Annotated in this window: 46 protein-coding genes and 1 pseudogene; 33 read left to right on the forward strand and 14 right to left on the reverse strand. The window is 41.2% G+C overall.

The genetic code is table 11. The features are described from left to right. Nucleotides 1-288 (reverse strand): helix-turn-helix domain-containing protein (locus GLIP_RS00340; RefSeq protein WP_040521507.1); only part of this gene is annotated, 288 nt, incomplete at its 3' end. A gap of 692 nt (nucleotides 289-980) precedes the next feature. On the opposite strand from GLIP_RS00340, the gene GLIP_RS00345 reads away from it, so the two are divergent. The 3 genes from GLIP_RS00345 to GLIP_RS00355 are packed head-to-tail and all read left to right on the forward strand — an operon-like array spanning nucleotide 981 to nucleotide 6,537. Beyond that, on the forward strand, nucleotides 981-3,443 hold the full coding sequence (locus GLIP_RS00345) for a TonB-dependent receptor (RefSeq protein ID WP_008842542.1): 2,463 nt from the start codon (nucleotides 981-983) through the stop codon (nucleotides 3,441-3,443). A gap of 23 nt (nucleotides 3,444-3,466) precedes the next feature. Continuing rightward, nucleotides 3,467-5,026, forward strand: coding sequence for a putative 2OG-Fe(II) oxygenase (locus GLIP_RS21190; protein ID WP_008842543.1), 1,560 nt, complete (start codon nucleotides 3,467-3,469; stop codon nucleotides 5,024-5,026). Next, nucleotides 5,023-6,537: a tryptophan halogenase family protein gene (locus tag GLIP_RS00355; RefSeq protein WP_008842544.1), complete on the forward strand. Its 1,515-nt coding sequence runs from the start codon at nucleotides 5,023-5,025 to the stop codon at nucleotides 6,535-6,537. The genes GLIP_RS21190 and GLIP_RS00355 overlap by 4 nt, the downstream gene beginning before the upstream one ends. 9 nt (nucleotides 6,538-6,546) lie before the next feature. Here the strand turns inward: GLIP_RS00355 and GLIP_RS00360 are convergent, their stop codons facing one another. Next, entirely contained in the window at nucleotides 6,547-7,551 is a 1,005-nt protein-coding gene (locus tag GLIP_RS00360) for a LacI family DNA-binding transcriptional regulator (protein WP_008842545.1), read from the reverse strand. 114 nt (nucleotides 7,552-7,665) lie between these two features. On the opposite strand from GLIP_RS00360, the gene GLIP_RS00365 reads away from it, so the two are divergent. From GLIP_RS00365 to GLIP_RS00380, 4 genes are read left to right on the forward strand one after another with little or no spacing between them, the layout of a single operon-like run. Further along, nucleotides 7,666-8,709 carry a UDP-glucose--hexose-1-phosphate uridylyltransferase gene (locus GLIP_RS00365; protein WP_008842546.1) on the forward strand — a complete coding sequence of 348 codons (1,044 nt, stop codon included), beginning with the start codon at nucleotides 7,666-7,668 and terminating at the stop codon, nucleotides 8,707-8,709. Further along, nucleotides 8,706-9,872, forward strand: coding sequence for a galactokinase (gene galK, locus GLIP_RS00370; RefSeq protein WP_008842547.1), 1,167 nt, complete (start codon nucleotides 8,706-8,708; stop codon nucleotides 9,870-9,872). The genes GLIP_RS00365 and galK overlap by 4 nt, the downstream gene beginning before the upstream one ends. Continuing rightward, a complete protein-coding gene (locus GLIP_RS00375) occupies nucleotides 9,869-11,899 on the forward strand; it encodes a glycoside hydrolase family 97 protein (RefSeq protein ID WP_008842548.1) in 2,031 nt (676 codons plus the stop codon). Before galK ends, GLIP_RS00375 begins: the two co-directional genes overlap by 4 nt. A 32-nt stretch (nucleotides 11,900-11,931) precedes the next feature. Then, nucleotides 11,932-13,488 (forward strand): sodium/sugar symporter, encoded by a 1,557-nt coding sequence (locus GLIP_RS00380; RefSeq protein WP_008842549.1) that lies wholly within the window; start codon nucleotides 11,932-11,934, stop codon nucleotides 13,486-13,488. 572 nt (nucleotides 13,489-14,060) lie between these two features. Here the strand turns inward: GLIP_RS00380 and GLIP_RS00385 are convergent. The 4 genes and pseudogenes from GLIP_RS00385 to GLIP_RS00395 form a co-directional block, all read right to left on the reverse strand. Further along, a pseudogene (locus GLIP_RS00385) lies at nucleotides 14,061-14,318 on the reverse strand (AI-2E family transporter); the annotation flags it as partial. A gap of 392 nt (nucleotides 14,319-14,710) precedes the next feature. Further along, nucleotides 14,711-14,941, reverse strand: a complete 231-nt coding sequence (locus GLIP_RS22180) for a transposase (protein ID WP_052154909.1) — start codon at nucleotides 14,939-14,941, stop codon at nucleotides 14,711-14,713. Nucleotides 14,942-14,962: 21 nt separating this feature from the next. Next, nucleotides 14,963-15,226 carry a hypothetical protein gene (locus GLIP_RS22185; protein ID WP_226992156.1) on the reverse strand — a complete coding sequence of 88 codons (264 nt, stop codon included), beginning with the start codon at nucleotides 15,224-15,226 and terminating at the stop codon, nucleotides 14,963-14,965. Between the two features lie 1,115 nt (nucleotides 15,227-16,341). Continuing rightward, on the reverse strand, nucleotides 16,342-19,326 hold the full coding sequence (locus GLIP_RS00395) for a Tn3 family transposase (protein WP_008842555.1): 2,985 nt from the start codon (nucleotides 19,324-19,326) through the stop codon (nucleotides 16,342-16,344). A gap of 264 nt (nucleotides 19,327-19,590) precedes the next feature. Between GLIP_RS00395 and GLIP_RS00400 the strand changes: the two genes are divergently transcribed. Genes GLIP_RS00400 through GLIP_RS00435 form a run of 8 tightly spaced genes read left to right on the forward strand, consistent with a single transcriptional unit; the run spans nucleotide 19,591 to nucleotide 26,288 of the window. Continuing rightward, nucleotides 19,591-20,331, forward strand: coding sequence for a DUF3450 family protein (locus GLIP_RS00400; RefSeq protein ID WP_226992157.1), 741 nt, complete (start codon nucleotides 19,591-19,593; stop codon nucleotides 20,329-20,331). Then, complete coding sequence (locus tag GLIP_RS00405; protein ID WP_008842557.1) at nucleotides 20,321-21,658, forward strand: MotA/TolQ/ExbB proton channel family protein; 1,338 nt, start codon at nucleotides 20,321-20,323, stop codon at nucleotides 21,656-21,658. The genes GLIP_RS00400 and GLIP_RS00405 overlap by 11 nt, the downstream gene beginning before the upstream one ends. A gap of 18 nt (nucleotides 21,659-21,676) precedes the next feature. Continuing rightward, entirely contained in the window at nucleotides 21,677-22,117 is a 441-nt protein-coding gene (locus GLIP_RS00410) for a MotA/TolQ/ExbB proton channel family protein (RefSeq protein WP_008842558.1), read from the forward strand. Beyond that, complete coding sequence (locus tag GLIP_RS00415; RefSeq protein WP_008842559.1) at nucleotides 22,107-22,511, forward strand: ExbD/TolR family protein; 405 nt, start codon at nucleotides 22,107-22,109, stop codon at nucleotides 22,509-22,511. The genes GLIP_RS00410 and GLIP_RS00415 overlap by 11 nt, the downstream gene beginning before the upstream one ends. A 1-nt stretch (nucleotide 22,512) precedes the next feature. Then, nucleotides 22,513-23,166, forward strand: coding sequence for an energy transducer TonB (locus GLIP_RS00420; protein WP_008842560.1), 654 nt, complete (start codon nucleotides 22,513-22,515; stop codon nucleotides 23,164-23,166). Continuing rightward, a complete protein-coding gene (locus GLIP_RS00425; protein WP_008842561.1) occupies nucleotides 23,163-24,509 on the forward strand; it encodes a tetratricopeptide repeat protein in 1,347 nt (448 codons plus the stop codon). Before GLIP_RS00420 ends, GLIP_RS00425 begins: the two co-directional genes overlap by 4 nt. 25 nt (nucleotides 24,510-24,534) lie before the next feature. After that, nucleotides 24,535-25,701 (forward strand): DUF6607 family protein, encoded by a 1,167-nt coding sequence (locus GLIP_RS00430; protein ID WP_008842562.1) that lies wholly within the window; start codon nucleotides 24,535-24,537, stop codon nucleotides 25,699-25,701. A 38-nt stretch (nucleotides 25,702-25,739) separates the two neighbouring features. After that, nucleotides 25,740-26,288: a DUF6942 family protein gene (locus GLIP_RS00435; protein ID WP_008842563.1), complete on the forward strand. Its 549-nt coding sequence runs from the start codon at nucleotides 25,740-25,742 to the stop codon at nucleotides 26,286-26,288. Here the strand turns inward: GLIP_RS00435 and GLIP_RS00440 are convergent. After that, nucleotides 26,285-26,815, reverse strand: a complete 531-nt coding sequence (locus GLIP_RS00440; protein WP_008842564.1) for a DUF3750 domain-containing protein — start codon at nucleotides 26,813-26,815, stop codon at nucleotides 26,285-26,287. The two genes, GLIP_RS00435 and GLIP_RS00440, sit on opposite strands and share 4 nt — an antisense overlap. A 165-nt stretch (nucleotides 26,816-26,980) precedes the next feature. On the opposite strand from GLIP_RS00440, the gene GLIP_RS00445 reads away from it, so the two are divergent. Continuing rightward, the gene (locus GLIP_RS00445) at nucleotides 26,981-27,493 is read left to right on the forward strand and encodes a hypothetical protein (protein WP_008842565.1); all 513 of its coding nucleotides are present in this window, start codon (nucleotides 26,981-26,983) and stop codon (nucleotides 27,491-27,493) included. Nucleotides 27,494-27,518: 25 nt separating this feature from the next. On the opposite strand, the gene GLIP_RS22465 is transcribed toward GLIP_RS00445, so the two are convergent. From GLIP_RS22465 to GLIP_RS00465, 4 genes are all read right to left on the reverse strand, one after another. After that, a complete protein-coding gene (locus GLIP_RS22465) occupies nucleotides 27,519-27,947 on the reverse strand; it encodes a DUF1294 domain-containing protein (protein WP_153886227.1) in 429 nt (142 codons plus the stop codon). A gap of 64 nt (nucleotides 27,948-28,011) precedes the next feature. Beyond that, nucleotides 28,012-29,301 (reverse strand): M56 family metallopeptidase, encoded by a 1,290-nt coding sequence (locus GLIP_RS00455; RefSeq protein WP_008842567.1) that lies wholly within the window; start codon nucleotides 29,299-29,301, stop codon nucleotides 28,012-28,014. After that, nucleotides 29,294-29,665: a BlaI/MecI/CopY family transcriptional regulator gene (locus GLIP_RS00460; protein WP_008842568.1), complete on the reverse strand. Its 372-nt coding sequence runs from the start codon at nucleotides 29,663-29,665 to the stop codon at nucleotides 29,294-29,296. The genes GLIP_RS00455 and GLIP_RS00460 overlap by 8 nt, the downstream gene beginning before the upstream one ends. Nucleotides 29,666-29,794: 129 nt before the next feature. Then, a complete protein-coding gene (locus GLIP_RS00465; protein WP_008842569.1) occupies nucleotides 29,795-30,484 on the reverse strand; it encodes a VIT1/CCC1 transporter family protein in 690 nt (229 codons plus the stop codon). A 270-nt stretch (nucleotides 30,485-30,754) separates the two neighbouring features. Between GLIP_RS00465 and GLIP_RS00470 the strand changes: the two genes are divergently transcribed. The 15 genes from GLIP_RS00470 (at nucleotide 30,755) to GLIP_RS00545 (ending at nucleotide 52,660) form a co-directional block, all read left to right on the forward strand. Continuing rightward, a complete protein-coding gene (locus GLIP_RS00470) occupies nucleotides 30,755-32,137 on the forward strand; it encodes an MFS transporter (protein WP_040521509.1) in 1,383 nt (460 codons plus the stop codon). Nucleotides 32,138-32,403: 266 nt separating this feature from the next. After that, the gene (locus GLIP_RS22470) at nucleotides 32,404-32,703 is read left to right on the forward strand and encodes an FHA domain-containing protein (protein WP_040521511.1); all 300 of its coding nucleotides are present in this window, start codon (nucleotides 32,404-32,406) and stop codon (nucleotides 32,701-32,703) included. Continuing rightward, nucleotides 32,700-33,509 (forward strand): MotA/TolQ/ExbB proton channel family protein, encoded by an 810-nt coding sequence (locus GLIP_RS00480; RefSeq protein ID WP_008842572.1) that lies wholly within the window; start codon nucleotides 32,700-32,702, stop codon nucleotides 33,507-33,509. Before GLIP_RS22470 ends, GLIP_RS00480 begins: the two co-directional genes overlap by 4 nt. A gap of 18 nt (nucleotides 33,510-33,527) precedes the next feature. Next, nucleotides 33,528-34,301 (forward strand): FHA domain-containing protein, encoded by a 774-nt coding sequence (locus GLIP_RS21210; protein WP_008842573.1) that lies wholly within the window; start codon nucleotides 33,528-33,530, stop codon nucleotides 34,299-34,301. Then, nucleotides 34,301-35,077 carry a PP2C family protein-serine/threonine phosphatase gene (locus GLIP_RS00490; protein ID WP_083880038.1) on the forward strand — a complete coding sequence of 259 codons (777 nt, stop codon included), beginning with the start codon at nucleotides 34,301-34,303 and terminating at the stop codon, nucleotides 35,075-35,077. Before GLIP_RS21210 ends, GLIP_RS00490 begins: the two co-directional genes overlap by 1 nt. Nucleotides 35,078-35,096: 19 nt before the next feature. Then, complete coding sequence (locus tag GLIP_RS21215; RefSeq protein ID WP_008842575.1) at nucleotides 35,097-36,635, forward strand: FHA domain-containing protein; 1,539 nt, start codon at nucleotides 35,097-35,099, stop codon at nucleotides 36,633-36,635. Between the two features lie 51 nt (nucleotides 36,636-36,686). Further along, a complete protein-coding gene (locus GLIP_RS00500; RefSeq protein WP_040521512.1) occupies nucleotides 36,687-37,508 on the forward strand; it encodes a vWA domain-containing protein in 822 nt (273 codons plus the stop codon). A 15-nt stretch (nucleotides 37,509-37,523) separates the two neighbouring features. Next, a complete protein-coding gene (locus tag GLIP_RS00505; protein ID WP_008842577.1) occupies nucleotides 37,524-38,411 on the forward strand; it encodes a serine/threonine protein kinase in 888 nt (295 codons plus the stop codon). Nucleotides 38,412-38,434: 23 nt separating this feature from the next. Beyond that, the gene (locus GLIP_RS00510; protein ID WP_008842578.1) at nucleotides 38,435-40,357 is read left to right on the forward strand and encodes a PP2C family protein-serine/threonine phosphatase; all 1,923 of its coding nucleotides are present in this window, start codon (nucleotides 38,435-38,437) and stop codon (nucleotides 40,355-40,357) included. Nucleotides 40,358-40,369: 12 nt separating this feature from the next. Then, on the forward strand, nucleotides 40,370-42,985 hold the full coding sequence (locus GLIP_RS21220) for a M4 family metallopeptidase (RefSeq protein ID WP_008842579.1): 2,616 nt from the start codon (nucleotides 40,370-40,372) through the stop codon (nucleotides 42,983-42,985). 66 nt (nucleotides 42,986-43,051) lie between these two features. Next, nucleotides 43,052-45,373: a serine/threonine-protein kinase gene (locus GLIP_RS21225; RefSeq protein WP_008842580.1), complete on the forward strand. Its 2,322-nt coding sequence runs from the start codon at nucleotides 43,052-43,054 to the stop codon at nucleotides 45,371-45,373. A gap of 49 nt (nucleotides 45,374-45,422) precedes the next feature. Further along, the gene (locus GLIP_RS21230) at nucleotides 45,423-47,984 is read left to right on the forward strand and encodes a serine/threonine-protein kinase (protein WP_008842581.1); all 2,562 of its coding nucleotides are present in this window, start codon (nucleotides 45,423-45,425) and stop codon (nucleotides 47,982-47,984) included. A gap of 64 nt (nucleotides 47,985-48,048) precedes the next feature. After that, nucleotides 48,049-50,370: a protein kinase domain-containing protein gene (locus tag GLIP_RS21835; protein WP_008842582.1), complete on the forward strand. Its 2,322-nt coding sequence runs from the start codon at nucleotides 48,049-48,051 to the stop codon at nucleotides 50,368-50,370. Nucleotides 50,371-50,517: 147 nt separating this feature from the next. Next, complete coding sequence (locus tag GLIP_RS00540) at nucleotides 50,518-51,318, forward strand: hypothetical protein (RefSeq protein WP_052154910.1); 801 nt, start codon at nucleotides 50,518-50,520, stop codon at nucleotides 51,316-51,318. Between the two features lie 43 nt (nucleotides 51,319-51,361). After that, the gene (locus tag GLIP_RS00545) at nucleotides 51,362-52,660 is read left to right on the forward strand and encodes an alginate lyase family protein (RefSeq protein WP_083880040.1); all 1,299 of its coding nucleotides are present in this window, start codon (nucleotides 51,362-51,364) and stop codon (nucleotides 52,658-52,660) included. A 15-nt stretch (nucleotides 52,661-52,675) separates the two neighbouring features. Here GLIP_RS00545 and GLIP_RS00550 read toward each other — a convergent pair whose 3' ends face one another. The 3 genes from GLIP_RS00550 to GLIP_RS00560 all read right to left on the reverse strand — a co-directional run bounded on the left by GLIP_RS00550 (nucleotide 52,676) and on the right by GLIP_RS00560 (nucleotide 54,373). After that, nucleotides 52,676-53,065, reverse strand: coding sequence for a hypothetical protein (locus tag GLIP_RS00550; RefSeq protein WP_008842585.1), 390 nt, complete (start codon nucleotides 53,063-53,065; stop codon nucleotides 52,676-52,678). A gap of 135 nt (nucleotides 53,066-53,200) precedes the next feature. Next, nucleotides 53,201-53,665: a CreA family protein gene (locus tag GLIP_RS00555; protein WP_008842586.1), complete on the reverse strand. Its 465-nt coding sequence runs from the start codon at nucleotides 53,663-53,665 to the stop codon at nucleotides 53,201-53,203. 33 nt (nucleotides 53,666-53,698) lie between these two features. Beyond that, nucleotides 53,699-54,373, reverse strand: coding sequence for a nitroreductase family protein (locus GLIP_RS00560; protein ID WP_008842587.1), 675 nt, complete (start codon nucleotides 54,371-54,373; stop codon nucleotides 53,699-53,701). A 249-nt stretch (nucleotides 54,374-54,622) separates the two neighbouring features. On the opposite strand from GLIP_RS00560, the gene GLIP_RS00565 reads away from it, so the two are divergent. After that, complete coding sequence (locus GLIP_RS00565; protein ID WP_008842588.1) at nucleotides 54,623-55,798, forward strand: thiolase family protein; 1,176 nt, start codon at nucleotides 54,623-54,625, stop codon at nucleotides 55,796-55,798. A gap of 163 nt (nucleotides 55,799-55,961) precedes the next feature. Further along, nucleotides 55,962-57,560, forward strand: coding sequence for a carboxylesterase/lipase family protein (locus GLIP_RS00570; protein WP_008842589.1), 1,599 nt, complete (start codon nucleotides 55,962-55,964; stop codon nucleotides 57,558-57,560). The last annotated feature ends 111 nt before the right edge of the window (nucleotides 57,561-57,671 follow it).

Here is a 57,671-nt window from a genome sequence, read left to right on the forward strand (position 1 = left end):
TTTTTCCTGCGCTTTCTCAACATGAATTTTTGTAGTTCTCGAATTGCCTTTTTTTCGGAAAGCAATAAGAGGAGCATCGTCCTCTTCATTAATAACAAGCTCTGAAAAACTGAATTGCAGAAGTTTAGCAAACTGAAGTAGTTTGTTCGGACGCGGAAAGGATTTTTCTTTAAACCACTGAGATACTGCTTCTTTAGAAACCCCTAATCGCTCAGCTACAGCAGTTTGGGATAACCCTGAAGCATCCATTGCTTTGGCTGCGTTTTTAATGTTGAGTCTTTTTTTCATGCGCGACGTATATATGTGGCATTATTTATAGTCAAGTTTTGTCAAGTTAAAATGCAACATAATTCAGAAAACTCATTCAGCACCTACGCCTTTAAATTGTCTTTGTAGTGGCAGCATAAACCCGTATTCCTTTTTAAGTAGTAGCATTACACTTTTAAACGGGGGTTCCATTGAAATGAAAAATAGCCTCGAAAATGCAGTGGGTGTTGCCTTATAAAAGGTTAACTTTTCAGAAAGCTAAGATAAAAACTGATTTAATCCACTAAACCCATCGTAAAAACACCTAACAAAGTGCACCAAATGACCATCTCTTCACTGCTGAACACCAAAAGATAACGATTACCCTTACTTCGAAGGTCTATATCTTTAATGTCCGTAAAGTAATGATAAATAAGTACTCTATCAAACTTGTGTGCAAAAAAAATAACACTTACATATTCCCTCCGCTATCAGAGAAAAATAAGATGCAGGATATTGATTATTATCAGTTTTATTAAAATCGTAATTATTACACCTTTCAGTTTTAATCTTTTACTAGACACAAAAATTAGTTATCACGCACATTCAGAAGTTAATTTTCAATCATTAAATTAACAAATATTTAAAAAACAGTTGAAATTACATACAAAAAGGGATAACGTTTACCTATCGCGATTTATATTAACTCATTATTAACTAAAAAGAGAATCGATATGACTACACATAAATTCAACCGGAGCCTCGTATGTATTGCGGTCTCGGCATCACTTACCATTTCAGTTTCGGCATTTGCCCAAGAAAACGAAGAAACTAAAAACCAAGAAAAAGAGGGAATTGAGCAAATTGTTGTCACTGGCTCTGTCGCTGGACGTTCTCAAATTGAATCGGCGATCTCGGTAACCAGCATAGATGATGAAGTTATCAGAAACTTTAAACCCAACTCAGAAGTCGAAATGTTTAGATTATTACCGGGCATACAAGCTAATGGCAACAATGGACCTGGAGGAAATGCGAATATTGCAGTGCGTGGCTTACCGGTTGCGACCGGCGGCTCCCCTTTTGTACAGATTCAGGAAGATGGCCTACCTACGGTCTTATTTGGTGATATGCAATTCGGTAATAATGACTACTGGACAAAATTTGATGCCTCAGTCGCTCGCCTTGAATCAGTGAGAGGCGGAACAGCAACAACTTTCGCGTCTCAGGCTCCAGGCGCAATAATAAATTATATTTCGCATACCGGTGAAGTTGAGGGCGGCTTTATCAACCTGACAACCGGGCTTGGATACGACGAGAAAAGAGTCGATTTTAGATATGGTGGGGAAGCTTCGGATTCCGTCTTATATCATGTCGGTGGTTACGTGAAAAATGGTCGTGGGCCTTTGGACCCTGGCTTTGTCACTTCTGATAGCACCCAAGTAAAAGGTAACTTGACTAAGTATTTAGATGACGACGAAAGCTATATTCGTTTCAACTTTAAAGCTGCTGATACACAGGAGCCTTTTTACACGGGGTCTTTAGCACTTGCTGACATTAACGGCAATAAGATTTCTAATCTACGCCCTTATCCGACAATGGACGGACGTACTGATAGTAATTTATCAGCACTGAATCAAACTTTCTTGATTGTTAATCGTGACGGTGCCGTTGAACGAGTGGGTATGTCTGGTATATCTACACAAGCATTAGCTATTGGTAGTGAAGTACATTACGTTCTAGAAGACGATATTATTATAGACAATAAAATGCGATGGACTGATATGAGCGGCTCTTTTAACGAACCCTTCCATGGACCTACACTTACATCAAATGTATTAGGCTCAACAGTCAATGGAGCAGTAGTTGGCTCTATTCAATATGCAAATGGGCAACAACAGGGGCAAGATTACGACTTACCGTATATTGATACAAACACTAATGTATCTACTCAAATGAACGACGTCGGAAGCTTAGTTAATGACTTAACTATTTCAAAAGAGTTCGATTTAGATGGGAATGCACTAGCAGTACGTGGCGGCTATTTTTATATGAATCAAAAAATAGCGATGACTTGGCATACAAATCGAAACTTTCGCGCTGCTGGTGTTAATAGGCCTGCCCAACTGGATCTGTTTGACGTAGATGGTAATCAACTAACCGCTAATGGCCTCGCAGGTTTTAATGATAACTGGGGAGCTTGTTGTTCTCGCGATTATGACCTCGACTATACAAACACTGCGCCTTATATTGCGCTTGATTTTGAAACAGATGACTTCATTCTAGATGGGAGTGTCCGCCGTGATACCGTTGATGCGAGTGGTTTTGCAATTCAAAGCTCTGGAGAAGCGTTTGTAACTATAGTTGATGACGTTGAAATACCTACTTTATTGCCCGATGGCAATCAAGAAAACTTAGACTACAGTGTGAGCTATACATCTTGGACGTTTGGTGGATTATACAAATTTAATGAGGACACCAGTTTCTTTACACGCGCTTCGAAAGGTAATCGCTTCAACGCCGACCGCCAAACTGTTTCTGGCAAAATAAATCCTGATGGTTCACTCACTGAAGCAGGTCAAGTCGCAGCGGTCGATGAGGTGAATCAGTATGAGATTGGTGTAAAAAATAGAGGAGAGCTGCTCGGAGGCACTTATACAGCAGAGTTGACTTTATTAAAGGGTGATTTTACTCAATCAAACTTTGAGCCAACTAGCACACCAGCCTGCCCTAATGGAGGATGTGTTTTAGATAATGAATACCGAACAACGGGGTTTGAGTTTTATGGGACCTATAGTTTTGATAGCTTATACGTTATTGCAAATGCAACTTATACAGATGCAGAGCAACGCGCGGCTGGTGCGAGTGAATGGCAAGTCGCTAACGACATCCCTGAGATGACTTATGCAATTAATGCGTCGTATGACTTACTAGAATCATGGTCTGTTGGCCTTAATATGTCAGGTCAATATGGCAGCCGAAATGGCGCCGGTGTCGAAACTGAAAACAAACCTATTTTTGGTGGCAACGTGACCTACTATCTTAATGAAAGGTTACAGTTTTCTATTATAGGACAAAACTTAACTGACGAATTTACGGTAAGAGGCTTAAACGGTATCGTAGATGAACCAAATGGAGTGATTACAGCGTCTCCAGTTCTGGGCAGAAACCTACAGGCATCTGTCCGCTTAAACTTCTAAACATTTCGAGGTGTGTGTGCCCGTTGTTGCAATGCGACGGTTGGGGCGGTACATTTGTGCCGCCTCTTTTTAATCTAATGATGTACCAGAATATGCAATTTTTGAATATTATTAGCGAATCGTTAGCACGACACAACAGCGAACAAGCTATGAGCATGTTAATGACCGAACGTTCCAAGTATTTGGATAATCCCCTATTTTGGCAGTTGCTAGCAGAATCGCAGCAACAAGAGCAACAGTATTCGAATGCATTTGATAGTTGGAAAAAAGCCCTCTCAATTGAACCCAGTAACCCACGTTTTCTATTCTCCGTTGCAAAATTATCACTGCAATGTGGTCTACCATCTTCGCAGCTTTTTGCAGAATTGTTAGAAAAAGACAAATTCAATGAGGAATTATTGATTGGTTATGCTCATGCACTGGCATTAGAGCAAGAACATGATTATGCTTTGAAGGCTCTGTCACTGCACTTTTCGCAAAAAAAACCGAGTAAAAACATCTTAAAGCTTCACGCCGATATATTGCTACTTCAATCGGGTGATGCGGCTCTGATAGATTTTTATAAACTAAAAATCAGAGAAAAAATAGAAATAGATTTCTGCTATGAGCAACTTATCAATCATGCCTTGCTTAAACAGAATTTTGAACACGCTTTTGTATTAATTGACTCAGCCTGCAAGGCCGTGGGTCGAAAAAAGCAAGACCCCTTTCTGATCAAAAAAGCAATTACGCTTAGCGAACAAAAGTTAGACCGGGAGGCTTTTAAAGCGTTCTCGGCATTGGAACATTGTAAAAGTGTTGAGAAAGACATGGCCATTATGCGAATGAGTTTACGCTTGAATCAGCTAGATAGTGCTTCGGCTATCTGCATGCATTACACACAAAATGGTTTTGCCAGCACATTCATACCTTACCTCAGTTTAATATGGCGACTTCAAAAAAGTGGCTATCAGGATTGGTTAGAGAAAAGCAATCAATTCATACGAAGTTATGAGGTAGGTCTAAAGGAACAACATATTAACGAACTCGTTGATTTAATGACGCATTTGCACAGTGCTTCGAATCCTTATTTAGAGCAATCAGTCCGCAAGGGTACGCAAACAGATTTGTTACTCTTTGCTCGCCAAGAAAAAGCAATACAAGACCTAGTAGCACTTATTAAGCCAAAAATAATGGATTACATTCGTGATTTACCACCGCATGATGCAACTCACCCTTTATTAGGGCGCAAGAGAGATAGCGCGTTAAATGGCAACATTAAATTTTCAGGGAGTTGGTCTGTGAAGCTTGTTAAAAAAGGTCACAACGTTTCGCATACTCATCCTAAAGGATGGATCAGTGCAGTGTTATATCTGAAGGTTCCTAACAAAAATCAATTGGGACCAGCACCCAATGGCTTTTTGCAATTTGGTACCCCTCCGCGTAATTTGCAACTAGAGCTCGAGCATTACCATCAGGAGGCACCTCAGCCCGGAAAGCTAGTATTATTTCCTTCAACGACTTGGCACCAAACACAACCGTTTAATGATGGCGAGCGAATTGTAATAGCATTTGACGTCAAACCACCAGGAATCCAAACATGAGCCCACAAAATCCGATACAAAAAATTGTGATAGTTGGAGGAGGTACTGCCGGTTGGATGACCGCCGCTGCGCTTTCAAATTCTCTTTTAAAAGGGGTATCAATCACTTTAATTGAATCTGAAGATATCGGCACAGTCGGTGTTGGCGAGGCTACCATACCGCCCATCAAAACGTTTAATAATACTTTAGGGATCAGTGAGAATGAATTTTTAAAGAATACGCATGGTTCGTTCAAACTTGGTATCGAATTTGTAAATTGGGGAAAGCTTAACAATCGCTATTTTCATCCATTTGGACAGTACGGACGCCAATTTGATATTGTCAATGTTCATCAACATTGGTTAGCTGCTGAACAATCTGGCACTGCACATCCGTTGGATGAATACTGTATGGCTTGGGCTGCCGCTAAACAACGCCGATTTTCTCCGCCACAGCCTGACCCACGAAATGTCTTATCAACATATGAGTACGCCTATCATTTTGATGCAGGCGCGTACGCAATGTTTTTAAGAAAGTATTCAGAACAACGAAACGTGAAAAGAATAGAAGGTAAGATAAAACACAGCCAGCTTAATCCTAATTCAGGATTTGTCGACGCCGTTGTATTAGATAACGATCAACTAATCAAAGGGGAGTTATTTATTGATTGTTCTGGTTTTAGGGGCTTATTGATTGAACAAGCGTTAAAGACAGGTTATGAAGATATGTCTGAATATCTGCCGTGTAATAGCGCTTGGGCAGTGCCATGTGAACTTAAAGACTTCACACCCTATACTCGTTCAACAGCTCATACAGCAGGTTGGCAATGGAGAATACCATTGCAACATAGAACTGGTAATGGTCATGTGTTTAGCAATGAGTTTATATCAGAACAAGAGGCATTAGACACTTTGATGCAAAATCTTGATGGTGAACCATTAGCTGACCCTCGGTTATTAAAATTTACAACGGGAAGACGAAAACGGTTTTGGAATAAAAATGTAGTGGCAATCGGCTTATCAAGTGGCTTCTTGGAGCCATTGGAATCGACCAGCATTCATTTGATCCAAGCAGGCATTGCCAAATTACTCGCGCTGTTTCCAACAACAGATTTTGACCAACATGTTATTGATGAGTACAACCGGATCGCAATTAATGAATTCGAAGCGATTAGAGATTTTTTAATTTTACATTATAAGTTAACTGAGCGAGACGACTCGGAAATGTGGCGATATTGTAAGAACATGCCTATCCCAGAAACCCTAGAAAGTAAATTGCTGCACTTTGAGAGCTTTGGAAGAGTGATAAAAGGAGAAATGGATTTATTTGCTGATGCTAGTTGGCTAGCCGTTTATATTGGTCAAGGATTGCGTCCAAAACAACGTGATCCGTTAATGTCTTATCGCAACAGTGAGGGTGATGTTTGGCTAAGTAAACTGCACCAAGCATTACACCAAGCTGCCCAACAACTTCCGAGTCATGCAGACTATATTACTAAACACTGTCGATCCGACATAAATTTTATGTCGTAGTTAGTAATATTACATTCTCTCAATCACCGATTGGCGACGTATCAAGCTTGGCGTATATTTACGTTGAATAGTCGGATCGATGGTTTGCTGCTGAGCAGACTGTATTGCGATAGTTGCAGCAGCTTGGGCCATCATTGAAATAGGATACCGCATAGTTGTTAGTTGAGGCCTTGCATCTCGCGCATACACTACATCATCAAAGCCGACTACAGATACATCTCTAGGTATATGCATACCTTGGTCAAGCATAAAGTTCATTGCTCCAACAGCCATCGCATCATTATAAGTAACTAAGGCCGTAAATTTGGTCCCACGCGCCATTAGTGATTCAACAGCTTGTGCCCCGCCTTCATGAAAAGGCGGCGCGTACGCAATTGCACTATTAGGTAATTTAACGTTGTGACGAGTCAGACAAGATTTGACTCCTTTCAAGCGTAATTGTGGGTCGTCAATCTCAAAGTCACTATTGATGTAAGCAAACTCGCGATGTCCCATCGAAAAAAGATACTCCACAACCAATTCACTTCCCATTCTGTTGTCTAACCACACGCACCGTTCCTCTAAACCTGGTACGAGTCGATTGATCAGAACCAGTCCGGGGCAGAGTTCAGAGTATTTTAATAAATCTTCATCACTAATGACTTTAGAATGAAGCACCATCGCACTGACTCTGTGATCTAACAAATGTTCTATTGCAAGCTTTTCCTTTGTTACATCGTTGTGGCCCGAAGTAATAAAGGTTTGCAGGCCCATTGATTGACATAATTTTTCTATGTGATGCGCAAAAGTTGCCATAAAAGGATCGAGTATTTCAGGAACTAAAACACCTAGTGAGGTAAATTTATTGGTGACAAATGCCCTTGCGGCAAGGTTTGGTCTATAACCCAGTTCATCCATAATACGCTGAACATGAGCGCGTTTTGCGGGCCCTACTTTCGGGCCATTGTTAATAACGCGAGAAACGGTTGCTTGGGAAACATTAGCCGCTTTTGCAATATCTTTAATTGTTACCATTTCAGAGTGCAAACTACATTTGTATTGAATTTAACTGATAGTAGCTCATAAAGTGCTTTACAGTCAAAGGGAAAACGATTACCCTAATCCAAATGTTAACAAACCGTCAATAATATGTTTGAACTATCCAATGACCCACATCGCCGATACAACCCACTACTAGGTGAGTGGGTACTTGTATCTCCACATCGAGCAAAGCGCCCTTGGCAAGGTCAAAACGAAGCTGAAGATACATCGTCAAATCAACCTTATGACGAGACGTGTTATTTGTGTCCTGGAAATATGAGAATAAATGGTGAGCAAAATGAGGAATACCATACTACATATGTGTTTGCCAATGATTTTGCAGCATTAAAACCCAACACCCCGTTTGGTGAACAGCACGATGGATTGTTTACAAGCCAGTCAGTTCAAGGGGAGTCACATGTCATCTGCTTTAGTCCTGACCATAGCAAATCCATGGCTCAGTTATCTGAGAACGAAATTGTCGCAGTAATTAATACTTGGCAAGATTTACTAGAAAAACTATCGGTTAAGTATCCTTGGGTTCAGATTTTTGAAAATAAGGGCGCTGTAATGGGATGCTCGAACCCACATCCGCATGGTCAGGTGTGGGCACAATCCCAAGTACCTTCATTAGCTTTGCGCACTGGAAAACAGTTATTGCAATATTATGCGAAAGAGCAAAGAGCGCTATTATTGGATTACGCTGAACAAGAACTTGCTCGCGACGAGAGAGTGGTATGTACTAACAAGGATTGGGTGGTTGTAGTGCCCTATTGGGCAGCATGGCCTTTTGAAACCCTGCTGTTACCTCGTTTCCCCGTGCAGCATTTGCACAACTTAACGGTGCAACAGAGCAACTCGTTAGCCGCAATTTTGAGTCAAATCACGATCAAATACGACAACCTATTTAATACTTCCTTTCCTTATTCAATGGGTTGGCACGGTCAAGTATTTGATGGTGAAGAGCACCCAGAGTGGACTTTGCATGGGCACTTTTATCCACCTTTGTTGCGCTCCGCCACGGTTAAAAAATTTATGGTGGGGTATGAAATGCTTGGAGAGCCTCAAAGGGATATTACACCTGAACAAGCCGCAGCATTACTAAAAAATCAGTCAAGCACTCATTACCGAATGGCAAGGGAAATGCGATGAATAAAACTACATACTCGGCATTTGCAAAACATTTTAGTCATTTGCCACAAGTCACCGCTTTTGCACCTGGCAGAGTAAACCTCATTGGTGAGCACACTGATTACAATCAGGGATTTGTCTTTCCGGTAGCACTAAACAAAGGAACCTATGTACAATTGTCTCTTCGTGATGATATGCAAGTCATCGCAATAGCAAAAGACATGGACAATCAAAAAAACAGGTTTTATCTGAACGACATACAATTTGATAACGATATGCCTTGGGCAAATTATGTTCGTGGTGTGTTTAAGCTGATTAATCAGCATACGCAGCGAATTAGCGGTGTGAATATTTATATTTACGGTGACCAACCACAAGGCGCTGGTTTAAGTTCTTCTGCGTCTATGACTGTAGCCCTTATCAAAGGTCTTGTCGATTTGTTTGGTCTAGAAATGGATGGTAAGGAGGCTGCAAAAATTGCGCAAGCAACTGAGAACAAATTTGTCGGCTGTGCGTGTGGCATTATGGATCACCTCATCAGTGCTTTAGGAAAGAAAAATAAAGCACTCAAACTTGATTGTCGCAACCTCTCCGTAGAATATGGCAAAATTCCTGACAGCCTTGAACTCATGGTGTTCAATTCAAATGTTAAACGTTCCTTAGTTAGCAGTGAATACAACATTCGACGCGAACAATGTGAGTCAGCGGCGCTCAAACTCAACACAAGCTCACTACGCGATGTAACTATTGAGATGCTCGAGTCCAAGCAAGATGCGTTGACAGATGTAGAATTTCGAAGAGCGAGACACATTGTTAGTGAAAACATACGTGTTGAAAAACTATATTTGGCTTTTCGGGATAATAATCTTGCAGAAATATCGCAATTGATAAGAGCTTCCCACGTTTCTATGCGAGATGACTTTGAAATAACTATTCCCGAAATAGATACCTTAGTCGAGATTATCAACGATGCACTACCTATTGTAGGTGGAGCTCGCATGACGGGCGGAGGGTTTGGAGGGTGCGTTATAGCACTTGTGCCCAAAAGTGAAGTCGCGCGAGTAGCGAAAGTAGTAACCAAAAAGTACCCGCAAATAGTCAACATACAACCAACTATTTATAATTTTACTGTCGAAAACGGCGCATTTAATTTTAACAATCACAAGGTTCAGGAGGCGTTATGAATCGCTACTTTTTAAAGACCATTTTTATCGGCTTTGCAATACTGCTCAACACGGCAAGTTGGGCGGACACACAAAGTATTTCAGAGTATAGGTTATCGTCGCCTAATGAAACGATTGACGTTGTAGTAAAAGTTAAGGAGGGAGTGACTTATTCGGTTGAATTTAAGGGGCAAACTATCCTCGATTTTTCCGAAGTTGACCTGTTTGTGGAGGGTTATCCTTCACTTTCTAAAAATACAAACGTTATTAACGCCTCTACTGATAACAATAGAGCAACTGTTTACCCCGAAGTGAGAGTAAAGTCTGCGCAAATTGACGATCATTACAATCAACTATCATTGCAGTTTGATAACAAAATGACCTTGCGATTTAGAGCATATGACAACGGCGTAGGCTATCAATTTGTAACTGATATAGATGGTTCTATAAAAGTGATTGACGAACTTGCTGAATTTAATTTTGCATCAGGTACCACAACCTATTTCCCTGAAGAAGAAGGTTTTTACTCCCATAATGAGCGCAGTTATCTACTTGAACCAATAAGCGACATTAAATCTCGATTAGGCAGCACTCCAACCTTAGTCAACTCTTCCCCTGCGAAGGTCCTGATTACCGAAACTGCACTTAGGGATTATGCAGGTATGTGGTTAACTGGCAACGGAAAAAATGGTCTGAAAGGTACTTTCCCTGAGTTGCCCACAAAAGTTGTTATGGGCGAGGCTCCTTGGGAAGATAGGAATGAGCCAGTCGCAGAGCGTGCAGATTTTCTAGCAATAACGGACGGTTCGCGAGAGTTTCCTTGGCGCGTGTTAGCAATAGCTGAAAATGATATTGATTTGTTGAGCAATCAACTAACTTACCAAATGGCGATACCTAATCAAATTGGTGACACAAGTTGGATAAAACCAGGAAAAGTAGCTTGGGATTGGTATAACGCCAATAATTTACATGGTGTTGACTTTGAGGCAGGTTTAAACACAGAAACGTATAAATTTTACATAGACTTCGCAGCAGACAATGGTATCGAGTATGTCATTTTAGATGAAGGTTGGTACCCATTAGGTGATCTTATGGGAACAGTAGAAGGATTTGACGTACCCGCCATCATGGCTCATGCCAAAAAGAGAGATGTGGGCATTATTTTATGGACAACTTGGCTAACATTAAGAGATCAATTTGATGAAGCAATGGACCGTTTTGTGGAACTTGGAGCTGTGGGCATCAAGCCTGATTTCTTCCAACGTGACGATCAAGAGATGGTCAATTTTTATTGGAAAATAGCCGATGAAGCTGCTAAACGCAAATTGTTAGTTGACCCTCATGGTTCATACAAACCAGCGGGCTTACGTCGAGCATACCCCAATATTATTACGCGTGAAGGGGTTAAGGGCTTAGAGTGGAACAAGTGGAGCTATGATTCAACGCCCGAACATAACACTACACTTCCATTTATCAGAATGGTAGCAGGTCCAATGGACTATACGCCGGGAGCTATGTCTAATGCTATTGGGCCGGCTGCATGGGAAGCAATATCCTACAGCGGAAAAGCCAGTGACCATCAGGATTTTAGTATTAGATTCACTCGTCCTATGAGCCAAACTACAAGAGCGCATCAAGTAGCCCTGTTTACACTGTTTGAAAGCCCCTTACAGATGATGGCTGATTCGCCGAGTCAGTATAAAAAAGAGCAAACCACAGCCTCTTTCATTGCCAAAGTTCCAACGGTTTGGGATGCTACTATTCCAATTGCAGGAAAAATAGGTGACTTCGTAGCGATCGCTCGCCAGTCTGGAGACAAGTGGTTTTTAGGAGCGATTACCGACGAATTTGCGAGAGAGTTAAACGTTGACTTGCAATTCTTAGGCAAAGGCAAATACTCTGTTGAGATTTTCAGAGATGGTGTAAATGCTAAAAAATGGGCCGAAGATTACGCAATAGAAAAACGCATTGTCACATCTAAAGATACATTGGCTTTGGAGCTAGCTCCAGGTGGCGGTTATTCTGCTCGTTTCGAGCCGATAAAATAGATTACCGGTTACAATAATTAAAAGAGGTAGACATGCTAACCACTCTCGATTTCGCGATATTAGCTGCATATGTCCTAGGTCTGGTAGCTTTGGGCTCTTGGATATCGCTAAGAGCCAAAAAAACACAAAGTAGTACCGTTGATTATTTTTTGGCGGATAAAGCCTTGCCTTGGTGGGCAATAGGTGCATCATTAATTGCGTCTAATATTTCAGCTGAGCAAATCATTGGTATGTCAGGATCTGGATACGCTATTGGTTTGGCTATTGCGTCTTATGAGTGGATGGCAGCAATAACGTTGCTAATAGTGGCAAAGTATATGCTACCTATTTTTATTAAAAATAATATCTTAACAATGCCGCAGTACTTAGAACAACGTTATGACTCCCGAGTGAGAACGGTCATGGCGTTGTTCTGGTTAGCAGTATATGTGTTTGTTAATTTGACAGCCATTTTGTGGCTAGGTGGCTTAGCCATTGAAACAGTGACCGGCGTAAGCGCAACAGCCGGAATGATTTTTCTTGCAGTATTTTCTCTTGCATATTCACTGTACGGCGGTCTAAAAGTAGTCGCATACACTGATATTATTCAAGTGACATTGTTAGTTTTTGGTGGTCTATTCTTATCATACTTGGCCCTCAATTCACTGGCCGATGAGCAAGGAGTAATTGCCGGTTTCAAGGTGCTAAGTAATGAGCTACCTGGTCATTTTGATATGATATTGAATTCCGATCACCCCCATTACATGAGCCTTCCGGGCATTTCAGTCTTGGTGGGTGGTTTATGGGTAATGAACTTTAGTTACTGGGGATTCAATCAGTACATTATTCAAAGAGCTCTAGCGGCCAAGAATATAAAAGAGGCTCAAAAAGGCATCGTATTTGCTGCATTTTTAAAAGTACTAATGCCTCTTATAGTTGTACTCCCCGGTATTATTGCTGTCATTAAGTTTCCTGATTTGAGTTCACCTGACCAAGCTTATCCGTCGATGATGGGGATTATGCCAGCGGGCATTAAAGGCTTAGTTTTTGCAGCGCTAGTTGCTGCTATAGTGTCGTCTATCGCCTCTATGACGAATAGTATTGCGACTATTTTCACCATGGACATTTACCAGCATTTCACTAAACAGAAATCACAAAGTCACTATGTGCGTATTGGACGAGCAGTTTCGTTTTTATCATTGTGCGTCGCACTTGTTATAGCTAAACCATTACTTGGTAAGTTTGATCAAGCTTTCCAATATATTCAAGAATTTACAGGCTTTTTCACACCAGGCATCGTGGTAATTTTCTTACTCGGCATGTTCTGGAAACGCACCAACGCAAATGGCGCTTTATTTGCTGCGATAGGTTCAGCTCTTTTTTCAGTGCTACTTAAGGTATTTTGGCCAGAATTGCCGTTTATGGACAGAGTAGGTCTTGTATTTTTAATTTGCTTAGCCTTGTGTGCAGGCATCTCATTATTGGGAAGTAGCCACAGCAAAGCCACCGTTGACATAAAAGAAATTAATTTTTCAACTACAACCGCGTTTAATTTAGCGAGCGCGATTGTGATATTGATTTTGATTTTTCTGTATACCATTTGGTGGTGAATTACTTTTTGTATTTTAAAAAACAGTGGCTGGGTAAAGCAGTCATGATGTTGTTTAAGGGGTAGCGCTACGAATTCGAAAAAACGGTCTTAAATAGCAAACATAACGATCGCCATCAGGAAAAAGGGTTTGGAAATTTGTAAATGTGCAAAAGGACGCACCACTTACGTTATTTTATTTAGCTGTTAGTTGACCAAATAATTAGCTAATTGCTTTGGTTTACTTTCAGCAAAGGAATGCACATGCTACTTGTTACCAAAAAATGTTACCGGTGGCAAATTTGATTTTTATTATGGGGTGTCACCATCTGACCACTCCGACCCTTTGTTTTCGGCGGCGAGACTAGACACAGATTTTAAGACGTAATCGTTTCCTATGAAGTTTTAAGAGTGGCAGAACAAGCGGAAACGTGATGTATAAAAACTAGCAGCCTTTGCCCAAAAGACACCTGTATGTGACTGTATTCCACCGCTTTGCTTGCTTATGTGAAGCAGCAGTAGAATATTTCGCCGCATTAATATAATATTGACCACAGCGGCAAGGTTTCAGCACCATTAAACTGATATTAAAAACTACTCGCTCCCATTGAAAAGCGTACTTTGCTTATACTTATCAATCAAAAAGCGGATAAGAACACCTAATATAGTCGCTATCGGTACAGCAACGAGTAAAGCTAAAAAACTAAACAAGCTACCAAAAACAGACAGTGAAATAATGAGCCAAACAGGATGCAAGCCAACAGAATTGCCTACCAACTTGGGCGTTATAACATTACCTTCTGCCGCCTGACCCACTGTAAAGATTTCCAGCACTATTGCAATCGAAGTCCAATCGTTACAAAACTGAAACGAGTACGAAACGAATTAAAGCTATTTGCTAATCCTTGCTACAGCTGTCTTTTTGACTAGTTTGGTTTGTTGAAATGTCAAATTGTAGAAGTTTTGTACGACATGTTAGTTTTCGATGTCATTTAATAGATAGGCCAATGGTACAGGAAATGGGTACTTGGAACGCGAATGCCCACAACATGTAATAGCGTTTTTCCTAGCTCTTGCAGTAAATGACCCCTATGCTCCAAATTCGAGGTCGCACTGAACGAAGAAGCTATTGTCGCGCTGTTTCTCATGAGGCGCTCGTCAAGGCGGAAATTGCAATTCTTTCGCTGAACTGGGATATATTTTGTCAAAATGTGCCAATATCTTTTTGATCACGCGAGGTTCTATTATGCAGGCAATTGTACTCGAGGGGCGTTATTAGGAGCGAAAACGCAAAAAAATTGGGGCAGATTAAGTCTTGGTGGCGCGATAATAGCGGCTAACTTACCAATAAAGCCCAAAGTATTAAAAAATACGTGGTTGGTCCCGTCTCGATATAGCGTTTTCAATTCAAAGAATACATTTACACGGTCAGTCATGCTTGAACGCTGATCGCTGGGCGGCTGATATAGCGACATAGCCTTTCTAATTTATCGGGTTCATCGGTATTGGCGAATACCTCCCCAGAGGTATTGACTAACTGTCCTACTCGCCTTAATTGCTTGCCGATAGGGCTTGTAGTGTAAACATTTTTTGTCCTTTTGAGGACTCATAGCGATGCGGCAGCTGGCAGATGCACCTTGTAATTGGAGCAGGCTATCTTCATCATCTGCAGGCAAGTTGAGCAAGCTATTTTCCATATCTCGCTCTAACAATCCCACTTTCTCTAAATATTGAGCAATTCGCTGACTGATAGTATCCACTAGTTCGACCATGTCGCTATGAGATGCTGCTCACGTGCCCGCTCTTTGGGCAATGATTCGAGTAGAAGTCTTGCCACCCCATGGGTTTTCGCTTATTGCGCCTTCCAAGAACAGCATCTGAAAATGGATGTTTAGATTCAGGGCACTGCACAAACGTTAAATTAGCGTAATAACCCCTCGTTTTTGCTTGTTTATTGGAAAAGCCCGCTTGACTAAGTTTACGGTAAAGCCATGATAGTAATGTTCGACCAATTGTTAAAGCAAGGTAGTTTCTGGTCGATGACGTTTGTATTGTTCACTCTGTCGTATTGCCGGCACATTCGTTCATCTTTGAATTTTATGCAGGCAAGTGTGGCAAAAAGAGACGTAATTAACGACTGCCTGAACGGTCGGTTTGCCGATAGGCCGAAATAAGTGCAAAAGATCCTGACACTTTTGTTCTGGCATAGAATGCTCATTCAAATTTGAACGGCGTACGACAGCAATTGCCGTTTACTTGCCTGGCAATGCTAAAGATAAAGACCTCAGTTCTAGCAAAAAATGACAACTAAATTCTAAAAATAGATCCGTCCGGCAACTTGGGCTTTGCAGTCATTCCACCGATATAATATTTTTTGAAAGGTTCAGCTCAAACCTGCCATCTGTTGCGAAAAACGGATGTATGTGCACGCGCTCCTTAAATTGTGGTTCCAACCTCAGAGTGCAAAGCGGTAAAAATGTTGAGTAGTTCCAAACATTAATTTGTTATGCTTTTTGAGATAGTACGATTTAACTTTCTTCAGTTCCAAATTTTATGAAATTGAGGGAAGCGAATAGGCTCAATGCGAAAAGGAATTCTGCCGCTTTTAGTTTCAAACATTAATTAGATCGCACACTGAGTGCTCTAAAAAGTTGATAGTTTGCGTGCCGTGCGCAACGACCATGATTCATTTATTTCTTCTTCGCTCAATAGCTTTTTATCTGGGTGCTCAAGAAAATAAAGTGATGCTGTTAATTCTTTTAGAGATTTGCGTTTCCACTGCATCGTGGGGTTCTAGGGATTTTCCCCTCTAAAGTAACATAAACCGCTATAACCCTCGCGTTTAATGGCTTGCGGAGCTGGGTTACTTTCCTTGTTAGACTTCATTTTCAACAATAGGTCTAGTTATTTCCTGTAAATCAGGTAGTTTGCGGTTGCTAGCGAACTGATAAGTGCCGCTCAGATTAATATTCTGCCATGCAACGGGTGATACTTGTCGAGTTATTGCTGCTTTTTCCTCGTCACCAACTTCTTCAAAGTGCAATAATAGATGACTTAGGATCATCGAGTTAAAGTATATGATAGCATTTGCCGTCAAACGGGCACACTCGTTCCAGATGACTATTTCTGATTCGTTTTTCCCACGGAATTGGTCACGATTGACCGATGCAATAGCTCGCCTGAGGAAATGCCAGGCTTCGCCTCGGTTCAGTGCTCGTTGAACATATTGGCGCAGACTTGCATCATCAATATAATCAAGTAAATATTGGGCTTTGATGAGCCTATTATATTCCGTTAATGCCTGTAATATAGGGTGCCCAGATGGATAACCAGATAATTTGCGTACTAGCAGTGCCTGTGTTGTGCGTTTTTCTTGAAGGGATAGAACGATACGCTGAATATCCTGCCAGCCTTCCTCAATCACATTCATTTTTATCGGCTTTTTCAGCGTCAGGTGCGTGTTTCCGTCGTCGGTTTCAGTTACGTTAAATAGGTCATTGATCACACTGGTGAACTGAGCATACCTAGGCGCAAAACTATAACCGCATAAATCCAATAAGGCATAGTTAACATGATTAACACCATGGGTGTCGGTTGAGAGTACGTCAGGCTTAAGATCACTAGTATTAGATTGTAGTAAGTCATAAATATAATGGGACTCATGCTCATTAGAGCCAATGATACGGGCATTTAACGCACTATGGTTGGCAACTAACGTCATGGCCGTAATACCTTTGTTGGTGCCGAAGTATTTCGAGGAATAGCGAGTTTTAAAAGTCTCAAGGTGAGTTTCAAACTTTTGCCCATCGGTACTGGCGTGTAGGACATCTTCTTGGATATGATAGTGGCGGAAAATAGGGAGTGCCGCTACTGCGTTATTGATGATATCACTAGCATCTTGCAAGGTTTCAGGCCTAATATAATTAGCTTGTATAGTGCTTAGATGCTCATAACTGCGATCAGATATTTGTGCCATCCCATATACGCCGCGATGTGTCGCATTCGCAATTAGAATAGCCAATAAATCATCCTGATTGGCGTCTACTTGTTTTTGTATTGGCAGCACGTGTGCGAAGCATTGCATAAAGTTGGTTTCTTGTTCAACATAACGCAATACATCAGCAATACTGACGGGCATCATCTGTTTAAAGAAAGGGTTGTTGACAAGTGATTGGGAGCCTTTAACTGGCAGCCGCCATCGTGTGCCACTTCGGCTCTTCATGATCACGTTGCGGTTATCACCATTATCAATGTGACGAGCAACATCTTCTAGGGATGTTGTTAGGCGTATTTGTTTTGCTTGCAGTAGCCCTTGAATCGGCTGCTTTAGCTTTTCCAATGTCGATGATGCCAATAGATCAGACTGTATTGACGATGCAATTAAGTCGTCTTCTAGCGCACGATATTTAGTGACGTTTGATAAGTAAATTCGACCATTAAGCCGAGAAGTCAGTTGTCGGTAAAGCAACCATTCATATCGCTGTGGATGAACAACATCGTTGTTGAGTAACCATGGACGATGTTTTTGTTGGATAAGTGTACTATCCATTGTTTGTAATGTATTACCTGCTAATAGTTCTGTTTTTGTGGTTCTGAGCTGGGTCACTAATGCTTCTGAGCCTTTACCTGCTTGGCATTCAATACATAGAAACACGGGCCTTAATAACTGCTCTATTAACCCTTTTTGATCATCATAATATTGCCATTGATATTCTTCTACCGTGCGTTTTTGCTTTTTTAAGTACAGGCATAGCGTTTCTATATCTTGGTTATTCATTACACTTAATGCTTGTTGCCTAACCGTCGCAAATGGTTGATGATCGTCGATACTGTCATCAACAAACAGATGCAGTAATTCTGCTGCTTTGGTGACATTGTCCGCAGCGGACCTCCATGAATCAAACACTGCCTGTTGGGCAAACGCATGCGCAGCTTCTTGTTGTTTCCGGATATGATGAATAAAACCATCAGTCAGTCGCTCTAGGCATTGCCGTATGCGTTGAGTCAGAAAACACAGCAACCATAGGTGTTGCTGTGGACGCTTAAAGCGTTTTAGTTTACTGCCATAATAATCCACCATTTCACCGAAGTGTTGTTGGTTTTTAGACGATAAGGCTAAGTCCTTAACAGCATCATCAATCTGTCTTGTATAAGGCTGTAACTGATGATACACCGTCAGTTCTTTTTTTAGCTCTGTCACCATAACGCTTTTTGCACCGGCTCGAAGCTGGCTTAAGGAGAGCCCATCTTTGTCATCGATAATAGTATTTAGAAATCCGTGTAGTTCAGATGAAACATGAATACGAAGTTTATTATTTAACGCCTTCTTGACCTGTTGGATAACACGACTGATAAGCTTTTGTACGACAGTATATTTAGGGATGGCAATTCTATGCGTTGCTAGATATTCAGCGGCTGCATCAAATAGATAACGAGGCTCAAGCCAAGCTTTGCCGACGATAACAAGATGATCGTGCAACGGCGCAAAGTGCAGACTTTCTTCCCATTTCTGATAGTTTAGTAACCTCAGTATTCTTTGATAAATACGGTCACGCTGCATCTTATTTATGCTGAAAGGCCTGATCCCTTTGCCTCCTTGAACTTGCGTTGAAATAAACTGCATATCGTCAAAGATGAGGTTAAAGCTAGGTGAAAGAATGACAGGCTTAGACTTAAAATACCCTAATAACGCAATGAAATAGCATCGGTGGCTCCTTTGGCGAATGCTTTTCGACTCTGTTAACTCGATCTCGTTTGGCGTAAAATACAATCGTTGTTGTTCAAGTGATAATAGCGGCGGAGAATATAGATCAAGCTGCTCAGCTTTGGTAAGAATTGAGAGTTCGTTTTTTATAGCCATAGGAATTACGTTAAGTTTAAGGGGTTGTTAACCTCATAATTTGCCATACTTTGGAGAAGTAACCCACCTTTGTATGCCTTTAAATATAGTGAGTATGGCGGTTTATGTTACTTTAGAGGGGAAAATCCCTAGAACCCCGATCAAGAATAATTTCAATACCTCAAAATCTAAATGGTAATCATTATCATTATCATTATCGGTTAAGGTAGGGTTCTTAAATTTATTATTGTCAAAAACTCAAGATAGGCGCTTATGCGAGTATTTATGATTTCAAGTTGTTTGTTATTTAGCTGCTTAGCAAAAGCAGTTCCGACCGATCTGGATAAATTGGTTAATCGGTGGGTTCAACTTGAGCAGCAAATTAGCACACTAAACGCCAATTGGAGAGAGAGGAAACCCCTTCTAGAGCAACAGTTGCAATTGTTAAAAGCAGAAAATAAAACCTTAAGTGCAATGATGCAAGATGACACTACTCATAATGATGAAATTGACGAGCGTCGATTAGCATTATTGTCACAACAAACCGAACTAGAAAAAACTCAAAATAGGTTATCTAGTCAATTGGAAAAAGTGCAACAACTATTGATTGGAATTTATCCTCAACTTCCACCTCCGCTCCAGCAGCAATGGGAAACAGAATTGTTGGTGTTGGATTCTTTATCCGAAAACGGTGAGCGTCTGGAAAAGCAACTTTATTTATTGGATAGCATGCAAAAGTACAATCAACGCATTGTTACTCATCAAACTAGCATGACCTTTGAAAATCACATGGAAGTGCAAGTAGAACAAGTGTTTTTAGGAACTTCAAGGGGGTGGTATGTGAGTCTAGACGGGCGATTTTGGGGAAGTGGGCATAGTTCTCCTAGCGGTTGGGTTTGGCAAGCACAACCTACGAGCGTGAATGCTGATGCATTACTCGATTTTGTAACAGCCATTAAAAATGTGAATCAAGCTAAGCTTGTGAGCCTGCCAATAGTGCTAGGAAGTAAACAATATGAGAATTAAAATTACCAGTTGTTTAATTCTCATGTACGTTCTTTTGAGTAATACGGCAATTGCTCAAGATGCGGTTTCTAAAAGTTTACTTGTAGATATTCAAAACGCTCAACAACGTTTGAATAAATTAGAAGAAAACATTGCCAATGAAACTCGGAGTCTTGCTGAAGAAATCCAAAAACAGCAAAATCAAGTGCTGTCTCTTCGCCAAAAAGTAGCTGTCAAACGCAGGGTACTGGATGACCAAACCTTGGCATTATCAAAAATAGAATCGCGGGTAAATGAATGGCAACGCCAAGAAAATTACCAGCAAAATATGTTGATTGACATTGCGCAACGAAACGGTCTGTCGGGTGAACAATTAGCATCAATGACTACTGGGCTTGGAGATTCCCAAAGTTACTTGACTACATTAGCTATACAGCAACGAAACTCACTTAATTTAGATTGGACAGAGCAACGCATTTTGCTCAGTAATGGCCAATATCAAAATGCCAAAGTGTTGCAAGCAGGGCCAGTAAAATGGTTTCTATTGCCACAAAGTAAGCAAACTGGTTTGCTAGATAGTGAAAACAAAGTTCAACTAAATTTCAATGCCGATATCAGTCAACAACTACTTTCTCTTTTTGAAACTAAGCGTGGGCTTATCACCTTCGATCCTACCCTTGGCAATGTGGTCAAAAAGCAACAACAACAAGAAAGTCCTGCTCAGCACTTATTGCGCGGAGGAGTCTGGGTTATTCCTATTATTGGGTTTGGTTTTTTCGCATTAATGATTGGTATCGCTAAGAGTGTGCAATTGTATCGATTGCCAAAACTCCAACCCATGTTGGCCGAAAGAATAGAATTATTGCAGGCATCAGCTAATGCTTCAGACCAATTAAGTAACTTATCTAAAAACTTAAAAGGAGCGCAAAAACAACTCGTTGAAATTACGTTGGATTGCAGCGTCGGGGAAAAACGCGATAACAGGCTTTTAGCGTTTTTACTTGAATATAGGCAAAGGCTTCAGTCGAATTTAGGCGCAGTGGCAATTACGGCATCAGTTGCTCCCCTTATCGGTTTACTTGGCACCGTATCGGGCATGATAGAAACCTTTAAGATGATGAGTTTATTCGGCACTGGTGATCCAACTATTGTCTCTGGAGGCATATCCAAAGCACTAATTACAACTGAGTTGGGTTTGGTTGTCGCAATACCTGCATTGGTGATTCATGCCTTGTTAAATCGCTTTATCCGTAATCACAACACGCAGCTAGATGCCACAGCCATCAAACTTGGCAAAGTCTCTACACAAAACCCGCCCGCAAATGAACTTCAAGAGCAGGCGGCATAACGTGAACAGGAAACAATTATGAATCCCACTCAACAAGTTTTAGCTAACCCAATTATTTGGATGATCTTAGGCTTAGCTTTGGTCAGTTATAGCGTGTTATTGCATTTAATTTTCAGCCGCAACAGCAGTGAAGAAAGTCAAATGAAAACAACGGGCTGGTTACAGACATTACCAGCAATGCTTAGCGCACTGCCTTTACTTGGGTTATTGGGCACGATTATCGGACTATTACAAACATTTGGGCAAATGGCTGCTGGCGGTATAGACGTACAGCAATTGCTAAGTAGTTCTATCGCCGACGCTATGTTAACAACCGAAGTTGGATTACTCATGGTCATTCCTGGTTGGGTAATGTTATCCGCTTTGCAACGAAAACAGCAAAATATGCAATTGCGCATTCAGGCACAACACTCTCAGCAATTGGAACCACAATTTACGGAGTTACAAGGTGCGCAGTAAGTTAGAGCAACAACTTGCTCAGCCGCAACAAAATATTGACTTGTCGCCGCTGTTAGATGTGGTGTTCATTCTTTTGATTTTCTTTATTGTCACTACGGTCTTTGTGCGGGAAACAGGGATTGAAGTAGATAAACCGCAAGCGGTTTCCAGTGAACAACTTCAGCAGAATGTTATTTTAATTGCCATTAGTGACTCAGGTGACGTGGTATATGACAACGCTAATATTGGTGTTGCAGGCGTACTCTCGACTGTATCGCAATTACTAGGTGAGCAAAATAAATCGGTGGTCATTCAAGCTGATAAAAGCGTGCCAACCGAACTATTGGTGAAGGTGATTGATCAGGCTAAATTGGCCGGAGCAAGGCAGGTAAATATAGCAACTCAGGGATCCTAATATGATTTTTACAAGTATATTTAAGCGATTTTTTATAGCTCCTTTAGTGGCGTCTTTGTTAATCGCAGGGTTAGTTAGCCTCGCACTGAGTATTCTAAGCCAAGACGCTTCTCAACAAGCGACCTTAACCGTAAGAAAGGTAAATTTAGCGGTGTTACCTCCACCGCCTAAGCCTAAAAGCCAACAACAAAAATCGCAGGTTGATAGCGCACCAGATATACAGCTAAATGTGGATGGTGGTGGAGTCAATATGGAATTTCAAATTACTGAGGCATTGCAGGATATGGCTGTCACTGAATTGCCTGAGATAAAGGTTCAGAACAGTCAAAACAGCTTAGTAGATATACTTAATTTCGATTGGCAAGCCTTTGGATTGTCTGACTTGGATGAAACACCAAGGTTACTCACCGATCTTAAAGTTCGATTCCCTGAAAGCCTAAAACGTAAAGGAGTAAGAAGCGCAGAAGTAGAGCTGGCGGTATTGATTGACGAACATGGTGGTGTGTTACTTAAAAATATTATTCGAAACCAATACCCTGAGCTTAATACAGCGATAAAAAAACTAATTAGCCAAGCGCGATTTAGTATCCCTAAAAAAGATGGTGTTGCGGTTCAAGCAAGCTTCAATTGGCCATTGGAGTTTGCTGATTCATGAAGTTAATTCGTTACTGCTTATTACTATCTAATTGCATTATTTTGAATAACGCTTTTGGGGAAGAACTGATTAATACAGGCCAAGTACCTGTGATTTTACCTACGTTCAATAAACCTTTTTTGCAACGAGAAGCTAAAATAAGTGCACAAGAATATCCGTTAGCACAGACTCTTAAACCCTATTTAGAGAACGAAAATTATCAGCCAGCTTTAAAGTTACTAGCCGAATATAAGGAAACCAAAAGCCCAGCATTATTGTTGTTAGAAGCGCAATTAAGAATGCAACAAGAAGAGTTCAAGGAAGCGGAGAAGTTGTTAAAATTGGCATTAGAAGATATGCCTGATTTCATTCGAGCTCATTTGGCGCTAGCGAGTGTATATCAATTCTTGCATAAGTCTAAAGAAGCCCAGTTAGCATTAAGTCAAGCGATTAGTTTAGGGGCTTCTGGTGCGACACATTTTGCACAACTAGGCTACTTAAATATGCAAAATAACGATTCGCAGAGTGCTATAGCGGCCTATCAACATGCATTAATGTTAGCGCCCGAAAACATGGATATTCGTCAAGGGTTGTTGTTTGCATTAGTGCAAAGTGCCCAACATAACGCGGCACGAAATTTATTAACCGGTATGTTGCACAAACAGCCTGAAAATCATCAATTTTGGCTACAGCGAGCGAGTTTAGCGTTGCAGGCCGGTGATAAAAATATGGCCCTGAGTAGCGTGGAAGTGGCGATAAGGTTAGGAGGGGAGAGTAAACAAGCACGTAACATGGCAATGCAACTCAATATCCAATTAAAGAATTATCAAAGAGCATTAGATCTGAGTTTACTCATGTTGCAAGAACAGCAATTGGAATTTATCGAAATTGAAAAACTTCTTAGCTGGTTAGTTTCAAACGACGAATGGCACTATGTCGAAGCATTGCTTGACGGAACATCAGTACTGGGATTAACTCTTAACCAAACGCAACAAAGCCAGCTCCTGTATTTCCGTGGCCAAATTGCACGACAAAATCAAGTTTTATCGGAGGCGAAAAAGACTTGGAAACAGGCTATTAAGCTTGATCCTTCCAATGGAAACGCGTTATTAGCACTAGCTAAGTTGATGGCTTTCAATGCCGCGTTTGCCGAAGCGGATCTTTATTATCAGCGAGCAGAAAAACTACCTGAACTAGCATTGCCGGCTAAGCTGGGAAGAGCACAGCTTTATGTTGATCAACATGACTACGAGGCTGCGTTGAGTTTATTGCAGCGCACCCATTCAGAATATCCCCATCGTCACGATTTACTTAAGAACATACGAATTTTAAGTAATTTAGTGAATAGTCAACAAACTATCTAGAACAACTATTCAATAGAGAAATTATATGCAAAATAATCGTTCCTTATTTAATGCTAGCAAACTTTTGTTATTAATTATGCTTGGCCTAAGCGTTTTCCAAGCTAATGCAGATACCAATGGCGAGCTTGAAAAAACGCAGTGCGACTCGCGCAAACAGTTCACTTATAGTTGGTCGTTTATGGAAAGTTGCGATTTCACTCCAAGAGGTGGCTCGAGTAAAGGAGTAGCCGTTACGCTTGATCCTGAAACGCATCCTGGATGGTTATCGTTGCAACAAGAGGGTATCAGTAATTTTGAAAAAGATCGGCGCGCTATTTTGGCGATGTCAGGGGCCTATCGAGTCAGTTTTGATTTCTTAGAAACCGTGGGATTTACTACCGACTATACACCTAGTCGCCCATATCAATCTTGGGGGACAGAGTTTGTGTACGTCGCAGAAGATAGTGGCGATTACATTAGCTTACAACATGTAATGGTAATGTATTTCATGCAAGATGACGGTTCTGTTTCTGACCCTATGGTAATGAAACATTGGCGTCAGGATTGGCAATTCCAAAAACGTGATCTTTTTGTGTACGCTGGAAATCATCGATGGCAGCATAAAAACCTTAATGCAGACGAAGTCAAAGGGACATGGTCGCAAGCTGTTTATCAGGTGGATGATTCTCCGCGCTATGAATCTTTTGGTATCTGGCAGCATAATGATAGTTTTTCCAGTTGGTTAAGTGCGAAAACATGGCGGCCATTGCCACGTCGTGAAGGGAGCGTGCGGGATGATTATCAAGTATTAGAAGGGACCAACAGACACACTATTTTACCTAATGGTTGGGTACAAGAAGAAGAAAACCTTAAGTTAGTATTAGATTCAAATGGCAAAGTTGCTGCAAAAGTGCCGTATTTGGCAAAAGAGTTAGGCTTGGCTCGTTATGAACGCATAATTGATCATGACTTTAGTACAGGCGACGATTATTGGCAGAAATCCGCACAATTTTGGACCGATGTACGAGATGTGTGGCGCGAAACAATCAGTGCAAGTAATAGTATTGTTATTAATAAAAAAGTAGATGGTAATTTTATGTTTATGCCATTTTTCGCCAAAGCACAAAGTCTCGTTGATGGACAGGCATACAATTCAAACGTAAGTAAAACGGAAATTAAAAAAATGTTGTCGCCTTTTATTAAAGTTGAGTAGTCTACATTCATTAATTTGTTTACTTTTTAATTGGTCGTATGGGAAACAAGCAGTTTTCAGAAATAATTGGCTTGGGCGACAGCGAAGCTAAATTCAATGTTTATATTCAAAATCGTCCCAATTTCTGTTTTGAACAACAAAAGGGCTGGCGCTCGCTAGATAAGAGAGAAATCTATGCCATAGGGCAGGCCTGTGGCAATGGATGGCGTAAAGTGTTTAATGTATACGCCAAACTCTATTATGCCCTTCAAGGGGAGTTATTAGCCAAAACTAAAACACACTCAAGTTGGCAAGCTTATCGTGACGATAAATTATTGCAAAAGGGCAGTGATACAGCGCTTATATTTTGCGAACCTGAATTCGCAATAGCTAAAGGGCTGCACATTATAATGGGCCGAACCTACGCCAAGTCGCTACAGTTACCCAATACGCTCGTTTGGCTCAATCAGGAGTTTGCCATAGATACATTTAATCGAATTATCGTATGTCCATACTTCGATTATCGACAGCTTTCGAACCAAAAAATCCTATTTTTAGTTGAGTTGATTAAAACCCATTTTTCAGCTCTGTTAACAGAAAATCGTTAATCTGCATATCCACTGCCAATCGCATTAAATGGCATTTTTAATTCCAGTTCAGGTACTTGCAGACCAATCCAAGCAGGAAAAGTGTTGCTGTTTGGACCTGGGAAAATCGTATATTCATTTGCCCATGGGTAGCGGCTAATGGCACTGGTAATTTGTGGAATCAGTCGTGCGGCCTTGTCCCCTTGAATTGACAGCACTTTTTGCGGCTCAGCACCATACCAAAATCTATCTGGGGTGGGCGTTTTATATTCTCTAAGGGCAGGAAGGCCGCTTCTTACGCGCCAACCGACAACCTCGTACACAGTATATTCTGCGGCATTTTCGGTTTTTAACGCGATCCAAGTATGCACAGCAAACCAGCCTCGCCAGCTATATGCGTCAGCTGCATACACTTCAATGACAGCGCTTTTATCTATGTCTGGACGCGGAGCAATACCTGCTGATTCTCTGCTAGCTGTGCGCCAAGAGTTATTTGAACATGCACTGACTACAACTAAAATAAGCAGCGCCAAAATGTACTTCTTCATTCACTACCTTTTAAAAAACAAAAATGCCCAATTAAAAACATAGATCTACCAGGATTAACTATAATTCTATTTATCGATGCATTTCAGCCATATTCAACTTAAAAATGAGTTAACTCAGCTTTTAATTTTTATTTTGCAGTTAAACAAAGTAAATAGAATCGTGAAATGAGTGAAAATAAAGCTCCATTAGAATTGCTAATTTCAAACATCAAACGCCACCCTATTGTGTTGGTACTTACTGCGTTAGGCACACTATTGATAGTGCTATCTTCGGTAACGGATGCCAGCAAAAATTTACTAAGTCTATTTCAATCAACTGACAGAATAGAAATAAATGGTCAATGGCAGGCTAACGTAAAATATTCTTGGAATGAGGAAAGTGTGACCGAAAAATTTCACTTTTATGGAGATGCTGAATCTTTAGCAGGCACAGCTTCATTTTTACAGCGTCCAAGGGGAATTGTAGAGGGTACGGTGAAAGGGAATCGTGTTGAATTTAAGACTAAAACACAATCAATTGTGGGAAGTGGAGAAACTAATCTACTCGTTCACCATTATCAGGGGGTATATAGTCACAATGCGATTCATATTCTTATGTATAGCCAAGGAGGAAACACTCAGGGCGAACTCGCTGAATTCGATTTATTTCGAGCTTCGATAGACGAAAAGAGTGACTAAAGCTTAAAAGATTTAGTTATCTTCATTAGCTGCGCACAAAGAAAAACCAAGTAAACCCGATTATGTTTACTATCACGGTTATCCAAAAAACAAATCTGAATTCTTTCTTTTGTGTCTTATGACGCAATGATTGTTGAGCAAAAATAGCGCCTGGCCAACCCCCTGCTATGGCGAGTAAATGAAGGGTTTTTTCTGGTATTCGCCGGCCTCCTTTTTTGGATTTTGATTTATCAAATGCGTAGATGATAAAGCTGACGAAACTCATCAATAAATAGAAGTAAACAATCTCTGTCGGAATCCTACCAATAGCATTGCATCCTAAAACTACAATTAAAAATGTCAGCGCGAGATACACTGAAAATGGGCTGGTATGCTTGTTTTTAGAGGGGGTACTTCGTGATTTTAAAGGCATGTAAGTTGTTGCCACTTTGGTTAAATTAAAAGATCTACACATTATTTACACAGAAAATCCCACTGCCAAAACAGTGAGATTTTTTCTGTAAACAAATGAATGCTTTTTACATTAAGTTGTCATTCACTTTTACAGTGGTGTCGTGCTTCGCTCCAGATCTTTTATTATTTTCGCTTTCTAGAACAAAGTCCAATTGTACCAAAATGTCATCTAACTTTTTAGATGGCTGTTGATAAAGCCATTGTTTGACGGCAATAACCGATGCATCATCGAAAACGACTTTAGGATTTGAGTCGACAACTTTCACATCCGACACTGTGCCATCAAGATTGATATCAAAACTGAGAATGACAGAACCCTCGATGGCTTGCTCTGCTGCCAATGCAGGATATATCGGCTCAACTCGATAGGTGGGGTAGCTGGATGTGGCTTCTGCTTGTTTACCTGTTTTGTCTCCGGCATTAACTAAATTAATGCTTAGGGTTAGCGGTACCAATAGTAACATTGACAAAATAGATGCCCATACTTTTGATTTTTTATGGGTTTTAAGACGTAACATTCGTTCTTGCATAGCGTTTTTTGCTCCGTAATTGATAAAGGTGAGGGGGATCTTTGGGCCCGCTATATTGCACAAAAGCAACGCTTTGGCATAAGCAAGTCGCATAGATTTGGGGCGAGAAGCAAGCACACTCTGGTCACATGCCAATTCTTGTGATTGCCGAAATTGCCCATAGGCAAACCACATAATAGGATTGAACCAAAATAACAATACGATTAACTGCGCCGCACTATTCCAGAACAAATCTCCACGCCTAAGGTGGGTGAGTTCGTGCGCCATTATCATGTCACGTTGCGCTTGGTTAAAATCTTCTAAAAATTGAAGAGGTAGCACTAATTTAGTATTGAATAGCCCAAAGACAAAGGGGCTGTTTACCTTATCTGAAACATATATCTGAAAAAAATCAATGCAATCTCGTTGGCCTTTCATTTGCGATTGATTTGATATGAGAATTTGCCTAGTTCCTTGGTCTATGGCGGTTAGTTGTAACGATTTGATATAAGTTCTATGTTGCATAATTAATGTGATTAATAATCCAATTACGACACTTAGCCAAATGAATACCAGCACGTTGTGCATGCTAAGCCAATTTTGTGTAGCAGTTATACTTACCTGTTTAGCGGACAAAATGAATTGTCCGACTTTATAGTGAGACAATGTGTTTTGAACTGGGGAATGAATAGCAATCAAGCTAACTAAAATGGATAAGGGCAGCAATGTCCATTGTAGGTATTGGGCAGAGGCCCCAATAAACCGAGTCACAAAGGGTTTAGTGATTAATAGCCAAAATACAAGGAGACTCAAGAAAATAGTCTGTTCTATTAACCAGCTAATCATTGTCTTTCTCCCAGTCAGAAATTATTTTTTTAAGCTGGTCGATATCTTCTTGTTTTAGCTTTTCTTGATTGGCGAAACTGGCGATTAGTGGGGAAACTCGGCCGCCGAATATACGATCTAAAAAGTGTTTACTTTCTGTCTGTTGAAAATCTTTCTGTTCGATTAGTGGAGAGTAAAGATAACGGCGCCCATCTTTTTGAAACGAGATAGCCTGCTTTTTAACTAACCTACCCAACAAGGTTTTTACCGTTTTTTCATGCCACTCCAATTGATTATCGAGTCTATCGACAATTTCACTGGCGCTACACGGGTAACTTTGCCACAAGGCATTGAGCACTTTAAGTTCTGATTTACTGATTTCCATTTTTCACCCAAAACAGTTCGATTACAAATGTAATCGATTGACTATTAAGATTACGCTTGTAATCTTAATAGTCAAGTTTTTTAGATTAAAAAATTTTATTAGGTTAGGAAGGTCTAGTGAGTGCTTAGTTTAGGCAGGCACTTGGAAAATGTGTCCTACACCGATCGATACCGCCATGGCTAAGGATCCCAAAATCAATACTCGTATGGCCCCTTTAAGCATTGATGCACCACCGATTTTAGCCGATACGCTACCAAGAAGTACTAATGACAATAGAGAAGTAATCACAATAGAAGGAATTAGTAGGGGGCCTTTCGTGAATAACACGGTCAGCAAGGGTAATAATGCGCCAGCAGAAAAAGATAAAGCAGAAAAAAGTGCTGCTTGAAATGGGTTTCCTTGGGATTGTTCAGTAATACCTAGTTCATCTCTGGTATGACTACCGATCGCATCTTTAGCCATTAACTGTTTGGCAACTTGCGTGGCTAAATCAGACGTTAAACCACGATCTTTATATATGTTTGCTAGTTCTTGTTCTTCGGCTGCCCAATTTCTATCAATATGTTTTTGCTCTAAAGCTATTTCAGCATCTTCTATATCTGTTTGTGAACTCACCGAAACATATTCACCGGCTGCCATAGACATTGCGCCAGCCACTAATGCAGCTAATCCCACGATAAACAAATGTTCAGCAGCAACCTGAGACGCAGCAATACCGACAATTAAACTTGCAGTAGAGACTATACCGTCATTCGCGCCTAGAACGACAGCTCGTATCCAGCCAATCCGATCTGCTTTGTGCTCATGGTTATAATCCATAACGTCCTTGCTTCTGATTTTCTGCTAGTAAAGATAGGTTAATTGTAAAGACTCATAGGCAGCATACAAGTGGATAATAAACTTAACGCTGTGTTTTTTGTGAGGTTTTTAAGCAGCCATAAATAAGTGAAAAATATCCTTCGACGTTTATTTGGCGACGAATGACTGGCCAAGTAATGTTATAATCCTCTTCATTAGCTTCCCTTGTTGTTTTAGAGTTGTAGTTAGTCTGACGTCTTTTTAGTTTATCCACTTCCAAGGTCTATATTTTTGCACAAAATTCCAGTTACTACTGTTGCACTTATTGTTGTTTGCTTAGGTTCATTTATAGGGCCGTTGGGCATGGCTGCAGTTAATGTTGCCATTCCAAATTTAGCGGCAGACTTGCATGCCAATGCAAAAATGGTGAGTTGGTTACCCACCATTTTCTTGCTAAGTAGCGTAATCTTCATGTTGCCGTTCGGTAAACTTGCTGACAATTATGGGCGAAAACGTATTTATGCAACTGGGTTGAGCCTCTATGCTTTTTCTTCGCTGCTTTGTGGTTTCGGACAAGATGTAGAGTGGGTGTTGCTTTGGCGATTTGTGCAAGGCGCAGCATCCGCCATGATCTTTGGTACAGGAGTAGCAATTTTAACGTCAGTTACGCCTTCTCAAAAACGTGGAGCAGCTTTAGGGCTGGCAGCTGCATGCGTGTACATAGGTTTAACTCTAGCACCGGTCATCGGTGGGTATCTAACAGAAACCTGGAGTTGGCGAGCGGTTTTTTTATTTCCTGTCCCACTTATTACGGTGTTGTTGATTTTAATTAAGTTTGGGTTGAAAGGAGAGTGGAAAAATGACGAAGTAGCTTCATTTGACTGGCGAGGGAGCTGTATTTTTGCCATTTCAAGCACATCATTGGTGTTCGGGTTTAGTCATCTTCCTTCACTTTATGGCGTATGTTTACTGCTCCTGTCGGTGGCAACCATGGTGTTGTTTGTTATTCATCAAAGTCGCCATAAATCGCCTCTTATACGAGTGCAGATGTTCCGTGAAAGTAGGGTTTTTTCAATGTCATTGGGTACATCATTTTTGATGTATGGCAGTAATTTTCCATTGGCCTTCTTATTAAGTTTATATTTACAGGTTGTGCAGGGATATAGTCCTGCTCAAGCAGGACAAATACTACTCATTCAAGCCTTTTCTATGGTCTTTTTAGCACCTTTGTCTGGTCGCTTATCAGATAAAATTCAGCCGCGTTTCTTAGCCACCATCGGATGTGGAATTGTGGCGTGTGGATTTTTAGTGTTAAGTCAAATGACAAACAATACTGATGCAACATATATTGGTGTTTCGTTGTTACTCATTGGGATCGGTTTTGGTCTGTTTTCTTCCCCCAATAATAACGCCATTATGGGCTCAGTACAGGAGCGCGAGTTAGGTGTCGCATCAGCGTCATTAAATTTAGCCAGAATGATAGGCAATTTGTTTGGCATGAGTATCGTTAATTTGTTAGTACACTACTACCTGGGAGATAATAAAATTGTCGCGGAACAAACACCTGCATTGATGAAAACCTTATCTTTTGCTTTTCACATTTCCCTAATGAGTGTCATTTTAGCAACGATTTTGTCGGCAATTCGTGGAAAAACAGGTCAACCAGTCTCGTAATATTCTTAAATGGAAAATTTTTAAATTTAATTTACTAAGCTAGATGCTAATAATCACCCTAATTTAGCCCGTGTAAAAATTTTCCGAAAGCTAGCGTATCCCTAATAAATTCTTTATATCCTTGTCTTGTAAGGAAAATAATTTACTTTTGAGCTCAATCTGAAATTTTAATTTTCCTAAAATTAATGCTTGTTCGACTTTTGAACAGACGCTAGTATTAAATTTGGAACCCAATATTCATTCTATAAAAATGCACAATTTTTCGTATGTTTACTAGTGACACTGTAATCAGTGTGGGTCGTTGCACGCAAACCAATGATGTTCATATAAATGATCCGAGCGTTTCTCGCAACCACTTGCAACTGAGTATCAATAATCTGGACTTTATTAAAGTCAAAGATTGTGATTCGTCATACGGATCGTATTATTGGGAGGGAAGTCAATGGCTGCAATTTGATGTTGTTACGTTAAGTGCTAATGACTACATAATTGTTGGCCAAACGAAACTTCGTATAATGGAAATCATGATTGCATATCAAATTAAGAGCAGGAGCCGAGGTATATGACCAGTTTGGAGAAAGAAGAGTCTTATTATCGTCTGGTTGTATTGTTAACAACGTCCTTTATAGCACTAGTCATCATTATAGTGGGGTTTGTCCTTACTGATAAGCAGCCCGACACTAGTACAGAAATGCGTATGGCAGATATTTTATTTGACCGTAGTGGACCTTTTTATCCTTTTACAATTCAAAATGTAATGTGGGTCTTTTTCTTTATTTGTGCCGGTGAAATTTGGGTTCGTTGGCAGCGGGCAACTCAAGAAATTAATCAAATTAACCGCGGTTTGATTAGTGATGATGAAGACGCGCTTTATCGACCAAAAGATTTAGGTCCAATATATCAAGCCATTAAAGCGGACAAGGTCGGAAGCCATTTTTATCTTCAACGTTTGATCAAACGTGTCATTTTGCAATTTCAACTTTCTCGTAATACAGAACAAGCTAATAACCTGATGAATTCCTCTCTTGAGTTGATGCAGCACGAAGTCGATTTAAAGTACACCATGGTACGTTATTTGGTGTGGTTAATTCCCACATTAGGATTCATTGGTACAGTTATTGGTATAGCAATGGCACTTTCAAGTGCTGGTGATATGCCGCCGTTGTCTGATGCAGATGCCATCAAGGGATGGGTTGCGGTAATCACGATAAAGCTCGGTGTTGCATTTAACACCACATTACTCGCGCTGATAATGTCAGCCGCATTAGTATTTTGTATGCATTTGGCCCAAGGGCGAGAAGAAAAAGCCCTAAATCAAGTAGGCCAATATTGTTTAGACAGATTAGTAAACCGCTTAATAGCGGCAGATTAAATACAAGGAGATATCCCAATGAGTTTCAGACGTGGTCCAGACGGGAAACCCGTTGAAATCGAATCAAGTTTTGTGAAAAGCGATGATAGACCAACACAATCCACACCAGATGAGGGAACAAAACCACCTCAAGGTATGTTTGGTGGTAGCCAAGCAAACAAACCCAAAGAGGGGGCGACTCAGCCACCGAATGTTGATTTATTTAATCATATGAAATCATCCGGTTCATCGATGCGACCAGGTGGAGTTGCTGTATCACCTGAACCACCTACACGCCCTGCAAATATGCCAGGTGCAAGTGACGCCGCTAGCACCCCAGAAAATACCCCTCCACCATCTAATCACCAAGCTACACCTAAGCCAGTAGTTGAAGAACCTAAAACATCGATTAATTTTGGCGGTGCAGGAGCATCATCCAGTACCGGTGCCAGCGCTTCAAATGCCAGTGCGGAATCGTTTGTTTGCGGCTGGTTAGTTGTAGTAGATGGACCTGGAAAGGGCAAAAGTGTGGTTATAGGGCCAGGACAAAGTGCGATTTCTCGCTCCCCTACAGAGCGCATTACGCTGAACTTTGGTGATACCTCCATTACCTCTAAACAACAGTTACTTGTAATTTATGATGATGAAAATCGTGAGTTTATTGTAGCACCAGGTAATGGCTCAAGCTTGAATCGTGTCAATGGTCAGATCGTAGCTGGACAAACAGTTTTACAATCTGGAGATCAATTAAAAGTGGGTGCTACAACGCTTAGATTTGTCGCTTTTTGTGACCAGAACTTTAATTGGGAATAATGATGCTGCAAATCTCTGCGGGATGGGCTCAAACGGTTGGAAAGCGTGACTACCAGCAAGATGGCGTGACCAAACTAGTGTGGCCAAATGGGTTTGCACTGACGGTTCTATCTGATGGAATGGGCGGGGCTGTCCATGGTGAAGTCGCAAGCCAGGAAATATTACGTGCTTTCAATGATGCTTTTTGCGATAGCGAAGAAGAGCAAATGGATGTGCGACTACAACAAAGTTTAGATGCAACCAATCAACATTTAGCAAACTATATTACGCAAAACCCAGAATGTAATGGCATGGGCGGCACCTTGATCGCTGCGGCATTCACTGGTGAGTATCTGGATTTTCTCAGTGTCGGCGATAGTCCATTGTGGTTGTGCCGTGGTAATGCGTTGCAACGCATAAATAAAGACCACTCGAAAAAGTCTGAATTAATGCAATTAGTGGAAGAGGGCGTGATGACTGAACAAGATGTTGCTGTTCACCCCCAGCGTAATCAGTTGACCTCAGCAGTGATGGGGTACGATGTTGACATGGTTGATATTAACAGTATAGCGCTTCAAAGCGGCGATATCGTGCTGCTAGCCAGTGATGGAATTGAAAGTATTCCAGAGCAAGACATAGCCACTATGTGTCACCGTTTTTACCAATCAGACCCGCAGGTGTTGGCAGAGCACATTGTCGGTTATGTGGATAGTCTCGATAAAGACTACCAAGATAATGCCACTGTCATGGTGTTAAAAGTAGCACAAGAATCGGATTCAGAAGAATTAACAGAATAAAATGAGTAAGGAAATCGGCATGTTTTTGTCATCTAGATTAGTCGCGTTAATGCTAATAGCCATTAGTACATCGATTTTTTCCGTTTCAGCGGAATACGCCTATGAAATACAAATAGAACGCAGCAATGGTAAAATATTGAAAGCGTTAGCAAGCAAAGTAAATGACAATCAGTTTGTTACTGATGCAGAGTTGATAAGTGGTGCGAAATCGGTTTTTATCGTCGACAATTCAGTGAATCCAGCTGCCAAAATACTCGCGACAGTCATTGCCGAAGATGAAAGCAAACGTTTGGCTATTTTATCTGCAAGTAATGTGAGTGGTGAGCCGAGTGTACTTGCCAAAGAAGCTCAGCAGGTAGGTGAACAACTAATTTTGGCAACTGGCAGCGAACAGATTCCGTCAATTGTACAACGCTTAGAGCCTGTTAAAAATCTTTCACAGGGCAATATTTATGTTCACACTGCTTTGTATGGTGAAGGCCAATGGGGCGCTCCATTACTCAATAATTGTACGCAACTTGTTGGCCTAAGTGTGTTTGAAACGGCCATGTTTGCAGGTATGAAAGCACCTGAAAGTATTGCCTATGCTTTGTCTACTGAAACCCTGAAATCATTTCTTAAACAAAATAATGTGGTATTCAAAGAAGCTGATGAAGTGTGTTTATCTGATGTAGAACAAGCCAAGGCTAAAGCTGATCTTGCGGCTAAACAAGCCGAAGAAGCAGCAAAAAAAGCAGAGGAGGCGGCCAAACAAGCAGAACTTGCAGAGAAAGCAAAAGAAGAAGCAAATTTAGAAGCTAAGAAAAAACTGGAAGAAGCGCAAAAGCAAGCCGAAGAAGCAAAACTCGAAGCAGAACGTGTGCTGCAAGAAGCGAAAGACGAAGCAGCCAGAATTGCTAAAGAAAACGAAGAAAAACAAAAGAAAACGGATGAAGCGATCAAAAAGGCTGAAGAAGAACGTTTAGCTCTTGAGGAAGCAAAATCAAAAGCTGAGCAAGCGGCAGAACAAGAAGCACAAAAGCAGGCCGAATCTGAACAGCAAAAAACCTACATAATGCTTGGCGGCGGCGTGTTGTTATTGGTGATGTTGTTACTGTTCGTCATCCTAATGCGCAAACGCAAAGAAGCGATGCTGGCGCAAACCAATGAACTGCAAAACAAAGTGAAAGAAGCCACTGGCCTTGCACAAGAAAAGGATAATTTGGCCGGCAAAATCGCAGCAATGGAAAAATCATTTAACGATATTTTGTTAGATGGAGTCACTCCCAAAGGCGATACCATCAGAATCAAAATAAATGGTAAGGCCCTCGCGCAAAGCGAAGGTCAGATCATTGGTCGTGAGAGCGCACAAGTTGATTATGTGCTTGGTGAAAGTGAAATATCCAGAAAGCATTTAATGCTCAGATTGCATGAAGATAAAGTGTATGTTGAGGATATGGGTAGTCAAAACGGTAGTTGGTTAAATGAAGTTCAGTTAAATCCAGGTCAGCCCATGGAATTAAGTAATGGTATGACACTGCGCTTAAGCACCATTACGTTTACTGTTAATGTGCTATAGGACCTAATGGATAATAACTGTTAACGATGCAATCAACAGGGAATAAGGTACATGAAGCTCAAAAGTAGGGAAATCAATATCTTTAGCATGTCTGCTTTAGATTTGTTTGCTTCAGGAATGGGGGCGTTTATTCTACTCGCCGTCATTTCACTGCCTTTTTTTGGCAATGTATCACAAATACCTGCGCCTGCTCCGCAGCAGTGTCCCGAGGTGAAAGTTTGTCCGCCTCCTAGTCCACCCAAACCTGATCCCATTCCAGTACCTAAACCTGAACCTTCTGGTTTTCAAAAAATGCAAACCCTTGATTTGGTCATTGTTCTAGATATCACAGGTAGCATGGATGAAGAGATAAATGGTTTACGCGCAGAAATTGGAAATATTGCACGTATTATTGAAATGCTTTCTGATTCAGCGGCAATGAAAATTGTGACATTTGGTGATAAAAACTTTGATCGTCCAGTGACACATTTCCCACTTACATTAACCAAAGACATTAGTGTTCTAAAGTCGTATCTCAATCAAGTAAAGATGAATCTAGGTTTAGGTAAAGGCTTTAATCCTGGTGATAACGGTGAATCGGTTTACGACGGATTTGAAACTGCACTACGCACAAAATGGCGTTCTAAAGCAAAACGCAGAGTCATTTTTATTATCACTGACGATGAGCCGCATTCAGGGGAATCACGGCCATTGATGCGTAAAGTGCAAAGTTTTACTAATCAGTCATATAGTGTATCAGTGCGCTATTCGGGCGACGAAAAAGACGAAAAAGCGTTTTATCAGGAACTTGCCACCACGGGCGCTGGTACCTACTTGGATAAATCCGATGGTTCATTAACCGCAGCGTTGTTAATTGCGCTCATGCCTAAATAGTGAGAGTACAGCAACGTGCAACGAGAACTTCAACCCGGCAACCGCATTCATAGATACGTCATCGAAGAGGTGTTGGGAAGTGGAGGGTTTGGTGTAGTTTATCTTGCACAACATGCCTCGTTAGGTTATCGGGTTGTAATTAAAGAGTATTTACCCAACCAAATTGCCCATCGTGTTGATGGCGTTGTAAAACCCTTTATGACGGATTTAGCCGACATTTATGAAACCGCATTACAGCAATTTAAGCATGAATGCGAAACGCTACTGACGCTGGAACATGACAATATTGTCTACGTATACGATTGCTTTTACGATTCGGGCACCGCTTATATGGTCATGCATCAAGAAATTGGTAATACTTTGTGGGAAAGTTATGTTCAGCAAGTGGAGATACACAATCAGCCGTTTTCGTGGCAGCAAATAAGCGCTGTATTACCCGGTGTGTTGAGTGGGCTCGATTATTTACATCAACAAAATTTGGTACACAGAGATGTTAAAGCGAGCAATGTATTTTTACGTGCAGGGCCAGTTATTCATCCTATTTTAATAGACTTCGGGGCTGTGAAAGTTGCTGGTGGATATGTCAGCCAACAAGCCCAAAACACGCAATCTTATGCGGCTTTGGAGCAAGAGTATAACGTGTTTCCTATTGGTCCTTGGACCGACATCCATGCATTGGGTGTCATGATAATTGAATTGCTAACGGGGCATCGTCCAATAAAAGCGTTTGACCGTTATAAACAATCAAGCCCTGATGGGAGCGATCCCATTTTAATGCTGTTAGAACAGGTATCACACTATAGTGGTAATACCATTGCCAACGCGTTGTTTTATGCGACACAGCTACAGCCAGAACATAGATATCAGAATATTAGCGAATTTAAAGCAGCGTTGCCCTTATAAGCACGCTTGAAAAGGAATTAGAAATGTCTAACAACCGTATAATCTTTGAAAAGTCTGAACAAGCCGGAAGAGATTACAATCAGGATCGATTTGCCTGTCACCTGAGTGAACAAAATGACGATGTGTTTATTGTTGTAGCTGATGGCGTAGGTGGTACTAAACAAGGAGAGTTGGCTGCGGAAATCATTGCCAGTAAAAGCGAAGAATTCTGGCAGACCCGTAGCAATTTTGCCAACGGCGAAGCGCTGTTAAATGCATTTGCAACTCAGTGCAATTTAGCGATTCGAAAGACATGTGAGCAAGGTACGTCCACCGCAGCGACGTTGACCGCATTGTTGCAATTAAATGGCGAATTGGTCACGGCTCATGCTGGAGACTCGCGAATTTACCAATTTGATGAAAATGGCAAAGTTAATCAAACCAAAGATCACTCTTTAGCATATGCTAAGTTTTTGATGGGCGAAATTCGCGAAGATGAATTAGCCACGCATCCAAGCCAAACTCAATTGCTCAACTGTCTCGATGGTAGTGAAGCTGTACAATGTGAAATTAATCACTGGCAATTGGCTGACGGCGAATTTTTCGTTTTATGCTCTGACGGCTTTTGGGAAATTTTTAACAATGATGAAATTTTAGAGTTAATTAAAAACGATAATCGTGAATACATATTTGCTAATCGCCTTGATGATACTTTGCAAATAAAACCAGGGCAGGACAATACCACCGTGGTGTTGTGTGAATTGGATAAAAGTAAAGCGGTTATGGCGTCAGAACAGTCATCAGCAAACGCGGCGAAGACTCAGCCAACTGCGCATGTTGCAGACGTTTCTCATGCTCAGGCTGCGGCTGAAACTGCACCTCATACGCAAGCTTCACAAACCTCTGGAGTGAGTCTAAAAGTCGTACTTTTGGCAATCGTTGCGATTGCACTGTTAGTCTTGTTGTATTTTACCTATAGACACTACACCCAGCCCTGTTGTGGTCCTGAATCACAGATATTGAATGCTGATGAGTTTGAAACAACAGATGCTTCTCCAGAACAACAGCAATCGCAAGGCGAAAATAATCTCAAGGAGCTAACTGCTGAGCCGAATGTTGTTGTAGATGAGAGCACGCAACTTGCAGATGAACTGGAAAACGCCCCTGAAAATGATATATCGGACGACTCTATACTACAAAATCCAGAGGAAGACACACCGCTAAACGAGGCTTCTGATGAAATGGACGATAAAGTAGAAGAGAGTAAAAAAGCATCTAGTCGAGCTGCAAAGGAAGTGAAACAAAAAGTTGAGTCGGAAGTGAAAGATCAAGCTGACCAATTAAACAATGACGAGCAAGCTGCCACGCAAAATTTCGCCGCTAATAGTGAGGTTGCTGAAATCGTGGCTTCCGACGAACAGGGTAATCCGCAGGCCATTCCAGATCTTAATGCAAATTTGGATTCGGCTCCTGACTTAGCACTCGATATAGCTGCTGGTGAAGATCCGGTTGCTAAACTCGAAGAACGTTTAACCCAAGACGGCAGCATAGCGAAAGGCAGTAAATTAACTAAAACTGACGAAATGAAAGATCAGTATGCTGAAATCGTAACGGTACAATTAACCGTGAATAATACGCCAGTATACGGCGCTATTTTACGCTATCAAAAAACACCTTCTGGGCTTGAAATTATATCTGGTAAGGTTAGCAATTTACCTTCTGTTCCCGCTTCCCCTACGCATGATTTCGCTAGTTGTTTCGCTCAATACCAAACGGCTCAAACAAAACAGAACAACACTGTGCAAAAAGGCAAGTCAACACCAACGCTTTATATCGACTCTGCTAGCGCAGGTTATTTTTGGCTGACAGATATTGTGGTGAAAGAAACCGGACAAGCTTTTGATTTATTTTTACTGGATAGCAGTTGTGATTCGCTGCGCTTAGTGCCTAGACATGTAAGTAACTGAGGTTATTGAGTTGTGATACGGTTTGCTTTTTTATCGATTTTATTTTCTTTTGCTAGCATTGCAGCTGCAGAATATGAAGGTACTGGAAATAACTCTGGTAACGGGCTTCAAGCACCGCGTGTCGAGACCTCTTTCGAGCCGGTTAACGCACCAATAAAATCCGAATCAGCCTTGCAAACCTGGATAAGTGCGAATAAAGCGCAATTAGGTATGTCTGATGCGTCAAACATTAAAATGTTGCAAACGACCATTGAAAATAACGGCTACAGTATTTATCGAATTCAGCAGCAAGTGAATGATATTGACGTATTTGCTCATCAATCAGTACTGATTTTTTCACAAGGTCAACCAATTAGTGCTCATCTTTCGTCTACCGAACTACCCGCTAAAGACCCAGTAAATAAAGCTGAATTAGAACTAGCTGTGAAACAAGGGTTAGCGAATTTAGACGTGAAATATCAGGACCCACTTCAGATTCAACCCGTTTACTGGAAAGCCGCGAAAGAGCTAATTCCAGCCGCGGTAGTAAAAGGAAAACTGACAAAAAATGACTTGGACTATTTCTATACGTTGGTGATATCCAGTTCTGGCCAGTTGCTTAGTGCTATCCCCAATCGACTTGATTTCGATTATGGTTTGATTGATGTGGATGAAATGTGTCAAAAGGTTGGTTATAGCCTTCCAACCTCGGCAGTTGATTTACTTATCATGGCTGACAGTGGATACATTCAAACTTATCCGCCAGCCGAATCTCAAAGTACTTCTAGCACAACTAAAGAACGTAAACTGGCATCTATGTTAGACGATGCAAATGCGTACCTCAGAAGTCAATTTAACCATACTGGCATCGACAGAAATAATAACGTCACGGTACTTGCGTTTGTTGGAAATAAATTCTTTGAGGAAAGTTTAAGTTGTGCAGGCAACAATACTACCAATGCATTTTGGACAGAGTTAAGTGATACGTTAGGACTAATGCATATTCATGCCCCATTATTGCAAAATCCAGAAGTCATAATGCATGAATTAACTCACGGAATTGTTGCTTACGGAGCCGGACTTATTTATCAGCAACAATCAGGTGCATTAAATGAAGCAATAGGCGATGCTTTTGGGGTAGGTTTTGTTAGCTGGAAGAATAAACGTGTTAATGCGCCAGCTCCTTCTGATTGGAAACTAAAACTGGGTAATCAAGTTATTCGTGATTTTAGTTATCCTACTCGTGTTCAAAATATGCCAGACCACTATAGTGATCGATATACCGGAAGTGAAGACTATGGTGGAGTTCATATTAATTCTTCGATTATTAATCATGGCTTTTATCTGTTGGCAGAAGGCGGTTCGCATCGACGCTTGGGTGGTAAAAAAGTACCTAAAATAGGGATGAAAAAAGCCTTACAGATTTGGCAATACGGCGCCACCAAAATCTTAACGCAAACTTCTGATTTTGAAGATGCGCGGTACGCTTTTGCGCGATCTGCTGAAATAATATTTGGTAAATATGCGGTCGAACGCACTGCGGTGCATATGGCTTTTGATGCCATTGGCGTAAAAGGGCAATGGACTAAAAATGTCCCACCACCGAAACCAGATCCGGTTCCCGATCCTGAGCCTGACCCTAAAGTAGACCCAATCCCAGATCCAGACCCCATTCCTGATCCCGTACCAGATCCCGTACCTGATCCTAAACTGGATCCTAAAGCAGATCCGGTCCCTGAACCAAAACTAGATCCAAAAACAGAGACCACGTCAGATGTGGATAAAGATATTTTGCTTGTCGCTGTTGGTGTATTACTGTTGTTTTTGGTTATCTTAATTTTTGTAGTCAAAAGGGCGCGTCCAGGTAAACCCGAAAATCCAGCTTATGCACCATATAACGTGACACCGTCGCCATCTTCTGAAAATAATCAGCCAGAAAAAGCGCTGAAACCTAAGTTAGTAGCAGAAGGCAATTTTGGATATTTTGCAACGGATGAACAATTTTACGCGCTATCCAATAAAGACTTAACAGATAAAGGGATTACCATAGGGCGCTCCAGTTCTGCAAATATCACGCTTGCACATCCGTCAGTGTCGAGCTATCACTTACGTCTGTTTTTACATGACAAGCACTTATATGTTGAAGATCTCGGTTCGAGTTATGGCACCTTTGTTGATGGCGAAAAAATCAAAAAGCATCAAGCGACTCGATTGAATATAGGCGAAAAAATCGTCTTGTCCGATTTGGTTTGCCACATAACCAAGAGCAAGAAGCCCGTTAGTCAACACAACGATATTGCACAGGAAACTGAGCCAACACTCTCTTTAATTTCAACAAAGGGAAGTTTCCAAATAGGAAGCAAAGAAGCAAGCACGAAGGACGTAACTATCGGTCGTAATACAACTTGTGATGTGGTTATTTCCCATGACTCAATATCGGGGCGCCATGGCAGTTTCCATTTTAAAAATGGTCAATGGCACTATCAAGACACAGGTTCGTCTTACGGTTCATTTGTGAAAAAAGCGGAAAGATTAGTACAGATCGACAAAGGTACACAGTTGTTGCTTGAAGATGGCTTGATTTTATATTTGGCAGATTTGAAAGTTGAAGTGAGTATGGACAAGCCTCAAAGCAAGGTCACGCTTTGAGTCATATTGTTAGGCATTGAGAATAAATTAACATTACTAGGGTTTGAGAGTTAACGGTGACAGTTTATGGATGAAAATATATTAGCTTTACCGCAAGGCACTGAGCTAAATCATTACATCATTGAATCGGTGCTGGGGCAGGGCGGTTTTGGTGTGGTATATAAAGCAACCCATGCTCACCTTAATGAAGACGTGGTTATAAAAGAATTTTTACCTGTAGAACTTGCGAGTCGCCATGGTCAAACCGTGACGCCCCATGGTACTTCTAAACAAGATTTATACGGTGATTGTTTGCACCGATTTATGGAAGAAGGACGCACGCTAGTAAAACTGCGTCATCAAAATGTGGTGCGTTGTCGGGATCTATTCACGGCTAATGGCACAGCGTATTTAGTGATGGATTTTGAAGATGGTTTAGCTTTAGATGAGCTGATTAAAAGCTTGGAGGCTCAAGGTCAACAATACACCCAAGCGCAACTAATGCACTTTTTAGTACCCTTAGCAGATGGGTTGGCCTACATCCATGATGAAGGTGTTTTACATCGAGATATAAAACCCGGCAATGTTTTCATAAGACGAAGTGATGGCTCACCTGTGCTTATCGATTTCGGTGCAGCGAAACAAAATTTTGCAGTGGCATCACAATCACAAGCTCCCTATACCGAATTTTATGCGCCGATGGAACAAATCGAGGGAGGTGGAGAAGCAAAACCCACTATCGATATTCATGCGTTTGGCGCGCTAATGTATCGTATTGTCACTGGCATCGTCGGGGCGAAATCGGAAAGCCGAGTTTTAGCAATGGCAACCGGCAAAAATGATCCACTAGCTCCCGCAGCTTCATTAGCGAAAGGGCAATATTCCGATGATTTTCTTAGTTTGATTGATGATTGTTTAAAGTTTAAGCCTGAACTACGACCTCAATCCATGTCTGAAGTAAGATTGAGGTTATTAAACGGCGAGACGGCGGCGAAGGTTGTTCCCGATACCGCTCAACAATCATTAGCGTTGCTTGACGATCTCATTAATATGGCCGGCAGCGATAGTGTTATTTCAGATAGTGAAATGAAGTTGATTTTGACGAAAGCTCAGAGCGAGAATATCGATGCAACAGCTGCGCAAAATTATGTGATCTCTAAAGCGACTGAAAACAACTGGCAAATTGGAGATGCAGTCACCGCAGAAGATCCGCATAATGTCGTCGAATCTAGCTCAGGCAAAGATAAAGTAGAAAACAATAAAAAGCCAGAATCGCCGTATTTGCATGTACCCAAAAGAAACGTTGAAGAAAATCAAGATAATGAGGCTAGCCAAGGTAAAAAGAAGCGAACTTTAGGACAAAAGCTTTTTATTGTTTTTGTTTTTATCAGTATTTGTGTTGGTTTTGTGCGGATTGTTAATTATCAAAAAGAACAAGACAACAAAAGGCTGGTAGCCGAAGTTATTGAGCGACAAAAGCAACGGGAAGAGGCAAACAAACGTGCTGATTACAATGCTTGGACTAGAGCGAAGAGCATAAACACTGAAGTGGCTTATCAGGCATATTTAAGCGCCCAACCGAATGGACAATATCGTCAGTTAGCGCAAAATGCGATTGACGAATTGAAAAGATTGCAGCAACAAGCGCAACAACAACAAACCAATAAGAGAGCCGATGATGCCGCTTGGGCAGCCGCCAAGAAAGGCAATACAGCGATGGATTATGACAAATATCTATCAGAAAACCCCAGCGGTAGTTATCGTCAGGCGGCAGCCAACGCATTAAATGAGTTAGCTAATAAAGGGCAAAATCCAACTGATGATAATGAGCAGTTTACTCGAGGGTATAATTACGCCTATGGAAAAGAAGGCTTAAAACAATCCTATGCGCAGGCGGTTTATTGGTATCAAAAAGCAGCAGCGCAAGGCAATTCTGGTGCGATGAATAATTTAGGGCTATTACATAGCCGCGGGGATGGGGTGAAACAATCATATTCAGAAGCGGCTAAGTGGTATCGAAAAGCATCTGACCTTGGGGACGCCATAGCCGCTAATAATTTAGGTTCTTTGTATCGAGATGGTGAAGGTGTCCCGCAATCACACGCGGAAGCCAATAAACTGTTTAGGAAATCTATCGATCTTAAACATTATGGGGCGTACGTAAATCTAGGCTTTCAATACCATCGAGGCAATGGGGTGACTAAGTCATATACCGAAGCTGTGAAATATTACCGAATTGCTGCTGAACAAGGTGAAAAATACGGGCAACTAAACCTTGGAGTCATGTACGAAAACGGACACGGTGTAACCAAATCCGAATCGGAAGCGATTAAGTGGTATCGATTAGCCGCTAAACAAGGTGTTGAAAGTGCACAAAAAGCACTGGAAAGAAGAAATCTCACTTGGTAAAAATATACGTAAACTATTGAATTTTATAAATTAAAATAAGAGTTGTAACATGGAAAACATACTGGCGTTACCCATTGGAACGGAAATTAATCACTACGTAATTGAATCTGTACTGGGACAAGGCGGATTTGGTGTAGTGTATAAAGCTCACCATGCACACCTTGATGAAGAAGTCGTTATTAAGGAATTTCTGCCAGTAGAACTAGCCAGTCGTCAAGGGGAAACAGTGACACCGCATGGCACATCTAAGCAGGATGTGTATGGTGATTGTTTGCGTCGTTTTATGGAAGAAGGACGCACACTGGTGAAATTACGTCATCCTAATGTCGTGCGCTGTCGAGACTTATTTACCACCAATGGGACGGCCTATTTGGTAATGGACTTTGAAGATGGTCTAGCACTGGATGAATTGATTACCAGCTTAGAATCACAAGGGCAGCACTATTCTCAAGAACAATTGATGCACTTTTTACTACCTTTGGCTGATGGTTTGTCTTATATCCACAGTCAAGGCGTATTGCACCGCGATATTAAGCCAGCCAATATCTTTATTCGACGCAGTGATGGCTCCCCAGTTTTAATCGATTTTGGGGCGGCCAAACAAAATTTTGCGTTGGCGTCACAGTCACAAGCACCGTACACAGAATTTTATGCTCCCATGGAGCAAATTGAAGGCGGCGGGGAAGCTAAACCAACCATTGATATTCATGCATTTGGCGCATTAATTTATCGTATTGTTACGGGCACCAAAGGAACAAAAGCCGAGAGCCGCACCTTAGCATTTGCGATGGGTAAACCCGATCCACTTACCTCAGCTTCTGAACTCAAAAAAGGTGACTATTCCATGTCACTAATGAGCTTGGTAGATGACTGCTTACAGTTTAAAGCGTCAGATCGTCCGCAAACCATGGAAAAAGTAAAAGAACGATTATTGTCGATTGAGTCGAAAGATCAAATTGATGGTCCCGACGCTTCTACTTTACTGGCAAAATTAGATGATTTGATTTCCCTAGCAGGTAGCGATGGTGAAATCAGCGAAGCTGAAATGAAATTGATATTAGACAAAGCAGTGATGCTAACCATAGATCCTGCGTCTGCTCAACAATATGTTGTTGCTAAAGCGACTAAAAATGGTTGGAAAATCGAGAGTAAATCAACTCAACCTCCACCTGTGCCACCACCACCTCCTCCATCTCCGCCGCCTCCGCCGTTCCCCAAAGACGACAAAGACAGTGCGGAAAAGCCGAAACCTGCAGGTCAACCAGTTTGGCCAACAGAAGAAAAAACTGGATCTTCCGGTGGCATGAAATGGGTTTTACTTTCTTTCGTTTTTATCGCAATCGCTGTTGGTGGTTTTTATGGCTATACGGCTTACGAAGAAAAACAATTAGAACTAGCTAAACACAAGCGCTACTTAGCGCAAAAACAACGTGAACTAGATAAGCAAAAAAGAGAACAAGCGGAGCAATTAGCAAGAGAACAAGCCGAAAGAGACAAACGAAATGCTGATGATCAAGCATGGAATGCCGCTGCTAAAATTAACTCTCGTTCTTCTTATCAGAATTACCTGGATTTACAACCTGAAGGCCGTTACCGCACATCTGCGCAAAATCGAATTGATGAGTTTGACAGAATTGCACAACAACGTAAGTTTGATGATCGCGATAAAAAGGCGTGGGAAAAAGCGAAATCGGCTAATACTGCAATGGACTACGATGGCTATTTGGATGCCTATCCAGCCGGCGATTATCGAGCCAATGCGGAAGCAGCACTGCGACAACTAAGCAAAGAGGGGCTGAATCCGTCTGATGCAGTAGAACAATTTAGATTAGGAAATGATTACCGAAACGGCAAAGATGTTGAGAAATCTTATCCCCAGGCTATTTATTGGTATACACGTTCTTCTGCTCAAGGTCATGGCGGTTCAAGTAACAATTTAGGCTTTATGCATGAATATGGTTACGGCTTAAAGAAATCAAGCAAGGAAGCCGCCAAGTGGTATATGAAAGGTGCTGAACAGGGAGACGACTATGCCCAAAACAATATTGGTATTTTATATCGAGATGGAGATGGCGTAACTCAGTCTCACAGTGAAGCGGTTAAATGGTTCCGTAAATCTGTAGAACAAGATAACGCAGATGCTCTGGTAAACTTGGGATTGCAATATAGTCGTGGAGATGGGGTTCCCCAGAACAAAGCAGAGGCAGCTAGGCTCTATTTAGCAGCCGCAGAAAAAGGCGATGAATGGGGACAAAATAACCTAGGTGCTTTGTATCGAAATGGAGAAGGCGTTCAACAATCTCATACCGAAGCAATTAAATGGTTTCGTAAATCGGCTGATCAAGGGCACGCTAGTGCACAGGTCAATTTAGGTTTGCAATACGAAAGAGGTCATGGCGTAACCCAGTCTAACACCGAAGCGGTTAAATGGTATAGAAAGGCCGCTGAACAAGGAAATGTTTGGGGGCAATACGATTTAGGACTCTGTTATGAGTATGGCCGAGGGGTGAATAAATCGTTATCAACCGCAATTGAGTGGTATAAAAAAGCCGCAAGGGGTGGTCATAAGAGTTCTCAAGAAAGGCTAACAGAAAAAGGCTATACTTGGTGATCGAAGTAATAGCTTTGATTTTATTTACGTTGCGTTTAGCTAAGTAATTATAAGAAAAAATAGAATGTCAGAAAATATTTTAGCATTGCCACATGGCACGCAAATTAATCACTACATCATCGAGTCGGTGCTGGGGCAAGGTGGATTCGGTGTTGTCTACAAAGCTCATCATGCACACCTCAATGAACAGGTTGTGATTAAAGAGTTTTTGCCAGTTGAACTTGCTAGTCGTCAAGGTACCACCGTCGTTCCGCACGGTACCTCTAAACAAGATGTATACAGTGACTGTTTACGCCGTTTTATGGAAGAAGGCCGCACGTTGGTGAAGTTGCGCCATCAAAATGTAGTGCGTTGCCGTGATTTATTTACCAGTAATGGCACCGCTTATTTGGTGATGGACTTCGAAGATGGCTTGCCTCTAGATGAATTGATTAAAAGTTTAGAAGCGCAAGGACAGCGTTATACCCAAGAACAATTGCTGCATTTTTTGTTGCCTATGGCAGATGGTTTGGCATATGTGCATCAACAAGGTGTTTTACACCGGGATATTAAACCCGCCAATGTGTTTATTCGTCGTTCTGACGGCTCTCCAGTATTAATTGATTTTGGTGCGGCCAAACAAAATTTTGCATTGGCGTCTCAATCTCAAGCTCCTTATTCTGATTTTTATGCCCCAATGGAACAGATTGAAGGTACAGGTGAGGCTAAGCCCACTGTGGATATCCACGCATTTGGCGCTTTGATCTATCGCATTGTTTCGGGTACAGGAGGTGTTAAGGCGGAAAGTCGAATTTTAGCAATTGTTAGTGGTCGTCAAGATCCGTTAAAGTCTGCCGCAGAATACGCTGAGTTAGGTTACAGCACTAAGTTTTTAGCCTTGATAGACGATTGCTTGAAATTTAAACCGGATGAACGCCCGCAATCAATGCTCGAAGTCAAAACACGTTTACTCAATAGTTTAGAAATAGACGACAGTCATGTTGAAGCTTCTGAAAACCCTATGTCTCGTCTTGATGATATGCTCGAATTGGCAGGCTCTGATGGCGTCATAAATGAAACAGAAATGTCGATGCTGATAAGCAAAGGCGTAACGCTAGGTATTGAAGCTACTGCGGTACAGCAATACGTTGTGCAAGAAGCCACAAAGCAAGGCTGGCGACTTGAAACCAAATTTAGTGGCAGTACTGACACTTCTCGGGATGCGGTTGGAAATAAGGATGATGAAAAGAATCAAGATGCGTTAGCTCAAGGGCAAGATGTTCAATATCAATTAACTTGTTCGCTGGAAGAGACTGCACGACAAAACGTGGTTGATATTAATATTAATAAAATGGAATCCTGTGGCAGTTGCTTTGCTAAAGGCAATGTTAATACTAATTGTACCGAATGCAGTGGCAAAGGTGTCGTGGTAAAGCCTCAAACGTTGCGAGTGAATATTCCGCAAGGCGTCATTACCGGTGACCGAATCCGCTTGCGCGGAGAGGGCAGTGTGGCTGAATTGGGTGGAAAACCCGGAAACTTGTACGTGCAAATCGCAGTTTCTCCACATCCTGTATTTAGTGTAAACGGACAAGACTTACATGCCACAATTAAGGTATCTGAAAACGAACTAACCGAAGGGGGACAAATCACTGTTTCTGCTATCGAAGGGCAATTGAGATTAAAGGTACCTCAGGGTTATAAAACCGGGCAAGCAATTCGATTAGCCGGTAAAGGATTGCCTTTTGGTAAAGAATCCGCGAAGCGTGGCGATTTATTTTTGAGTTTACTGGCAGCTGAAACGAAATCACCTGCTAGTTCGGTGGCTACCGATGGCACGATTGTCATTGTTATAGAAGAAAATAGTTCTGCCATTAAAAATGGTGTCGCGCAGGAAAATATTGGTATCGAAACAGTTGGCAATGTCCTGTCGCCTATCGCTAATAAAGGAACTAACCTAGTCAGGCCTGTAACCCAAGTATTTTCGACTTCAGAAGATAACCAATCTGTTGTTTCATTGAATATGTATAGAGGAAATAGTAACTCCCTAAACCAAGCTGTGTTTTTAGGTACATTTGATATAGTTAATATTCCGGCTGGGTTAAAAGGGAAGCCCAAGATTGAACTTTCTCTATGCGTCCAAGACGAAGATATTTTATTAAGAGTTAAAGATTCTGACGGATCACCGCTGCGCCTTTCTAGTGAAAACCATGCTAATTTGCAGCGGGCTAACTCGCGACCTTCTCAACCTGCGCAGTCTAGTCCTACACATAAAGAAATGAATCAAACTGCTGGTGAAGCGAAGCCCAAAAAGGGCAATGGTGCAGTCGGAATATTTTTTAAAATTTTAGCTTGGGTGGTATTTGTTTTGGGCATGAAAATGTTGTTGCTAGCAATATTTAATTGACGAACGTTAAAAAGCTAAGATTGCGTTGTTCGATCTCTATAAGCTACACTGATTTTATTAAAAGTAAGGTTATTGAAAGGTAGTTTTGTGACATCAACAATGGCGATACGTATTTATTCAATTAGAACTAAAGCATGTCTTTTAGGCATGTTTTTTCTATTATCAACGACTTCTTCTCATGCCTCGCAGTGGATACTTATCGATAATTTTGAAACTCCAAGTAGTGCGAATAATTGGGTTAAAGCAGATACTAAAAATGAAACGTCTCCGCTAATCCAAAATCCACAAATTAGTGAACGACGCAGCGAACAAGTAGCAGGTTCGAGCAATTTCTACTTCATTAAAAAACCAGCAGCCGATGGCATCGTAGGCAACCGCAAAGCGTTAACTTATAAGGCATTGCCGAAGATAGTTGAGGTGGGCGACATTTATACTTTTTACACACGTATAAATGTCGAGTACTTCCCCAATAATCATGCTTTTGGTGTGAGTAATTTGGGACCTAAAGGCATAGAACAAAACGACTATAATGCGTTTGAACCGACCTTAAGAGTAACGGATAAAACCGAATCTAACGGTGATAAAAATACTGGCGCATTAATGGTAAAAACCCAAAATGGATACGCTAATATTCACAATGAAGTAACCGGACAAGATGCTAAACCTTTAGAGCCAGGATCTTGGTATGAAGTCTGGTATGTGGTTAATAACGCACCGCAACGCGACGGTGGGCAAACCTATGATGTATATATCAAAGGCGGTAACGAGTTTATTCAACAACAAAAGGTGTACAGTGCTGCCACGTTCCGCATGGCGCGGGAATTACCTTTGACGCATTTCTTAATGAATTGCAATACTGGCCCAGTAGATAAACCTTATGGTAACGGGGGCTTAAAATACGATGATTTATATATGATTGAGGGCCGTAATTTACACACCCCTTTTTAATGGTTGATTTCATTAGATCTGAACCCGTGTCTACGAGTGGAGAATGAGCGTGCAAAAAGTGCCTAAGTTTAGCCAATCCCTATGCTTAACTTTGATTCTAATCCTAAGTCATTCTTTAGCGGCTGCGACAGAAACCAAATTTATTCAATATGACGGCTTTGCTATGCATCAACTTAAGCAAAGTCTTCAATCAAAAGAACCCCCGAAAATCAGATTTTTGGCCTATCAGCAGCTGTTAACAGCGGCGGATAAAATGTTAGATCAACCTGTGCCCAGTGTGATGGAAAAAACCTTCATCCCACCATCAGGTGACAAACATGACTATTTAAGTATTAGTCGTTATTGGTGGCCTGATCCTGCCAAAAAAGATGGTTTACCTTGGATACGAAAAGATGGCATCACAAACCCTGCGACCCAAACTAATGACGTGGATCGCAATAAGCTGGGAATTATGGGCAATATGGTCCAGGTGCTAAGTTTGGCTTACTATTTATCTGGGCATGAACCTTATGCAGAAAAAACCGCTACTTTGCTCAGAACATGGTTTATTTCACCTGAAACAAAAATGAACCCGCACTTAAGGTTTGCACAAAGTGTTCCGGGCAATTCAGCAGAACGTAGATCTGGCATTCTAGACGGACGATTGATCCCAAAATATGTATTAGATGCGATCCACATATTAAGCAAATCAAACCATTGGAAAAACTCCGACACCCAAAATATGAACGCTTGGTTTGATGCATATTTTAAATGGTTAACCCAAAGCCAATTAGGCAAACAGGGGGCAAAACAAACCAATAATCATGGCTCTTGGTATTATTTTCAGGTCGCCTCTTTGGCCTATTACTTAGACGAACAAGAAGTGCTGACTGACACATTTGAGCGCGTCAAAGCTAGCTACGAATATCAATTTGATGCTAATGGTAGTCAACCTCATGAGTTGGCACGTACACGATCATTTTTCTATAGCACTTTTAATTTAGAAGCCATAACCGACATTGCATTGCTGGCTGATAAGGTCAATCAGTCATTTTGGGATTATCGATCTAAAAGTGGAGCGAGTCTGAAACTAGCGATTGAGTTTTTAATGCCTGCTGCATTAGGCGAAGAATGGAAATATAAAACTAAAGGTATTGAGCCGATGTTTTTAGTTCCCGTATTAATTAAATTTGATCAAAATGCGAAGCACAAAATATCCGCAGCAGAGCTGCACCGCATTATTTCACAAGCAAAGCGACCCCAAAAATCGTCCACGAAGAAAGATAACCACACGACATTTAAATTTGCTAATAAAACTGAATTGCTATTGGCTCTATTTGAGCCTGAATACATAAGTTATTAACCCACTTATGAGATGCTAAAACCTTTTTACAGTTTCAAATACCACTGCATAATATCCATCTACTAAAAAGCTCTTAAATTCAGTGTAAACATTAAATCGTAACGTGCCGTTGTATTTCGTCATGATATTCACCGTCATTAAAACAAAGCTATCTTTGTTCTCGAGTAGCGACTCCATACCCAATTCCCATTGACTTTCAACAACTTTTTGATAATCAGGTTCTGGATAAACAGTTTTCCACCAATGCTCTTTATCTGGAATGTCTTTTAAGCTCCAACCAATAACATCAGTAAAACGACGATTTAAATAAACTAACGAGTGATTGAGTGAATGTTCATCATTTTCGATGATGACAACAGGTAAGGGAAGCATATCGAAAAACTCTGTTGGAATAGACTTAGGCAAAATAACCCCACTTATAAAAACTATGGAAATAACCCTCGACTCACTATTTAAGTATGCTCCGTGTTAAATATTAATCAATAAGAAGAAAACCTAACCACTCGCTTTATAGAACTGAATTGAATATCTCCTTGGCCCTTAATCGATAACTCTTTTAGGATAAGCAGCAGTTCCCCAAAGTGGAACAGTAGATAAACTATGTTTGTAGCTGCCAGAAGTTTCTTTAGTTGAATAGGAAAGGTACATCAGGGTTTGCGACTCAGCATCAAAAATCCGTCTAACTTTCATATTTTTGAAAAAGATACTTTTGGATTTTTTGAATACGACTTCGCCAGAATCTGATTTATCAATTTGAGCAATCATTTCAGCGGTTATTTCACCGGTTTGACGACAAGAAATTGAGCTGTCTGATGGATCTGATAAATCTAAGTTGGCTTCTATGCTAGAAATATGACAGGTCACTCCGGTCACAATCGGATCCGTCAAAGCATCTAGTTTGATATCTTTTGTGGTAAACACACCTAAAGAGACATCGCCGACTTCATTGTCGCTACAGGCGCTCATACTTAACGCAAGACCGATTAGTGTAATTAGCTTTTTCATTTAATTGTCCTTGTATTTCGAATCCTAGCAAGATTATAAAAAGGTACTAATCTCGCTCAACGATTTTTTGTTCATTGCATGTTTAGGTACACTTGCTTCTTTATCTGGATAACCAGCAATAACCAGCATATAAGGTCGTTCATCATCAGGCCGGTTGCAGATTTTGGATAAAAAAGACATAGGTTTTGGAGTATGAGTTAAGGTTACTAACCCTGCATTATGTAATGCTGTAATCAACATCCCCGTAGCAATGCCTACGGATTCGTGAACGTAATAATTTGTGTGTTTATCACCGGGAGTGACCCCGCCTTTTTTCTGGCTGAAAATAGCGATTAGCCAGGGAGCGTGTTGTAAATAGGGTTTCTCAGCATCAGTACCTAATGGTTTGAGCGCGTCCAGCCATTCTTCCCCTGCGCGACCTGCATAAAAACCTTGTTCATGTTGTTCTGCTTGCTCGCGTACTTGTTTTTTAACGTCTGCAGAGTGGATAGCAACAAAATGCCATGGTTGGTGATTGGCTCCGCTTGGCGCTGTGCCTGCTGCTTTTATACAGTTTTCGATAATGATTTTTGGAACTGCGCGGTCACTAAATTGACGAATGCTGTGGCGACGTTTTATGTTTTGATAAAAGTCTTCAGAGCGTTTTTGCATTTCATCAAGAGGGTATTCAACGTAATCAGTTAACGGTGAGGCATCATGGTGTTTCATAGTGATCCAATATTGTCGTTATATCCTCAGTATATCTGGCAATGCATTCAATCGGCAAATCAGTTCGTTGTTTCAGTAAATGAAATAGTACCAAAGTTATACATCTTAATATCACCTGTTTTATTGATCTCTGTTTCATATTCCTCTAGTTTGCTTCTACAATTTTTAAAGGTCTTCGATTAGCAGATCATTATCATCGATATTTAGTATCATTTAATGTCTGCTGTTTCAGAAAAAGAGGTTATCAAAATGCATAATGAATCTATTGTAATTGTATCTGCTAAACGTACCGCTATGGGTGGTTTTATGGGCGGTTTGTCATCGGTTGATGCGACAGAACTAGGAGCCACAGCAATCAAAGCAGCGTTAGGTAATGTGGATGCCAATACTGTAGACGACGTTATTATGGGATGCGTACTACCAGCTGGTTTAGGTCAAGCTCCTGCTAGACAAGCGATGCTCAAAGCAGGTTTACCGCTAAGTGCGGCAGCAATGACCATCAATAAAGTGTGTGGCTCAGGTATGAAAGCTGTGATGTTAGCTAATGACTTGGTGGCAGCAGGTTCGGCACAAGTCGTCATTGCTGGTGGTATGGAAAGCATGAGCAATGCTCCGTATATTTTACCGAAAGCTCGCGCCGGATATCGCATGGGGCACGGACAAGTACTTGATCATATGATGCTCGACGGTCTGGAAAACGCCTATGATGGCAAAGCAATGGGCTGTTTTGCACAAGATACCGCGGATGCCGAGTCGATCACTCGTGAGCAAATGGATGAATTTGCTTTGTCTTCTTTAACCAAAGCCAAAAACGCGATTGATAGCGGCGTATTCAAGAATGAAATTGCTGCTGTTACGGTTAAAACGCGCAAGGGCGATGTCTTGGTCGATACCGACGAAGGTCCAGGAAATGCGATGCCTGAAAAAATTCCTAATTTGCGTCCGGCATTTAAAAAAGATGGAACAGTCACTGCCGCTAATTCAAGTTCAATTTCAGACGGTGCTGCTGCGTTGATGGTTATGACTGAATCAAAAGCTAAAGAGCTTGGTTTAACACCATTGGCAAAGATCGTTGGGCACGCCACGAACTCAATTAAGCCTGAAGATTTCACCGTCGCGCCTGTGGGCGCGATGGAAAAACTGTTTGCTAAAATAGGATGGCACAAAGACGATGTGGATTTATTCGAAATTAACGAAGCATTTGCAATGGTAACCATGCTGGCAATCAGCAAACTTGGCCTTGATGGGAATAAAGTCAATATTAATGGTGGCGCGTGTGCGTTGGGCCACCCTATTGGTGCATCAGGTGCAAGATTGATCGTAACCTTAATACATGCGCTACAACAAAAAGGTTTGAAAAAAGGCGTTGCGTCTTTATGCATTGGTGGTGGGGAAGCCACCGCGCTGGCTGTAGAGATGTGTTAATAGATAGCGGTTGGTTCATTATTCTGAGATTTAATCTGCACTTTGGTTGAAGCCCAAATGACAATATGAGTGTAGATCGGAATTTTTCAGTTAAATAGTGAAACATCAATCAGTAATCTGATATGTACTGCACAGACTATGATTTTCAATTACGTGAGGTTATATGAAATTATCATCATCTATTTGGGGATTATTGTTTGGGACTATTATTACTTTGAAATGCAACGCAAGTGACATCCAAGTGAGTGTTGATGGTGGCGATATTTCTGGCGACAGCATAGGACAATTGTCAGTATTCAGAGGAATACCTTATGCGGCTCCGCCTGTTGGTGCTTTACGTTGGAAACCGCCACACCCTGTTCGGCCATGGAAAGGCGTGCACCAAGCAACAAAGTTTCCAAATCAATGTCTACAAAAATATCTTTTTGATGACATGAGATTTCGAGCTAGCGGGGTAAGTGAAGATTGTTTGTATCTAAACATCTGGACTCCTACAATTGATAAGTCTTCAGCTTTGCCTGTTTTAGTTTATTTTCATGGTGGGGGTTTTGTTGCAGGTGACGGTTCGGAATTAAGGTATGACGGTGCGGCGATGGCAAAACAGGGCATGGTTGTGGTTACTGTCAATTATCGAATGGGCATTTTTGGATTGTTTTCTCATCCAGAATTAAGTCAGGAGTCCACCTATAAAGGCTCTGGAAATTACACATTCTTAGATCAGCACGCAGCATTAAATTGGGTAGTTGAAAATATTCAGCAATTTGGTGGCGACCCTAGCCGTGTGACTATTGGTGGTGAATCTGCAGGTTCGATTTCTGTCAGTGCACTAATGGCATCGCCAATGTCTAAAGACTTAATCGCGGCGGCGATTGGCCAAAGTGGTTCTATAATTGGACCGTCTTTTCATGCAATAGAGATGAAAGAAGCTGAAAAAGAAGGACAACTAGCTAGCTTGAAGTTAGCCGAAACACTTGGTTTAGACAAAGATAAAAAATTAATTCCTCAGCTTCGCGCAATCTCAGCTCAAACCTTATTTGATACAGCATTTGAAATGGGATTTCAGCGATTTAGCGTGGCAGTTGACGGACTGTTTTTCCCGACATCGCCAGAATCCCTTTATGCCACTGGCGATATTGCCAAAGTGCCTTTATTAGCCGGGGTAAACTCTGAAGAAGGCAATTACGCCTGGTTCTTCGGTGACAAACCTGTAACAGTAGAAAATTATCACGCTATCCTAAAAGATTTATATCCACACGACTTTGACGCCGTTTTACATGCTTATCCCGCACAAACAGAAGAGCAGTTAAAGCAAACTGCACAAGATCTTTCAAGTGATCGTTTTATTAGTTTTAGTACTTGGAACTGGGCGGATAAAGTGAATTCTGCTAATGAGCAACCTGTTTATTATTACATTTACGACCACATTCGTCCGGCAAGAAAGGTATCTGAGGGCGGCACGGGAAAACACAATAATCGTGGTGCTGTTCACTCTGCCGAAATTGAATACGCGTTGGGGAATTTGGACGCTAATCCTTTATATCTATGGCAGGCTGAAGATTATGAAGTCTCACACCTGTTACACAGTTATTTTGTGCAGTTTATCAAAACCCACAACCCGAATGCCCCGGAACTTCCCGTTTGGCCAGAATTTAGCAATAATCAACTATTAAGAATTACTCAGAGCCCCGAAGCCGAATCTATGGATACGCTCACTAAGCGCTATTCTGTGCTCAGAAAAATTCAAACGAAATCAATACAGTAGCTTATAAAGTATATTGGCTTAAGCTAACAGATAAGTACGATTCAAGCGTGTTATTTTAGCGTTTCTTAAAATCGAAAATGTAATATACTCTTGTCCATTACAGTGATTAAA

Origin of the sequence: Aliiglaciecola lipolytica E3, assembly GCF_000314975.1 — a bacterium.
GTDB classification, from domain to species: Bacteria; Pseudomonadota; Gammaproteobacteria; order Enterobacterales; family Alteromonadaceae; genus Aliiglaciecola; species Aliiglaciecola lipolytica.

What these genes read in the sequence shown, in the direction of transcription:
- GLIP_RS00570 (WP_008842589.1), top strand. Translation starts at nt 55,962, where the DNA reads ATGAAATTATCATCATCTATTTGGGGATTATTGTTTGGGACTATTATT.
- GLIP_RS00365 (WP_008842546.1), top strand. Translation starts at nt 7,666, where the DNA reads ATGTTTGAACTATCCAATGACCCACATCGCCGATACAACCCACTACTA.
- GLIP_RS00490 (WP_083880038.1), top strand. Translation starts at nt 34,301, where the DNA reads ATGATGCTGCAAATCTCTGCGGGATGGGCTCAAACGGTTGGAAAGCGT.
- GLIP_RS00425 (WP_008842561.1), top strand. Translation starts at nt 23,163, where the DNA reads ATGAAGTTAATTCGTTACTGCTTATTACTATCTAATTGCATTATTTTG.
- GLIP_RS00445 (WP_008842565.1), top strand. Translation starts at nt 26,981, where the DNA reads ATGAGTGAAAATAAAGCTCCATTAGAATTGCTAATTTCAAACATCAAA.
- GLIP_RS00400 (WP_226992157.1), top strand. Translation starts at nt 19,591, where the DNA reads ATGATTTCAAGTTGTTTGTTATTTAGCTGCTTAGCAAAAGCAGTTCCG.
- GLIP_RS21215 (WP_008842575.1), top strand. Translation starts at nt 35,097, where the DNA reads ATGTTTTTGTCATCTAGATTAGTCGCGTTAATGCTAATAGCCATTAGT.
- GLIP_RS00345 (WP_008842542.1), top strand. Translation starts at nt 981, where the DNA reads ATGACTACACATAAATTCAACCGGAGCCTCGTATGTATTGCGGTCTCG.
- GLIP_RS00545 (WP_083880040.1), top strand. Translation starts at nt 51,362, where the DNA reads ATGAGCGTGCAAAAAGTGCCTAAGTTTAGCCAATCCCTATGCTTAACT.
- GLIP_RS00380 (WP_008842549.1), top strand. Translation starts at nt 11,932, where the DNA reads ATGCTAACCACTCTCGATTTCGCGATATTAGCTGCATATGTCCTAGGT.
- GLIP_RS00540 (WP_052154910.1), top strand. Translation starts at nt 50,518, where the DNA reads ATGTTTTTTCTATTATCAACGACTTCTTCTCATGCCTCGCAGTGGATA.
- GLIP_RS00555 (WP_008842586.1), bottom strand. Translation starts at nt 53,665, where the DNA reads ATGAAAAAGCTAATTACACTAATCGGTCTTGCGTTAAGTATGAGCGCC.
- GLIP_RS00405 (WP_008842557.1), top strand. Translation starts at nt 20,321, where the DNA reads ATGAGAATTAAAATTACCAGTTGTTTAATTCTCATGTACGTTCTTTTG.
- GLIP_RS21230 (WP_008842581.1), top strand. Translation starts at nt 45,423, where the DNA reads ATGGAAAACATACTGGCGTTACCCATTGGAACGGAAATTAATCACTAC.
- GLIP_RS00480 (WP_008842572.1), top strand. Translation starts at nt 32,700, where the DNA reads ATGACCAGTTTGGAGAAAGAAGAGTCTTATTATCGTCTGGTTGTATTG.
- GLIP_RS00510 (WP_008842578.1), top strand. Translation starts at nt 38,435, where the DNA reads ATGTCTAACAACCGTATAATCTTTGAAAAGTCTGAACAAGCCGGAAGA.
- GLIP_RS00435 (WP_008842563.1), top strand. Translation starts at nt 25,740, where the DNA reads ATGGGAAACAAGCAGTTTTCAGAAATAATTGGCTTGGGCGACAGCGAA.
- GLIP_RS00460 (WP_008842568.1), bottom strand. Translation starts at nt 29,665, where the DNA reads ATGGAAATCAGTAAATCAGAACTTAAAGTGCTCAATGCCTTGTGGCAA.
- GLIP_RS00420 (WP_008842560.1), top strand. Translation starts at nt 22,513, where the DNA reads ATGATTTTTACAAGTATATTTAAGCGATTTTTTATAGCTCCTTTAGTG.
- GLIP_RS00430 (WP_008842562.1), top strand. Translation starts at nt 24,535, where the DNA reads ATGCAAAATAATCGTTCCTTATTTAATGCTAGCAAACTTTTGTTATTA.
- GLIP_RS00410 (WP_008842558.1), top strand. Translation starts at nt 21,677, where the DNA reads ATGAATCCCACTCAACAAGTTTTAGCTAACCCAATTATTTGGATGATC.
- GLIP_RS21210 (WP_008842573.1), top strand. Translation starts at nt 33,528, where the DNA reads ATGAGTTTCAGACGTGGTCCAGACGGGAAACCCGTTGAAATCGAATCA.
- galK (WP_008842547.1), top strand. Translation starts at nt 8,706, where the DNA reads ATGAATAAAACTACATACTCGGCATTTGCAAAACATTTTAGTCATTTG.
- GLIP_RS00440 (WP_008842564.1), bottom strand. Translation starts at nt 26,815, where the DNA reads ATGAAGAAGTACATTTTGGCGCTGCTTATTTTAGTTGTAGTCAGTGCA.
- GLIP_RS00560 (WP_008842587.1), bottom strand. Translation starts at nt 54,373, where the DNA reads ATGAAACACCATGATGCCTCACCGTTAACTGATTACGTTGAATACCCT.
- GLIP_RS00355 (WP_008842544.1), top strand. Translation starts at nt 5,023, where the DNA reads ATGAGCCCACAAAATCCGATACAAAAAATTGTGATAGTTGGAGGAGGT.
- GLIP_RS22465 (WP_153886227.1), bottom strand. Translation starts at nt 27,947, where the DNA reads ATGTGTAGATCTTTTAATTTAACCAAAGTGGCAACAACTTACATGCCT.
- GLIP_RS21225 (WP_008842580.1), top strand. Translation starts at nt 43,052, where the DNA reads ATGGATGAAAATATATTAGCTTTACCGCAAGGCACTGAGCTAAATCAT.
- GLIP_RS00500 (WP_040521512.1), top strand. Translation starts at nt 36,687, where the DNA reads ATGAAGCTCAAAAGTAGGGAAATCAATATCTTTAGCATGTCTGCTTTA.
- GLIP_RS00360 (WP_008842545.1), bottom strand. Translation starts at nt 7,551, where the DNA reads ATGGTAACAATTAAAGATATTGCAAAAGCGGCTAATGTTTCCCAAGCA.
- GLIP_RS00395 (WP_008842555.1), bottom strand. Translation starts at nt 19,326, where the DNA reads ATGGCTATAAAAAACGAACTCTCAATTCTTACCAAAGCTGAGCAGCTT.
- GLIP_RS21835 (WP_008842582.1), top strand. Translation starts at nt 48,049, where the DNA reads ATGTCAGAAAATATTTTAGCATTGCCACATGGCACGCAAATTAATCAC.
- GLIP_RS00375 (WP_008842548.1), top strand. Translation starts at nt 9,869, where the DNA reads ATGAATCGCTACTTTTTAAAGACCATTTTTATCGGCTTTGCAATACTG.
- GLIP_RS00565 (WP_008842588.1), top strand. Translation starts at nt 54,623, where the DNA reads ATGCATAATGAATCTATTGTAATTGTATCTGCTAAACGTACCGCTATG.
- GLIP_RS22470 (WP_040521511.1), top strand. Translation starts at nt 32,404, where the DNA reads ATGTTTACTAGTGACACTGTAATCAGTGTGGGTCGTTGCACGCAAACC.
- GLIP_RS22180 (WP_052154909.1), bottom strand. Translation starts at nt 14,941, where the DNA reads ATGTCGCTATATCAGCCGCCCAGCGATCAGCGTTCAAGCATGACTGAC.
- GLIP_RS00465 (WP_008842569.1), bottom strand. Translation starts at nt 30,484, where the DNA reads ATGGATTATAACCATGAGCACAAAGCAGATCGGATTGGCTGGATACGA.
- GLIP_RS00455 (WP_008842567.1), bottom strand. Translation starts at nt 29,301, where the DNA reads ATGATTAGCTGGTTAATAGAACAGACTATTTTCTTGAGTCTCCTTGTA.